The organism is Pseudomonas sp. GW823-FHT02E01, from assembly GCF_058797535.1.
The window spans coordinates 227,177-282,661 of sequence record NZ_JBXAJS010000008.1 but is presented as its reverse complement, the minus strand read 5'-3'; the positions used below and the strand labels follow the sequence as shown (position 1 = coordinate 282,661).

Below are 55,485 nucleotides of genomic sequence, written 5' to 3'. Positions count from 1 at the left end.
CCAGTGACGCGCGATGTCGACGCGACGGCTGAACCACACCTGTTCATGACTTTTAGCGTATTCGATAAAGCGCTTGAGCGAAGCTAGACGCGCCGGACGGCCGATCAAGCGGCAGTGCAGGCCGATCGACAGCATTTTCGGGGCTTCGGCGCCTTCGGCATAAAGCACGTCGAACGCATCTTTCAGGTATTCGAAGAAGTCGTCGCCCTTGTTGAAACCCTGGACCTGGGTGAAGCGCATGTCGTTGGTGTCCAGGGTGTACGGGATCACCAGGTGCGGCTTGCCGGTCGGGTTGTTCGGTTCCCAGTAGGGCAGGTCGTCGTCGTAGGTGTCGCAGTCGTAGAGGAAACCACCTTCTTCCATCACCAGGCGACGGGTGTTTGGACCCGTACGGCCGGTGTACCAGCCCAACGGGCGAGTGCCTGTGATTTCGGTAAGGATGCGGATCGCTTCGAGCATGTGCTCGCGTTCCTGGGCTTCGTCCATGTACTGGTAGTCGATCCAGCGATAGCCATGGCTGCAGATCTCGTGGCCGGCATCGACCATGGCGCGGATCACGTCCGGGTGACGCTGGGCGGCCATGGCCACGGCGAAGATGGTCAGTGGAATGTCGAATTCCTTGAACAGCTTCAGGATCCGCCACACGCCGGCACGGCTGCCAAACTCGTAGAGGGATTCCATGCTCATGTTGCGTGCGCCTTGCAGCGGCTGGGCTGAAACCATTTCCGAGAGGAACGCTTCGGATTCTTTGTCGCCGTGCAGGATGTTGCGCTCGCCGCCTTCTTCGTAATTGAGTACGAACGACAGGGCAATACGGGCATTGCCCGGCCAGTGGGGGTGAGGAGGGTTACTGCCGTAACCGACCAGGTCGCGTGGGTAGTCAGCGCTCACTGCAGGCTTCCTTCTTATTCGATGATGACGGTTGGTGTGACGCAGCTGAAAATGGGATGGCGGGCTTGCGTCACAGCGATGGGCTGATTGTATACAACTTTATATTCACTTTGTAAGCCTGATTTTTCGCATTTTTCACCGACTGTCATCTTTTACTGCTATTGGCGTGAGCCTGCAAGAAATCTGCCTGACTGGTCAATTATTGATTGAAGGGTTCATAGACTGTGCGGTTTAGCGGGAAATCGGCGGTAAACATGCAGATGGCGGACGTCATACGAAAAATGTCGTTTTTATTGTGTACAATTTTTTTTAAAAATGTCTTAATCAGTCGCTCGCCGCAGCTTTTCGTGCTCCGAATCGGTGCGGTCTCCTTTTCAACTGACTTCGGGAGGCGCGAAGTCTGACTGCTCCACGCAGGCAGGCGCGCAGAATCAATGGGACGTTTGACTACACACGTTTTGGACGCAGCACACGGTTGCCCGGGCAGCTCGATCAAGGTCGAGTTGTACCGCGTTGAAGGATCGCACCTGGAATTGGTCGCCAGCGCGATAACCAACAGCGATGGCCGTGTCGATGCACCGCTGCTGCAAGGCGATGACTACCGCACCGGGGTCTATCAGGTTCAGTTTCATGCCGGCGATTACTACCGCGCCCGTGGCGTTCAGCTGCCGGAGCCTGCATTCCTGGATGTCGTGGTGCTGCGTTTTGGCATCTCCGCCGAGCAGGATCACTACCATGTGCCGTTGTTGATTTCGCCTTACAGCTACTCCACCTATCGCGGCAGCTGATCCCCCAGGCAGCTGCTGCACCCTGGAAGCGACTGCGCATATAGCTTCTTTGGTCTTTCGCCCGCTCACACTGCGGGCTTTTTTTCGTCTTGATAAATGCTGCGCCTGGTCTGACGCCACCGCGAGCAGGCTCGCTCCCACATTGGATCTGCGGCGGTCACAAATCCCCTGTGGGAGCGAGCTTGCTCGCGAAGCATTTGATCCTAGCGGCTGAGCAGAGACGCAGCCCCCGCACCACTGAACAGCCCCGCACTGATCCGGTTGAACCAGCTCTGGCCGTTGCCGCTGCGCAGATAGCGTGCCGCACCATGGGCGCCGAGGCCGTAGGCCAATTTGCACAGCAGGTCGAGCACGGTCCAGGTCACGATCATCACCAGCAGTTGTGGCAGGAACGGCTGTTCGGCACTCAAGAACTGCGGCAGGAAAGCGGCGAAAAACAGGATATCTTTCGGGTTGCTTGCGCCCAGCATGAACGCACGCCCGAACAGTGCGCGAAAGCGTGGCACCGGCGCGGCCTGTGGCACTTCAGCGCCATGGGAAGGCAGGCGCGATTGCTGCCAGCTCTGCCAGGCGAGGTAGAACAGGTAGAGGGCGCCAAGAATCTTCAGGGCACTGAACAGCTGTTCCGACGCCAGCAACAACGCCCCCAGGCCCAGCGCCGAAGCACTCAGCAGGCAGATCGATGCCGACACGCCGCCGAGAAAGGCCGGGTAAGAGCGGCGCAGGCCGTAATTCAGACTGTTGCTGATCATCAGCAACGACAGCGGCCCCGGGATCAGGATCACTATCAGCGCAGCGCCGCTGAACAGCAGCCAGGTTTCCAGACTCATCACTTTCCTCCATTTGTACAAAAGCCCCACCCGACGGGGTGAGGCTGTTTTCAAGCGTGTACCGCGTGTGGTTTACAAGAAGATGAACTTGGCGATGAAGATCGCGCAGAGCACCCACAGGCTCACCGAAATTTCCTTGTACTTGCCGGTACCGGCCTTCATCGCCACGTAGGTGATGAAGCCCAGTGCGATGCCGTCGGCGACCGAGAAAGTCAGCGGCATCATGATGGCGGTGACAATCGCCGGAATGCTGTCGGTGGCTTCGTCCCATTCGATGTGGGCCATGCCGCCCATCATCAGCATCGCTACATAAATCAGCGCGCCCGCGGTTGCATAGGCAGGAATCATCCCGGCCAGCGGTGCGAAGAACATGGCTGCAATAAATAGCACACCTACGGTCACTGCGGTAAGACCAGTCCGACCACCCGCTGCAACACCGGCAGCACTTTCCACGTAGCTGGTGACCGGCGGAACGCCGACTACCGCACCGAATACGCTGGAAGCACTATCGGCTTTCATGGCGCGGGAGAGGTTTTCGATCCTGCCATCAGCGCCCACCAGGTTGGCGCGCTGGGCAACGCCCATCAGGGTGCCTGCGGTGTCGAACATGTGCACGAAGAGGAAGGCCAGGACCACGCTGACCATGCTGATGTTGAATACACCTACAACGTTCATGGCCATCCAGGTCGGAGCCAGGCTCGGTGGGGCGGACATGATGCCCTCGTAGTGCACCAGCCCAAGGCCCCAACCGGCGAGGGTCACGGTGATGATGCTGATGAGGATCGCGCCGAACACCTTGTGATAGCTGAGGATGGCGATCATCAGGAAGCACACGGCGGCGAGCAGCGGACCGGGTTCGCGCAGGGAGCCGAGCTTGATCAGGGTCGCCGGGCTATCGACGACGATACCTGCGGTTTTCAGGCCGATCAGCCCCAGGAACAGACCCACGCCGGCGCCCATGGCGAAGCGCAGGCTGACCGGGATGCTGTTGAGCAGCCATTCGCGGATCCGCGAGAAGGTCAGGATCATGAACAACACACCGGACACAAACACCGCGCCGAGGGCGGTTTCCCAGTTGTAGCCCATGGTGCCAACCACGGTGTAGGTGAAGAAGGCGTTCAGCCCCATGCCTGGTGCCAGGCCGACCGGCCAGTTGGCGTACAGGCCCATCAACAGGCAACCGAGTGCCGCGGCGATACAGGTGGCGACGAACGCCGCCCCGTGATCGATCCCGGCGTCGGCCATGATGTTGGGGTTGACGAAAATGATGTAAGCCATGGTGATGAAGGTTGTCAGACCGGCAATCAGCTCGGTCTTCACCGTGGTGCCGTGCAAGCTGAGTTTGAACAGACGTTCCAGCAAGCCATTGCGTAATGGCGGCGAGATTTCCAGCGTCGATGCTTCGGATTTGCGGCTTTCCACAGCGAGTACTCCTCAAGAGTTTTATTGTTATTTCCAGGGCCGGATCCGAGAGGGGTGGCAGCGGCCCTTTGAGGTACTTGCGAATTTGTTGACCTCTTGGTCAGGAACTCGCACGAAGTGGATTATGCTTTTGTATACAAAGAATGCAAATAATGTTTTTGATTTTGTAGACGAAAAGTTTGGCAATAGGGATATATCGCCTGTTCCGATGCCATCGCGGGCAAGCTCGCTCCCACAGTTGATCGCATACCCCTGTAGGAGCGAGCCTGCTCGCGAAGGACTTTCGGGCTCAGGTTTTTTGTTGATTCTCCCCAAGCGCCAGATTCACCGCCAGCCAGCCATTCACCGCCGTCTCCCCAGCCTCGGCAAACACCCGCTCCAGCAATTTCACCTGCTCACGGCGCAACGACTGTTCGAAACGAGCGCCGTCATCGGTCAGTTCCAGCAGACGCTTACGCTTGTCAGTCTCGGACGCGACGCTGTCCACCAGATGCATCTCGACCAACTGACGCAACGGCATGTTCAGCGCCTGCTTGCTCACACCGAGTAAAGCCAACAGTTCCTTGACACTCAGGTTCGGATAGCGGGCGATGAAAAACACGATGCGCTGATGCACCCGACTCAGGCCGCGACGTTCGAGCATTTCATCGGCCTTGGCGGTGAAGGCCTGGTAGCCGAAGAAAAACGCTTCCATGGCTTGCTGCTGGGAAAGCGGGTTTTTAAGGTCAAGCATGTTGACGTATCCGTTCGGGGAGGCGTAATTTCGGTCAACAAGTTTGACTCATTTTTCACATGCCTCGCTACCGGTGATCCCCATGGCTTTTTCCGAACGTGTCTCACGCCTTAAAAGTTCCTTGATCCGTGAAATCCTCGCTGCGGCCCAACGTCCGCAGGTGATGTCGTTTGCCGGCGGCTTGCCGGCCGAAACCATGTTGCCGAAGGTCGAGTGGGCCGAGATGCCGGTTTCCATGGGCCAATACGGCATGAGCGAGGGCGAACCGGCGCTGCGCGAAGCGCTGGCCGCCGAGGCGCGAGCGTTGGGAGTGCCATGTGAGGCAAGTCAGGTATTGGTGGTCAGCGGCTCACAGCAGACCCTCGACCTGGCCGCCAAGCTGTACATCGACAAGGGCACCGAAATCCTGCTCGAAGCGCCGACTTATCTGGCGGCATTGCAGATTTTCCAGCTGTTCGGCGCCGACTGCCTGACCGTGCCGCTGGAGGCTGACGGACCGAACTTGACGGCGCTACGCGCTCGCCTGGAACAACACCGCCCGGCTTTCATCTACCTGATCCCGACCTTCCAGAATCCATCGGCGGTGCGTTACAGCGAAGCCAAACGCAACGCGGTGGCGGCATTGCTCGATGAGTTTGGCGTGACGCTGATTGAGGACGAGCCTTACCGCGAGCTGACCTTCGACGGTGGCAGCGCCACGCCGATTGTCAGTCGCTTGAAGAAGGCCAGCTGGATCTATACCGGGACCGTGTCGAAAACCCTGTTGCCGGGTTTGCGTGTCGGCTACTTGATCGCCAGCCCGGACCTGTTTCCACATCTGTTGAAACTCAAGCAATCGGCGGATTTGCACACCAATCGGGTCGGCCAGTGGCAGGCGCTGCAATGGATCGGCACCGAGAAATATCAGCAACACCGTAGTGAGTTGCGCGATTTTTATCGGGGGCGTCGGGATGCGTTTCAGGCTGCGCTGGAAACGCACTTCTCCGATCTGGCGGACTGGAACGTGCCGCAGGGCGGGCTGTTCTTCTGGTTGAAACTCAAGCAGCCGCAAGACACCCGCACCTTGCTGAATGCCGCGCTGGCCAACGACGTGGCGTTCATGCCGGGGGAGCCATTCTTCCCCGAGCCGGACAACCATCCGGGGTATCTGCGATTGAACTTCAGCCACATTGATCCGGCGCGGCTGGATGAGGGGCTCAAGCGGTTGGCGGCGGTGGTGCGTGCTGCCCAGGCCGCAAAAGCAGCCTAGAAACAAATAAACCGGCCAATGGGCCGGTTTATTTTTGTCTGAAATTTATGGTGCCTGTGCCGGCCTCATCGCGAGCAAGCTCGCTCCCACAGGTTTTGTGTACACCACAAGTCCACTGTGGGAGCGAGCTTGCTCGCGATGGGGGCATCAGCCCCGCCCAAATTTTTCAGGCTGCCGCAAAACGCTTGTCCAGATAATCAATGATCACCTTGGACTCGTACATCCAGGTGGTCTGGCCATTCTCTTCAATGCGCAGGCACGGCACCTTGATCTTGCCGCCTTGCTCCAGCAAGGTCTGGCGATCCTGTTCGTTGTTCTTCGCGTCGCGAAGGGCCACCGGCACATTCAGGCGGCGCAGGGTACGGCGAGTCTTCACGCAGAACGGGCAGGCGTGGAATTGATACAGCGTCAGGCCCTTGGCAGCCGAATTGACCTGCGCCTGAACTTCCGCCGGGCGCTGCTTCTTGCCTGGGCGGGTGATGAAGTCGATGAAGATGATCAGTTGGCCAAGGCCGACACGAAGCGCTTTTACGAACACGTTGAAAGCCTCACGGTGCAAACGAATAAGGGCGCGCAGCTTACCTGATTTTTTGCGGGCGAAAAAAAACCGGCGATGAACGCCGGTTTTCTTCGTACCGCAAATTACTTGATGAGGCTGAGGAATTCGCTGCGGGTGGCGGCGTTTTCACGGAACTCACCGAGCATCACCGAGGTGATCATCGTCGAATTCTGCTTTTCCACACCGCGCATCATCATGCACATGTGCTTGGCCTCGATCACCACTGCAACGCCCAGGGCGCCGGTAACCTGCTGGACCGCATCGGCGATCTGGCGGCTGAGGTTTTCCTGGATCTGCAGGCGGCGGGCGTACATGTCGACGATCCGCGCGACTTTCGACAGGCCCAGGACCTTGCCGCTCGGGATGTAGGCGACGTGAGCCTTGCCGATGAACGGCAGCAGGTGGTGTTCGCACAACGAGTACAACTCGATGTCCTTGACCAGCACCATTTCGCTGTTGTCGGAGCTGAACAGGGCACCGTTGGTGACCTCTTCCAGTGTCTGTTCATAGCCGCGGCAGAGGTACTGCATGGCTTTGGCGGCACGTTTTGGCGTGTCGAGCAGGCCTTCGCGGGAAACGTCCTCGCCGAGCTGGCCGAGGATCGCCGTGTAATTCTGTTCCAGGGACATGAAACTACCTGTGGGATTTTACGCAAAGGGCAAGGGTACGGTGACGGACACGACGCTGCAAGCGTGACGCGTCAGCTTTACTCGTCACGACCTTCCATCATGGTGCGTTTGAGCATCACATAAACCGCGCCGGCACCACCATGTTTCGCCTGGCACGAGGTGAAGCCGAGTACCTGTGGATGCTGGCGCAGCCAGGTGTTGACGTGGCTTTTGATCATCGGCCGCTTGCCGTCCAGGCGAACAGCCTTGCCATGGGTGACGCGCACGCAGCGGATTTCGAATTTGGTGGCTTCAGCCAAAAATGCCCAGAGGGTTTCCCGGGCCTTTTCCACGCTCATGCCGTGCAGGTCGAGGCTGCCTTCGAAAGGAATCTGCCCGACCTTGAGCTTGCGCATCTGGCTTTCCTGCACGCCATCGCGGGCCCACATCAGCTCGTCTTCAGGGCCGACGTCGATGACGAACTGATCGGACAGCCCGTCGACGGTGGTGGATTCGGTGCGCACGGTGGCCGCTTGACGCAGCTTGGCAATCTGCGCGCGGTCAGCCTTGGGTTTGCCGGTTTCGGCGCGATCGTGCTTGATCGGCTTGACGCCTTGGATCGCGCTTTTGAACAGGGAAAAATCGTCGTCTTGCATGTCAGCCTCCGCGAAGGGCGGCCAGTTTACCCAACTCGAAGCGAATCGGGCGCGACAAAAACGCGCGCGATGCCAGGCTCAGTCGTGTTTTTTCATCAGGTGCGGGGACATGGCCAGCTCCCGCGACTGCCGCGAGCGACGACGGCAACGGCGCCATAGCCAAACACCGAGGTACAGCACGAACAGGCCGATGGCCAGGATCACGGCAGCACCGGTGCGGCTTGTGTTCAATTCACCCAGGGCGGGTGCGTGGCCGAGCAGGCTGGCGGCACCGGCCATGGCGAGCAACACGCCGCACATCGCCAGCAACGCCGCGAACGTCGCGCCGATTCGAAAACGCCAGTTGCTTTGGCCTTTGGGCCGCAAGCGGCGAGCGTCAAAACCATCGGATAACTTCATTCCGACCTTCCTCAATGGGTATCGGCCCTTCGACCGGGAGTTGACCGGGATGTTCCTGAGGCTAAGACAATTACGGCAAATGGGAGGCTTTTGCGGATGAGCGGCGTTCCAGGCCGCTCATTGAGCGTCGATCAGATCAGTTCACGGGTCAGCGCGAGGGTGGCGAAGTTGTCGCCCATGATCGCCATTTCCGTCTGATGGACGTGTGCGGCACTGAGTACGCCGCCCTTGTAAGGCAGGTCGCGGGTGGCGCAGGCGTCTTCCACCAGGGTGCAGCGGAAGCCCAGGTTCTTGGCGGCACGCACCGTGGTGCTGACGCTAGAGTGGCTCATGAAGCCGCAGACGATCAGGTCAAGGGCGCCGAGGTCTTCCAGGCGTTGTGCCAGTTCGGTGCCGTGAAAAGCGCTTGGCAACAATTTGCCGATGACGGTTTCATCGCTCTGTGGCTCCAGGCCCGGAATGAACTCACCACCTACGCCCTGTGGGTTGAACAGCCCTCCGAGGGTGCCGAGGTGGCGGACATGCACGATCGGCCGGCCGGCGGCGCGGGCAGCGGCGAGCAATTGCTTGATGTTCGCGACAGCTTCATCCATGCCGCTCAGGGCCAGGGGACCGCTGAGGTATTCTTTCTGGGCATCGATGATGACCAGGGTGGCATGGCTCAGATTGGCCGCTGCATAACCGCGGCCGCTGAGTTGAAACATCGTTTTTGGAACAGACATTCTGGGGCTCCTTGGAGTGGGGCTTTTGCGCCATTGTCCTCTGGCTGAGCGGTTCTGTGAATCGCTACGATCGTAGGTGCCGTCGTTGCTGGCCTGTAGCCTTGTCAATAGTCACGTTTTGTTCAATAGCCTAGCGAAAAAATGGATAACTCCTACATTTGAATCGGTACTTTCCCGCGTCGTCGTGAAGTCGTTTGACTGGTAGAATCCCCCGTCGATTTTTCTGGAGTTTGCCGTCGTGATCACTTCCCGCCTTCGTACCCTGCGTGACCATATCCGTTGGGCCGTCAGCCGCTTCCATGGGGAGGATCTTTTTTTCGGCCATGGCACTGATAACGCCTGGGACGAAGCCCGGCAATTGGTGTTGGGCGCGTTGCACCTGCCGTGGGAAATATCCGACAGCTACCTCGACTGCAATCTGGAAGAAGACGAAGTGGTTCACCTGCAGCTTTTGCTCAAGCGCCGCATCGAAGATCGGGTGCCTACCGCGTATCTGCTGGGCGAGGCCTGGTTCTGTGGCATGTCGTTCATCGTCGATGAGCGTGTGCTGATCCCGCGCTCCCCCATTGGCGAGTTGATCGAAAACCGTTTTACCCCCTGGCTGGCTACCGAGCCGGCGCGGATTCTCGACCTGTGCACCGGTTCCGGTTGCATCGGCATCGCCTGCGCCTACGAGTTCCAGCATGCCGAGGTGGTGTTGGGGGACCTGTCGTTCGAAGCGCTGGAAGTGGCCAATCAGAACATCGAGCGCCATGGTGTCGATGAGCGTGTGTACACGGTGCAGGGCGACGGTTTCGAGGGCTTGCCGGGTCAACGTTTCGACCTGATCGTGTCGAACCCGCCCTACGTCGATGCGGAAGATTTCGCCGACATGCCGGACGAGTACCAGCACGAACCGGAACTGGGCCTGGCCTGCGGTGATGACGGTTTGAACCTGGTGCGGCGCATGCTTGCCGAGGCGGCGGATCACCTGACCGAGAAGGGCTTGCTGATTGTCGAAGTGGGCAACAGCCAGGTGCACGTCGAGGCGTTGTACCCGGAAGTCGACTTCGCCTGGCTGGAGTTCGAGCGTGGCGGCCATGGTGTGTTCATGCTCAGCGCGCAGCAGTGTCGTGAGCATCAGGCGTTGTTCGCTTCTCGCGTCTGACCTTGTAGGAGCGAGCTCGCTCGCGATGGACGTAAGGGCGACGTGTTTATTCAGAATACACGCGTCATCGTTAACGTCCATCGCGAGCAAGCTCGCTCCTACAATGAATGCGCCGCGGTCTCAAGCCTTCAACGATGCGTGGCAATCCAGATCAACAACCCCGCCTGAAACACCGCAAATGCCACCAGGCAGGTGATGGTGAATCGCAACCCGGCGTCTTCGCGTTTGTACTTGCTGACCTTTTCTTCGTGTTTCTTGAGTTTGACTTCCTGCTCGGCCAGGTTCTGTTCGGCTTGCTGGAGCATCTGCGCCGCCTCGAGGATTTCCACGACCTGCAGTTTTTCGCTGTTCCAGTCGCCAGAGAGGTCGCCGACCTTGACCGGCTTGACGCTGCCTTTCAAATGCTGGGCATCGGCATACACCACGTCGAAACCGTGCACGCGCAAAAAATGATCGCGGCGCAGGCGGGTGTCTTCGTTCAGTGCATCCTTGTTGTTCAGGTCAAAGCCGTCGACGGTGTAGGTCGGCCAGCGCTTTTTCGCCCAATTGATGCCCTGGGCCGCCAAGTAGCGACCAATGCCACGGTTCAGCGGTTCAATCTGCAGTCCGCTTTCCGGTCCGAAATGCACGCGTTTTTCGGCGTGTTCGACCCACACGTCCAGATGATTCTGTTCCTTGCGTACGCGCTGGCCGGGCAGGGTGATGCTCATGCGCATCAGGCTGTGCGTCTTGTCATTGCGTTCGGCATAGCCTAACTCGACAAAGCGCAATGGGCGTCCGCCTGTGTTGCGGTCAGTCTGCAGGGGCGCCAGACGGAGCATCTTGTGGTGCTCGACGTGGACGTCCGCCCAGGGCAGCTCGACCGCTGGCGGCACGTCTTTTTCAGCGCTGGTGTCGGGTGAAGTCTGGGTGTCAGTCATAACGGCGAGATCCTGTCCAAGCTCAGCTTGTCGCCAACCAATGTGTTGGCGACAAAGGCTTATCGGCCGTTTTTTTCAAGACTGGAGGTTAACTGGCGCGAAGTCCGTCAATAAAACCGAGGATTCGTGTGCCCAGTTCCGCCGCCAGGGGCAGCTGCGGGTCCTTATAGGAGGCCAGTTGGCGTTTGACGTCGTTGGGCACGATGCGCATGACGTGGTTCATGCCCTCGATCAGCGCCAGTTCGGCGTCCGGTTTGGCAGCCTTGAGCAGCCTTGCGTCATTGACGCCGACCTGGATGTCGTTGCTGCCCTGGATGATCAGTGCTGGCATTTTCAACTTCGCAAATGCTGCGGCCGGGTCCTGGCGGAACAGGGAAATCAGGTAAGGCTGCACGCTCGGACGGAAAATCACCTGCAAGGGTGGCGGCACATTGTCGTCGGTTTTTCCGGCCTTGAGGCTGTCGAGCAATTGATTGCTGCGCAGCATCAGCGGTTGAGGCAGGCGATTGCCCAGTTGCTCGCGAATGACCTGATCCACCGGTCTTGCGCTGCCGGAGACAGAAATCACCGCGTCGGCATCGATATCCGGCGCAGCGAGGCTGGCGATCAGGGCGCCTTCGCTGTGACCCAGCACGATCAACTGGCCAAAACGCGGATCGGTCTTGAGTTTCCGGCCCCAGGCTTGGGCATCGGCCACATAAGCTTCCACCGTCAGATTGCGTTCATCCGGGGTCGCCGCCAGGCTCGCGGCCACGCCACGCTTGTCGTAACGCACGCTGGCGATGTTGTGTTTGGCCAGCACCCAGGCCAGGCGCTTGAGGCTGTCATTGCGCCCGCCGTCGGCGTTGTTTCCGTCACGATCCGTAGGGCCGGAGCCTGAAATGATCAGGACAACCGGCACTCGATTGTCGGATTTTGGCAGCAACAGCGAGCCGAAAAGCTCGCCGGTGCCCGTATCCAATGTGACCGGTCGTTGCAGGACAGTCGCCTGGGCGAAGCCGGAAATCAGGGTAAGGCTCAAGGCTAGAACTCGCAGCATCATCGCGCCATTATCAAGAAGATGCCGGTTGGACTCACGGGCACCCATAAGGTTCGAGGATGAACTACTTGGGTAGCCTGCGTATACTGGCGCGCATTACGTATTCAGGTTCATTTCACGGAGCGTCCTGCATGTCCGGCAATACCTACGGCAAGCTGTTCACTGTCACCACCGCGGGCGAAAGCCATGGCCCGGCGTTGGTCGCCATTGTCGATGGCTGCCCGCCGGGGCTGGAGATTTCCCTGGAGGATCTGCAGCGTGACCTGGACCGCCGCAAGCCCGGCACCAGCCGCCACACCACCCAGCGCCAGGAAGCCGACGAAGTCGAAATCCTCTCCGGCGTGTTCGAAGGCCGCACCACCGGTTGCGCCATCGGCCTGTTGATCCGCAACACCGACCAGAAGTCCAAGGACTACTCGGCGATCAAGGACCTGTTCCGCCCGGCCCACGCCGATTACACCTACCACCACAAGTACGGCGAGCGCGATTATCGCGGCGGCGGTCGCAGCTCGGCCCGTGAAACCGCGATGCGCGTCGCGGCCGGTGCGATTGCAAAAAAATACCTGGCCAGCCAGGGCATCGTCATTCGCGGCTACATGAGCCAGTTGGGGCCGATTGAAATCCCGTTCAAGACCTGGGATTCGGTCGAGCAGAACGCCTTCTTCAGCCCGGACCCGGACAAAGTGCCTGAGCTGGAGGCCTATATGGACCAGTTGCGTCGCGACCAGGATTCGGTCGGTGCGAAAATCACCGTGGTCGCCGAAGGCGTGATGCCGGGCCTGGGCGAGCCGATCTTCGACCGCCTCGACGCGGAGCTGGCCCATGCGCTGATGAGCATCAACGCGGTCAAGGGCGTGGAAATCGGCGCCGGTTTTGCCAGCGTCGCCCAGCGTGGCACCGAGCATCGCGATGAAATGACCCCGGAAGGTTTCCTCAGCAACAACGCGGGCGGCATTCTCGGCGGTATTTCCTCCGGTCAGCCCATCGTTGCGCACCTGGCGCTGAAGCCGACGTCGAGCATCACAACGCCGGGCCGTTCCATCGACATCCATGGCAACCCGGTGGAAGTGATCACCAAGGGCCGTCACGACCCGTGCGTGGGCATCCGCGCCACGCCGATTGCCGAGGCGATGATGGCCATCGTGCTGATGGATCACCTGCTGCGCCATCGTGGGCAAAACGCCGACGTGCGTGTGAGCACGCCGGTGCTGGGTCAGCTGTAAATGGCTGACATCATGGTCGCAGCCGTCTGATGGCGACTGCGGCGCTCCCGTACTGGCGGCTCTCCAGTTTCTATCTGTTCTATTTCGCCTTGCTCGGTTCGACAGCGCCGTTTCTGGCGCTGTACTTCGATCACCTGGGGTTCAGCGCCGCGCGGATCGGCGAGCTGGTGGCGATCCCGATGCTGATGCGCTGTGTGGCGCCGAACATCTGGGGCTGGCTGGGCGACTACACCGGTCGGCGACTGGCCATCGTGCGCTTCGGCGCGGTGTGCACGCTGCTGACCTTTTCGCTGATCTTCGTCAGCAAGACCTACGCCTGGCTGGCGATGGTCATGGCCTTGCATGCGTTCTTCTGGCACGCGGTGTTGCCGCAGTTCGAAGTCATCACCCTGGCGCACTTGCAGAGCCAGACCTCGCGCTACAGCCAGATTCGCCTGTGGGGCTCGATCGGTTTCATCATCACCGTGGTCGCGCTGGGTCGTTTGTTTGAATGGCTGAGCCTGGACATCTATCCGGCGGCGCTGGTGCTGATCATGGTGGGCATCGTGCTCAGCAGTCTGTGGGTGCCCAATGCCCAACCGGCCCCGGGCAACCGGGTGGCGGGGGAGGGATTCCTCAAGCAACTGCGCAACCCCGGCGTTTTGGCGTTTTACGGCTGCGTGGCGCTGATGCAGATGAGCCACGGACCGTATTACACGTTCTTGACCCTGCACCTTGAGCGCCTGGGTTACAGCCGGGGTGTGATCGGCATGCTCTGGGCGGTCGGCGTGGTCGCCGAAGTCCTGATGTTTCTGGCCATGAGCCGGATCTTCGCGCGCTTTTCACTGCGCCGGGTGCTGATGGCCAGCTTTCTGCTGGCGGCATTGCGTTGGCTGTTGCTGGGTTCGCTCGCAGAGTTTCTTTGGGTACTGCTGTTTGCCCAGATCCTGCACGCGGCGACGTTCGGCAGCTTTCACGCCGCTGCCATTTCATTCGTGCAACGTAGCTTCGGTGCACGCCAGCAAGGCCAGGGCCAGGCGCTGTACGCCGCATTGGCCGGCACCGGCGGTGCGTTGGGCGCGTTGTATTCCGGCTACAGCTGGAATGCCCTCGGCGCGGCATGGACATTTAGTATTGCCAGTCTCGCAGCCGTCGCGGCTGCCGTTATCATTGCCACACGTATGCAAGAGGACAGGCCATGAGCCTTACCCGTGAACAACTCGCCCAGGAAATCATCGACGCCGGGCGTTTTCTGTATGGCTGCGGCTGGTCGCCGGCCACCAGCAGTAATTACTCGACGCGCCTGTCGCCGAGCGAAGCCTTGTTGACCGTGTCCGGCAAGCACAAGGGGCAACTGGGCATGGACGACGTGTTGGCCACCGACCTGTCCGGCAACAGCCTGGAACCGGGCAAGAAACCGTCCGCCGAAACCCTGTTGCACACCCAGCTCTACAGCTGGCGCCCGGAGATCGGTGCTGTGTTGCACACCCATTCCGTGAACGCCACCGTGCTGTCGCGCCTGACGCCGCAAGACTTCATCGAGTTCGAAGACTACGAACTGCAAAAGGCCTTCAGCGGTGTGACGACCCACGAATCCCGGGTGCGGGTGCCGATTTTCGACAACGACCAGGACATTGCGCGACTGGCCGCCAAGGTGCAGCCTTGGCTCGACGCCCATCCCGATTGCGTCGGCTACCTGATCCGTGGCCATGGCCTGTACACCTGGGGCGCGCGCATGAGCGATGCCCTGCGGCAGATCGAGGCCTTTGAATTTTTGTTCGAGTGCGAGTTGAAGATGCGCTCGCTCTTTAAAGCATGAACCGTTAAGGAGTTGCCCTGATGAGCAGCCTGTCCGTCTATCACGTCTCCAGCCCTGAAATCCCCAACAAGGTGCTGACCCATTTCGAAGACATCGCCTCGACCCTGGCCGAGCAGGGCGTACGCTTCGACCGCTGGCAAGCCGCGGCGAAGATCCAGCCGGGCGCCACTCAGGACGAAGTGATTGCCGCCTACCAGGAGCAAATCGACAAGCTGATGACCGAGCGCGGTTACGTCACTGTCGACGTGATCAGCCTCAACAGCGATCACCCGCAAAAAGCCGAACTGCGTGCCAAGTTCCTCGACGAACATCGCCACGGCGAAGATGAAGTACGATTTTTCGTTGCCGGCCGTGGCCTGTTTACCCTGCACATCGACGATTACGTCTACGCGGTGCTGTGCGAGAAAAACGACCTGATCTCGGTGCCGGCCGGAACCAAACACTGGTTCGACATGGGCGAACATCCGCACTTCGTCGCGATCCGTCTGTTCAACAACCCGGAAGGTTGGGTGGCCAATTTCACCGGCGAAGACATCGCCAGCCAATTCCCGCGCCTGGAGGACTGAGTCGATGCCGATCAAAGCGATTCTCACCGACATCGAAGGCACCACCAGCGCGGTGAGTTTTGTGTTCGACGTGCTGTTCCCCTATGCCGCCAAACACTTGCCGACGTTTGTCCGTCAGCAAGCCGAACGCGCCGATGTGGCGGAGCAACTGGCTGCCGTGCGCCGCGACAGCAATGAACCGGACGCCGACGTCGAGCGGGTCATCGAGATCCTGTTGGGCTGGATCGCTGAAGACCGCAAGGCCACGCCGCTGAAAGCGTTGCAGGGCATGGTCTGGGAGCAGGGCTATCAGGCCGGGCGGTTGAAGGGGCACGTGTACCCGGACGCCGTTGAAGCGCTCAAGCGCTGGCATCGGGACGGCTTTCAACTGTTTGTTTACTCGTCCGGTTCGATCCAGGCCCAGCGGTTGATCTTCGGCTGCTCAGAGGCGGGGGATCTGACGCCACTGTTCAGCGGCTATTTCGATACCACTTCGGGCCCCAAGCGCGAGGCGCAGTCCTACGCCAACATCACCCAGGCGATCAACCTTGAGGCGGGGCAGATTCTGTTTCTGTCGGACATCGTCGAAGAACTCGACGCGGCGCGCACGGCGGGGATGGCCACTTGCGGGCTGGCCCGCGAGGGTGGGGAACTGGCGGGGCATGTCACCGTGGACAGCTTTGCGCGGATAAATCCCGCCAATTTCTAAACGCCGCAAAACCTGTGGGAGCGAGCTTGCTCGCGATAGCGATATGTCATCCAACATTGATGTTGACTGACACTCCGCTATCGCGAGCAGGCTCGCTCCCACAGTGTTTTTCCGGCAATTTTATTTACAGCGAGTGATAGGTCGGCAGGGCAAACCGTTGCTGGCTCTGCAGCATGGAAATCTGCGGCAGTTCACTGGCTTGTTCGGCGAGGTCGCGGCGAATCGCACTGATGACCCACGTCAGTTGGTCGCCATTGTGCAATTGCTGATAGGAAATCGAGCGCTTGAACACCTTGCCTTCGCCGCCGCTCAGGGTCAGCAGGATCCCACCGTCAGGCCGGGCATGGGTGGTGACTTCGAAGTTGGAGAACAGGGACGAAAATTTTTCCTGAATCAGGTTCATTTCTTTCAGCTCCGTTGGCTCTTGAATGGCAAGCATACGGAGAGGGTTGCAGTGATTGTGCCAGCCTGGGTTGTTTGTAAATTATCGTATAAAACAACAAGTTAGTATCTACGGTGATTTTTGCTTTCGTGCATTCTGCATGAACGGCCATCGTGCATCCTGCATTTTGCGAGGTCGCTCGGCGATTCGATTGAACCATTGCGTGTGCGGGGGGTTCACGATTGGCCCTGTATCAATCGCAGATCAAGATCGCAGATACAAAACATTTCAAAAACCGCGTGTACAGCTCAAGAACCGTTGACGTATTTTCGGGTTCAGTCATCGCAGCCCGACAATAAAAAGATCGAACGGGAGCATCATGAGTCGCACGTCGAACGACACGATTACCTGGAGCATGATGCTCCGCAAGCTGCCTTCCATCGCCAAGGCCATCCCCCGGGTGGTGAGGGGCATGAAGGCCGCCAACGTCAAGGACCCGACCCAGGCGTGTGGTTTGGGCTGGAGTTTCGAGCAAGCCACGTTGCGCAACCCGGATGGCCCGGCGCTGTTGCAAGGTGACGTAACGCTCAGTTACTCCGAGGTCAACCAATGGGCCAATCGCATCGCCCATCACCTGATCGGCCAAGGCATCGGCAAGGGTGATGTGGTGGCGGTCTTCATCGAGAACCGCCCGGAATTGCTGGTGACGATTCTGGCGGTGGCCAAGGTCGGCGCGATCAGTGCGCTGCTCAATACCTCGCAGACCCGCGACACCCTGGTGCACAGTGTGAACCTGGTGGCGCCGGTGGCGATCATTGTCGGTGAGGAGTTGGTCCCGGCGTACCTGGCGGTGCGTGAGCGGGTGTCGATCAAGGCTGCGCGAACCTGGTTCGTTGCCGATCAGGACACCTCTCGCCAACCCGGTATCGCACCTGAAGGTTTCATCAACCTGATGACCGTCAGCCTCGACGACGCCAGCGACAACCCGGCCAGCAGCCAGCAGATTTTCTTCGACGATCCCTGCTTTTATATCTACACCTCGGGCACCACGGGGCTGCCCAAGGCCGGCGTGTTCAAGCACGGTCGCTGGATGCGCAGCTCTGCGAGCTTCGGCATGATCGCCCTGGACATGCGCCCCGAGGATGTCGTCTATTGCACTTTGCCGCTGTACCACGCCACGGGCCTTTGCGTGTGCTGGGGTTCGGCCGTCAGTGGGGCCAGCGGGTTCGCCATCCGCCGCAAATTCAGCGCCAGTCAGTTCTGGAACGATGCGCGCAAGTACCGGGCGACCACCATCGGTTATGTCGGTGAACTGTGCCGCTACCTGGTCGATCAACCGCCCAGCTCCGAGGACAGCCGGCACGATGTGAAGAAAATGATCGGCAACGGTCTGCGCCCCGGCGCCTGGAGCGAGTTCAAGACCCGCTTTGCGGTGAATCACATCTGCGAGCTGTACGCTGCCAGCGACGGCAATATCGGTTTCACCAACATTCTCAATTTCGACAACACCATCGGCTTTTCCCTGATGTCCTGGGAGTTGGTCGCGTACGACCATGACAGCGGCGCGCCGATTCGACAGGCCAATGGCCTGATGCGCAAGGTCGCCAAGGGTGAGCAGGGGTTGTTGCTGGCAAAAATCGACGACAAGGCCCCCCTGGACGGCTACACCGATCCGCAGAAAACCGCCAAGGTCGTGCTTCAGGATGTGTTCGAAAAGGGAGACCGCTACTTCAACACCGGCGACCTGTTGCGCAACATCGGCTTTGGGCATGCACAGTTTGTCGACCGCCTGGGCGACACCTACCGCTGGAAGGGCGAAAACGTTTCGACCACGGAGGTCGAAAACATCCTCCTGCAACACCCGCTTATTTCCGAAGCCGTGGCCTATGGCGTGGAAATCCGCAACACCAATGGCCGGGCCGGGATGGCGGCGATCACTCCTGCCGAATCCCTGGCAACCCTGGACTTCAGTGAGCTGCTGGCCTTCGCCCGCGAGCAGATGCCGGCCTATGCGGTGCCGTTGTTCCTGCGGGTGAAAGTGAAAATGGAAACCACCGGGACGTTCAAATATCAGAAGACCCGACTCAAGGACGAGGCCTTCGACCCGGGTAAAACCGGCGATGACCCGATCTATGCCTGGCTGCCGGGGACACAGACTTATGTACAGGTCACGGAGCAGTTGTTGTCCGACATTCACGGCGGCAAGTACCGCTATTGAATCTGGCTATGGCGGTCCATGAGAAAAAACAAGTGACAGTGCCGGGGGCGCTCGGGAAACTGTCGGCTTTTACGAATGACAGAAAAGGGAGTGCCCAATGTCAGACAAAAGCCGCCAGATGACCCCCGAAGAAGCCGCCGAATTTACCGAACAGGTATTCAACAAGGCACGGGAGGGCGATGCGGCGATGATGGCCGCGCTGCTGACCAAGGGTTTGCCGCCGAACCTGCGTAACCACAAGGGCGATACCTTGCTGATGCTGGCCGCGTATCACGGTCATGTGGACACGGTAAAAGTCCTGCTGGAGCACAAGGCCGACCCGGAGATCCGCAACGACAACGGCCAGAGCCCGATTGCCGGTGCCGCCTTCAAGGGCGACCTGGCGGTGATCAAGGCCTTGGTCGATGGCGGCGCCCAGGTTGAAGGCTCGTCCTTCGATGGCCGCACGGCGCTGATGATGGCGGCGATGTTCAACCGCGTCGAAGTGGTCGATTACCTGATCAGCAAGGGCGCCGACCCGAAAGCCAAGGACGCCAATGGCATCACCGCGCTGGAGGCTGCCAGGACCATGGGGGCTTCCGATACCGTTGCGCAACTGCAAAAGCTCTTGAGCTGACGCCGTACCCTGTGGCGAGGGGGCTTTTGTGGCGAGGGGGCTTGCCCCCGTTCGGCTGCGAAGCAGTCGTAGAATCAGCATATGCGGTCTTTCTGATGTACCCCAATTGAATGTTTTGGGGCCGCTTCGCGACCCAACGGGGGCAAGCCCCCTCGCCACAGGTCCGCATTTCCCTCATTAATGCGCTATCCTTCGCGCCCTCAAAATTCACCTCGCTACAGGATCCTCCCCATGAAAGCCGCACTCGTCGAACTCATCAGCAAAATCAGCTCCGGGTGCATGGGCGAAGACGAAATCCTCAAGGTCGCGGACGAAGCGGCCCAGGCCTACGCCGATCCCGTGGCTTTTCTGACAGCCAATCCGGACATCAACTACGACGAAACCTTCCCGATCCCGCTGGGTGAGTGGGTGGTGGTCGGCAGCCTGCCGGAAACGGTGCTGTTCCAGGCTGACACATACATGGACCTGTTCGCGCAGATCGTCGCCTCGTTCGGCCCGGGTGTGGAGTTCAATCTCAAGCCCAAGCAACTGGCCAGGACCGAAGCCCTGACCGCGCTCAACCGCATCCAGGTGCAGATGAGCAGCATGAACAAGGAAAACGGTGGCTACACGCTGATGAACTTCAGCCAGTTGCTCGATGACGAGTTGCAGGTGGTCCTGGTCTACGGCAGCGACGTGCCACGGGTGCTGGAATTGTGCACCGAAGTGGGCATTACAGCCGCGCCATCCCTGGAAGCCCTGAAAGTGGCGATCCACGTCTGATCCAGACACTGTCAATAAAAAGGAATCCTCGCCACGACCGTCTATCCTGAGGGGGCATATCACTTTTCGGGAGCGTCACCATGGGTTCTACGTTCAACAGCCTGGTTGCCTTGATCATTTTTGTCCTGGACATCTGGGCCATCATCAACGTCTTCAAAAGTAGTGCCGGGACCGGGATGAAAATCCTCTGGGTACTGCTGATCGCGCTGTTGCCGGTGCTGGGACTGATCATCTGGGCCATTGCCGGGCCGCGGGGCAACGTCAAACTCTGAACAGGCTCCCACAGGATTGTGGAATGCTGATCAACAGAGGTTCGACCTGTCATGTTCCGCGACGTAGAATGCGCGCCTTTCCCGGCCGATCGAGACGCTCGATTGGCCATCATGGGCGGGTAACCGTCCGTTGCCACCCGCATTCATCGGAGCACTTCCCATGAGCAACATCCCTGCCAGCGACTACCTGGAAACCCTCTACGAAGGCTACGGCCAGCGTTTTCGCATGGAAAAACTGCTGCACGAAGTGCGCACCGAGCACCAGCACCTGGTGATCTTCGAGAACCCGCGCATGGGCCGGGTGATGGCGCTGGACGGCGTGATCCAGACCACCGAAGCCGACGAATTCATCTACCACGAAATGCTCACCCACGTGCCGATCCTGGCGCACGGTGCCGCCAAGCGCGTGCTGATCATCGGCGGCGGTGACGGCGGCATGTTGCGTGAAGTGGCCAAGCACCGCAGCGTCGAGCACATCACCATGGTCGAGATCGACGGCACCGTGGTCGACATGTGCAAGGAATTCCTGCCGAATCACTCCAAGGGTGCATTCGATGATCCACGCCTGAACCTGGTGATCGACGACGGCATGCGTTTCGTCGCTACCACCACTGAAAAGTTCGACGTGATCATTTCTGACTCCACCGATCCGATCGGACCGGGTGAAGTGCTGTTCTCGGAAAACTTCTACCAGGCTTGCCACCGCTGCCTGAACGAAGGCGGCATCCTGGTGACCCAGAACGGCACGCCGTTCATGCAGATCGAAGAAGTGAAGACCACCGCCGGTCGCCTGCGCAGCCTGTTCCCGGACTGGCACTTCTATCAGGCCGCCGTACCGACCTACATCGGTGGTTCAATGACCTTCGCCTGGGGCGCCACCAATACCGCTTATCGCAAGTTGTCCCGCGAAACCCTGCAACAACGCTTCGCGGGCAGCGGCATCATCACCCGCTACTACAATCCTGAAATCCACATCGGCGCCTTCGCCTTGCCGCAATACGTGTTGCAGGCAGTGAACAAGCCAAGTAACGACTGATGGATTGAAACGCAGACCTGTAGGAGCGAGCCTGCTCGCGATGGACGTGAACGATGACGCGGGATGTCTGATTTAACGCGGCGTTCTCAAGTTTTTCGCGAGCAGGCTCGCTCCTACAGAAATTTGCGATGGGTGCAGATCCACCGGAACAATTAGCCAGCTAACAAGGTCGAGATAGAGGTAGGCCCATCCATGGGTTTTATCGAGGAGGCACCAATGCAAAAGTGGAAGGTCACTTTCGTGGATGATCATGGCGAAACCATCAACGAAGTCTTTGAGTGCACCGAGCGCCCGGACTACGAGCGTGCTGCCAAGCTCATCAAGGCCCGGCTTCTTCCTGTCGCCGCCGAACTGGATCTGAACGATCTGGAAGGGCGGACCAGTGACGCGAGCGTCAAAGAGCTCAAGTCCCAGAACAGCATTCAAATCCTCGGCATTACTCCAATCTGAACGACACCTGTCGCATTCGCATCCAGGCCTTGGCACGGGCTCTGTCTTGAGGCTACTCTGCAAGCGAGATCAGCGAATGAATCGCTAAGGTCTGGTCTTGTCAGCTCCATGCTTGTTTCCCGCCGGCACATCGGTTGCCGTCGCTCGCGCTGTTCGGTTGCGGGTGAGGGAGTACGGAAAGTCTATCCATCGTTTTGAGGAGGACGTTTCATGAGCACAGCCTATCAAGAAGACATCAGCAGCAGCGTGCTGCGCCGCATGAAAGAAGGCGGTTTTGACTTTTCACGGTTTCATCCCATCGAGTTCTACGCCATTTTCCCGGATGAGGAGCGGGCACGCAGGGCGGCAGGTCATTTCCACCGTGGTGAATCCCTGGATGCGCAAGTCAGTGTGCGCGACGACGGCGCCTGGGCGCTGGAGCTGTGCAAGGTCATGTATGCCACCTACGACGATATTGGCGACTTCGAACAGGGTTTCGAAGCAGTGGTCGAGCCTCTGGGCGGCATCATCGAAGGCTGGGGTGTGAAACAGGAGGTACGAGGGCGACTCGCATAACCTTATGAACAGTGACAATCAGCAATCACGGCTGACCTTCGGGTTGGCCGTTTTCATTTGTGGGCGTTGGACACCAAAAAAAAGCCGCCAGGGCAGGCGGCTAAAAGGGAAGTTCGATGAGCTTTTCAGCGAATGCCTGGATTATCCGTACCCATTGGCGGGCAGTGAAATCAACTCTGACTATGCTGGTGATAGGCGACTACCACGCCTTGCAATGAAGCGGGGGCGATCAGGTTGGGGCATTTACCGCACAGGATTGGTGCGGTACGTGCGCGTTGATTATCCAACCGATTGAAATTTAAGCGTTTATGCCGATGGCACGGGCCTTGCGAAGGTCTGGACGTCCGAGTGACAAGGAGTACGGCATGATCCGCACCTATTTTGATGAGATGTACGATGCCGGCGGCCTGGTCCGCCCGCATTATCGGGAGTTTGCCCGTTGGCTGGCCGAGACGCCTGACGAGCTTCTGGCACAACGGCGACGCGAGGCCGATCTGTTGTTTCATCGCGCCGGGATTACCTTCACGCTCTACGGGGACGAGCAGGGCACAGAGCGCCTGATCCCCTTCGACACCATTCCACGCAGCATCCCCGCCAGCGAATGGCGGATTGTCGAACGCGGCTGCATCCAGCGGGTCAAGGCGTTGAACATGTTCCTCGCCGACCTTTACCACGAGCAGCGCATCATCAAGGCCGGCATCATTCCGGCCGAGCAGGTGCTGGCCAACGAGCAGTACCAGTTGGCGATGCAGGGCCTGGACCTGCACCGCGATATCTATTCGCACATCTCCGGCGTCGACCTGGTGCGCGACGGCGATGGCACCTACTACGTGCTTGAAGACAATCTGCGTACGCCGAGCGGCGTCAGCTACATGCTCGAAGACCGCAAGATGATGATGCGCCTGTTTCCCGAGCTGTTCGCGGCGCAACGCATTGCCCCCATCGACCACTACCCGAACTTGCTGCTCGACACCCTGAAAAGTTCAAGCCCCATCGATAACCCGAGCGTGGTGGTGCTGACGCCGGGGCGCTTCAACAGTGCGTTCTTCGAACATGCGTTCCTGGCGCGGGAAATGGGCGTGGAACTGGTGGAGGGCGCGGACCTGTTCGTGCGTGACGACAAGGTCTACATGCGCACCACCGACGGGCCGAAAGCGGTCGACGTGATTTATCGTCGCCTCGACGACGCCTTCCTCGATCCCCTGGCCTTCAACCCGGAATCGATGCTCGGTGTGCCGGGGCTGCTGTCGTCCTACCGTTCCGGCAACGTGGTGCTGGCCAATGCCATTGGCACGGGGGTAGCGGACGACAAATCGGTGTATCCGTTCGTTACCGACATGATCCGTTTCTACCTCGATGAAGAACCGATCCTGAAGAACGTGCCGACCTGGCAATGCCGTAATCCGTCTGAGCTTTCCCACGTGCTGGCCAATCTTCCAGAACTGGTGGTCAAGGAAACCCAAGGCTCCGGCGGGTACGGAATGCTGGTGGGGCCGGCGGCGACGGCGGCGGAAATCGAAGCCTTCCGCGCGCGGATCATCGCCAAGCCCCATGCGTATATCGCGCAACCGACGCTGTCACTGTCGACCTGTCCGACCTTTGTCGAAAACGGCATTGCGCCACGCCATATCGACTTGCGGCCGTTTGTCCTGTCGGGTCGTGAAACCCGGGTCGTGCCCGGCGGCTTGACCCGCGTCGCCCTGCGCGAAGGCTCACTGGTGGTCAATTCCTCCCAGGGCGGTGGAACCAAGGACACCTGGGTGGTCGAGGATTAAAGGAAGCCTGTCATGTTAAGTAGAACTGCCTCGGATTTGTATTGGATGTCGCGTTACCTGGAGCGGGCGGAAAACCTCGCACGGATGCTCGACATCAGTTATTCGCTGTCGCTGATGCCGCAGGACGGTCGTGGCGACGGTTTGCACGAACTGGCCATGCCGCTGTTGATCACTGGCACCCTGGACGATTACCTGGAGCGCCATGGCGAACTGCATGCCGAACGGCTGCTGCATTTCTTCGCCCTGGATGCGGCCAACCCGGCGAGCATCTACAGCTGCCTCGGTGCCGCACGGGCCAGCGCCCATGCGGTGCGTGGGCGCATCACCGCCGACATGTGGGAAAACATCAACGCCACCTGGCTGGAAATTCGCGGCATCGCCGAACAGGGCCTCAGTCGCTACGGCATGAGCCGTTTCTGCGAGTGGATCAAGGAACGTTCCCACCTGTTCCGGGGTGCGTCCTACGGCACCATCATGCGTAACGATGCGTTTCGCTTCATTCGTCTGGGGACCTTTATCGAACGGGCGGACAACACCTTGCGTCTGCTCGATGCCCGCTATGAAATGGCCGGCGATCAGGCCGAAGCGGTCAGCGATGGCACCGCTCACGCGTATTACCAGTGGAGCGCGTTGTTGCGGGCGTTGTCGTCGTTCGAGGCCTACACGGAAATTTACCGCGACGCCCCCGGCGCCAGGCATGTGGCGGAGTTGCTGTTGCTGCGGGCCGATGTGCCGCGATCCCTGCGCGCCTGCACCGAAGAAATCGACCAGATTCTCTCGCAATTGCCGGGGGCCAACGGTCGCCCGGCACAACGCCTGGCGGCAGAAATGGACGCACGCCTGCGCTACACCGGCATCCATGAAATTCTCGAAGAAGGCCTGCACGCCTGGCTGACCGAGTTCATCCCGCTGGTGCGCCAGTTGGGTAACGCGATTCACAGTTCTTATCTGGAGGCCGCATGAGACTTTCCATTAGCCACGAAACCACCTATCACTACGAAGACAAGGTGCGGGCGAGCATCCAGTATCTGCGCCTGACCCCCCACGACAGCGAGCGCCAGCACGTGCTCAGCTGGCAGCTCGACCTGCCGCGTCCGGTGCGGGCGCAACTCGATCCGTTCGGCAACATCCTGCATGTGCTGACCATGGACGAGCCCCATGAGGCGATCATCATCGGTGCCCGTGGCCAGGTCGATATCGACGAAATGCGTGAGGCCGAACACGAGAGCCAGTCGGCACTGCCGTTTCTGCGCTTCACCCGTTTGACCGAAGCCGACGCCGCCCTGCGTGCGTTCGCCGAGAAGGAATGCAGGCAACGTCGCGATCGCACGGCGCTGATCGATCTGATGCATGGCCTCAACCAGCATATGACCTACACGCCGGGCTCCACGGAAGTGGACACCAGCGCGGCCCAGGCCTTTGCCGGACGGTCCGGCGTGTGCCAAGACCACACCCACGCGTTTCTCGCCTGCACCCGCAGCCTGGGCATTCCGGCGCGTTATGTGTCGGGCTACCTGTACAGCGAAAACAGCGAACACCTGGCCAGCCACGCCTGGGCCGAAGCCTGGCTGGATGACGCCTGGTACAGCTTCGACGTGACCAATGAGCTGGCCCGGCCGGAACGCCATCTGAAACTGGCGGTGGGCCTGGATTACCTGGATGCCTGCCCGGTGCGCGGGATGCGCCGGGGCGGCGGGTGTGAGCAGATGCACGCCAAGGTGCTGGTGTCACCGACGCCAGCGCCGGTGATTTCAGTGCAGCAGCAGTAGGCGCGATACCAAGGAACCTTGTGGGAGCGAGCTTGCTCGCGATGGCGTCATTTCAGTCAATACTTTTGTGACTGATAACCGCTATCGCGAGCAAGCTCGCTCCCACAGGTACGATGTTGTTACGGCTTAACCTTGCGCCCGACCATATGCTGCAAATACCCCACCAGGCTCTGCAGATCCCCATCCGGCAACACCTCGGCCGAGAACCCGGGCATCTTCGCTTGCGGCCACTGGCGCAAACTCTGTGGATCGCGGATGTAGCGCTTGAGGAAGTCCGCACCGAAGTACTCGGTCGGGTTGTACGGAATATTCAGGTCCGGCCCGAATTGCGCATCCCCGGCGCCATTGAGTCGATGGCAGGCCAGGCAGTTCTTCTGGAACAACGCAAATCCCTTGTTCACCGGATCATCCGCCTTCAGTGCCGGATCGGGCAGCAGTGCGGGAAAGCGCTCGGCCACGGGTGCCAGGCGTTTGATGCTCGCCACCTGGAACGGCCATTGTTCTGGGCTGATGTTGCCGGCCTGCGGATTGCTCCAGACAAGATAGAACGGCCCGGCGCCCGGCTTGCCTTCGGATAGCGGTGGCCAGGGTTTGCTCGGGTCTTCAATCGCCAGCCATGCCTGTGCACCCAGGGTATTGAGCAACGGCGCGGCTGTCATTTCGGCGGCAAAGCCATCCAGCGCCACGGCTTGCAGGTGGTCTTCAGGCTTGATGCCGGTCAGCAGTGCGGACAGCGGCACGGCGCGGTAGCTCATGTCCCGCTTGTAGGAAACGTCGTTGCTGATGTCGATGGTTTGAACCTGAGGATGCTTGAGCAATTGCTCGGTCTGCCAGGTGCGACTGTTCGCGCCCAGCTCCAGGTTCAGCTGTGCGGCATACAGGGGCGAGCCGAACAGCGTGGCCCCGAGCAGAATGAGCATTTTCAAGTGATCGCCGTCCATGTCGTGCAAGTGCCGCAAAGATTGGCACAGCCACGCTGGCCCGGGTAGCGGGCCAGTCACATTTTGAGAGTGGCAATTCAAAAACTGTGACGCCGTAGCTTTATAGACGCGACTAGCCGATGACCTTGGTCAGGTTCGGCAATATCAACAACAGCGTGGTGGCGAAAAGGATGAGCCCGGCTTGACGTACTTTCGATTGTTTGAACATGGCTTGACCGCCTTTTTTGTTATTTCCTGATGCCTGCCCGCATAGCATCCATGATGGCAGCGCGTTGCACTTCCTGTAGTGACGAGTGCCTCGGCAAAACCCGACGACAACTTCGTACATGTTCACCTTAGAGCCCGCGATACGCTTGGCTTAGATCCATTTCGTATGGTGTTCTTCAAATTCGCGTTAAAAATAGCATGAGGCCTAGTGCCAGCTTCTTTGGCAGCCGTTGGCTAGACAGCTTGGTGTCCTGAACGGTAGCTGACTACCGTTCGTCTGAGCGTGAGCGTCAATGTCTGTGAGCGCTGCGGTCATTGAATCAAACGCAGCTCGGGCCAAGAGTGGACACTCGGTATTTACCCACCTGCACTGCGGTTCGAGGACGTCATGACCCAAGCATTGATTTTCGACGCGTTACGCACGCCCCGTGGCAAAGGCAAGGCCGATGGCGCCTTGCACAGCGTCAAACCGGTGAACCTGGTGGCTGGTTTGCTCACCGCACTGCAACAGCGCACAGCGCTGGACACCAGCCAGGTCGATGATGTGGTGCTTGGCTGCGTAACCCCGATTGGTGATCAAGGTTCCGACATCGCCAAGACTGCCGCTCAGGTGGCCGATTGGGATGTCAGCGTGGCGGGAGTACAGATCAACCGGTTCTGTGCTTCGGGGCTGGAGGCCGTGAACCTCGGCGCGATGAAAGTGCGTTCCGGTTTCGAAGACCTGGTGGTGGTCGGTGGTGTCGAGTCGATGTCCCGGGTGCCGATGGGCAGCGATGGCGGGGCCTGGGCGCTGGACCCGGCGACCAACCTGCACAGTCACTTCACGCCACAGGGCGTGGGTGCCGACCTGATCGCCACACTTGAAGGCTTCAGCCGTCAGGACGTCGATGCCTACGCCCTGCATTCCCAGCAAAAGGCTGCACGGGCGCGGGCCGATGGCTCGTTCAACAAATCGCTGGTGCCGGTGCAGGACCAGAACGGCATCATCCTGCTCGATCACGATGAGTTCATTCGCGCCGACTCGACCCTGGAAGGCCTGGGCAAGCTCAAGCCGAGTTTCGAGATGATGGGGCAGATGGGTTTCGATGCCACCGCGCTGCGGGTCTACAGCCATGTCGAGCGGATCAACCATGTGCACACCCCCGGCAACAGCTCCGGGATTGTCGACGGCGCGGCGCTGATGCTCATCGGCTCCGAAGCCAAGGGCCGGGCGCTGGGCTTGCAGCCACGGGCGCGGATTGTCGCCACGGCGGTCACCAGCACCGATCCGACCATCATGCTCACCGGCCCCGCGCCGGCGACCCGCAAGGCGCTGGCCAAGGCCGGGCTGCGGGTCGAAGACATCGACCTGTTCGAGGTCAACGAGGCGTTCGCGTCGGTGGTGTTGAAATTCATCAAGGACATGGCCGTCGATCCGGACAAGGTCAATGTCAACGGCGGCTCAATCGCCATGGGCCACCCGCTGGGCGCCACTGGCTGCGCCATTCTCGGCACGCTGCTCGATGAGCTGGAAGCCCGGCGCCTGCGTTATGGCCTCGCGACCCTGTGTGTCGGCGGCGGCATGGGCATTGCCACCATCATCGAACGCCTCTGAGCCCGGACATCAAGGAACCCAGTTATGAGCGAAGCCATTCGTTACGAAAAAGACCAGGACCAGATCGTCGTCCTGACCATCGACATGCCGGGCCAGAGCGCCAACACCATGAACGCGGTGTACCGCGAAGCCATGGCGGACTGCGTTGCGCGCCTGGTGGCCGACAAGGACAGCATCGCCGGTGTGATCATCACCTCGGCCAAGAAGACATTTTTCGCTGGCGGGGATCTCAACGAGCTGATCAAGGTTGGCAAACCCCAGGCCAAGGCCTTCTACGACATGGTGCTGAGCCTCAAGGGCCAGTTGCGCGCCCTGGAAACCCTCGGCAAGCCTGTGGTCGCGGCGATCAATGGCGCCGCACTGGGCGGCGGCTGGGAAATCTGCCTGGCCTGCCATCACCGCGTGGCGCTGGACCACCCGTCGGTGCAACTCGGCCTGCCGGAAGTCACCCTTGGCCTGCTGCCAGGCGGCGGAGGCGTAGTGCGCATGGTGCGCATGCTCGGCCTGGAAAAAGCCCTGCCTTATTTGCTTGAAGGCAAGAAAGTGCGGCCACCACAGGCATTGCAGGCAGGATTGATCGACGCGCTGGCGACCGATCACGAAGACATGTTGGCCAAGGCGCGGACGTGGATTCTGGCCAATCCAGCGGCGGTGCAGCGCTGGGACGTGAAGGGCTACCAGATTCCGGGCGGCACACCGTCAAACCCGAAAGTTGCGCAGATGCTGGCGATTGCGCCGTCGATCCTGCGCAGTAAAACCCAGGGCACGATGCCCGCGCCGGAGAAAATCCTCTGCGCAGCGGTCGAGGGCGCCCAAGTGGACTTCGACACGGCGCACTTGATCGAAACCCGCTACTTCACCGAACTGACCACCGGCCAGGTCTCGAAAAACCTGATTGGCACGTTCTGGTTCCAGCTCAACGAAATCAATGCCGGCGGCTCGCGGCCTCAAGGCTTTGCGCCTTATGTCACCCGCAAGGTCGGCGTGCTCGGCGCCGGGATGATGGGCGCCGGTATTGCGTTTGTCAGTGCGTCGGCGGGGATCGATGTGGTGCTCAAGGACATCAACCTCGCGGCGGCGCAGAAGGGCAAGGCGCATTCGGCGGCGCTGCTGGACAAGAAGGTTGCTCGCGGACAAATGAGCATCGAGCAACGCGACACCGTTCTGTCACGCATTCAAACCAGCGAAAGCGATGCTGACCTGGCCGGTTGCGACCTGATCATCGAGGCAGTGTTCGAGGATCGGGATTTGAAGGCCAAAGTCTCGTTGGCGGCGCAGAAGGTCGTCGGCGCGGACGCGGTGATCGCCTCCAACACCTCGACCTTGCCGATCAGCGGCCTGGCGTGTGCCGTGCCCGATCAGAGCAAGTTCATCGGCCTGCATTTTTTCAGCCCCGTGGAAAAAATGCCGCTGGTGGAAATCATCAAGGGCGCCAACACCAGCGATGAAACCCTGGCCCGCGGCTTCGATTACGTCCTGCAAATCAAGAAAACCCCGATTGTGGTCAATGACAGCCGCGGTTTCTTCACGTCGCGGGTGTTCGGCACCTTCACCAATGAAGGCATTGCCATGCTGGGTGAGGGCGTGAGCGCGGCGATGATCGAGACTGAAGCGCGCAAGGCCGGCATGCCGGTAGGACCGCTGGCGATCTCTGACGAAGTTTCCCTCAGCCTGATGAACCATATCCGCCTGCAAACGGCCAAGGACCTGCAAGCAGAAGGCAAACCGCTGACAGAACACCCGGCATTTGCCGTGATTGACTTGTTGCTCAATGAGTTCAAGCGTCCGGGCAAGGCTGGCGGTGGAGGTTTCTACGAGTATCCGGCGGTCGGCCAGAAACACCTGTGGCCTGAGTTGAAAACCCGCTTCGAGAAAGCCGACGGGCAGATTTCGCCCATGGACGTGCGTGATCGCCTGCTGTTCGTGCAAGCCATCGAAACCGTGCGCTGTGTGGAGGAGGGGGTGTTGACCTCGACGGCGGATGCCAACGTTGGTTCGATCTTCGGCATCGGTTTCGCCGCCTGGACCGGCGGTGCGCTGCAGTTCATCAACCAGTACGGCGTGCAGGACTTTGTGGCCCGAGCCCAGTATCTGGCCACACAGTATGGCGAGCGGTTCGCGCCACCCGCCTTGCTGCTGGAAAAGGCCGCCAAAGGGGAGGCGTTCTAAGGGGGAGATGATGCATTTCGGGGCTTGCCTTGTCACAGCGTTTCAAGGCAGGCTCTGGGGTGTGCATTATTCCCATCACGTGTCAGGTATTTTTTATGTCGTTACGCATCTGCATTCTGGAAACCGACCACCTGCGTCCGGAATTGGTTGACCAATATCAGGGCTACGGGCAGATGTTCAAACACCTGTTTTCGCAGCAGCCGATTGCCGCCGAGTTCACCGTCTACAACGTGGTGCAGGGTGAGTACCCAAGCGACGACCTGACGTTCGACGCCTACCTGGTGACGGGCAGCAAGGCCGACTCTTTCGGCACCGACCCGTGGATCGAAACCCTCAAGAAATATCTGCTGACCCGCTACGAGCGCGGCGACAAGTTGCTGGGCGTCTGCTTCGGTCATCAGTTGCTGGCGTTGCTGCTCGGTGGCAAGAGCGAGCGTGCGACCCAGGGTTGGGGCGTCGGCACCCACAATTACAAATTGGCCGCCAAGGCGCCGTGGATGAACCCGGTGCGCGAGGAGCTGACGTTGCTGATCAGCCACCAGGATCAGGTCACGTCGCTGCCGGAGAACGCCACGGTCATCGCTTCCAGCGACTTCTGCCCGTTTGCCGCCTACCACATCAACGACCAGGTGCTGTGCTTCCAGGGGCATCCGGAATTCATCCACGACTACTCCCGTGCACTGCTGGATATTCGCCAACAGGCACTGGGCGAGCAGGTCTACTCCAAAGGTATCGCGAGCCTGGAACAGGAACACCACGGCACCACGGTTGCCGAGTGGATGATGCGGTTTGTCGCGCACAAGCCAACAGCTGTTTAAAACCTGTAGGAGCTAGCCCTGCTCGCGATGGTCGTGAACGATAACGCGCCAAACCTGACAGCCCGCGGTGCTCTCAGGTTTTTCGCGAGCAGGCTCGCTCCTACAGCCACCCCGATTTCTTGAAGCTCGCCCACAACCCCAGACAACCCACCGTAATAAACCCCAGCACCCCGAAATACCCGTAGTGCCAGCCCAACTCCGGCATGTTCTGGAAATTCATCCCGTAGATCCCCGCCACCGCCGTCGGGAAGGCCAGGATCGCCGCCCAGGCCGCAAACTTGCGTTGCACCACGCTCTGGCGTGAGGCCTCCAGCAGCACCCCGACCTCAATCGTCTGGCTGGCAATATCCGCCAGCGTCGTCAGGTCTTCCATCTGCCGCGTTACATGAATCTGCACATCGCGAAAGTACGGGCGCATGTTCTTGTCGATGAACGGGAAGCTCAGCCTCTGCAATTCCTCACCGATCTCAATCATCGGTGCCACATAACGACGCAAGCGCAAAACATCACGACGCAGGCCATGTAGCTTCTGGATGTCGTAGTCATTCAGCGAGCCGCACAACACGTTGCGCTCCAGCTCATCGATTTCCCCGTGAATGGCTTCGCCCATCGGCTGGTAGTTTTCGATCACGAAATCGAGGATGGCATAGAGTACGAAATCTTCCCCGTGCTCAAGCAATAGCGGACGCGCCTCACAGCGCTGTCGGACATGGGCGTAGGACGCGGAGTGACCGTTGCGCGCAGTAATGATGTAGCCATTGCCGGCAAAGATATGCGTCTCGATGAACTCGAGTTTGCCCTCATGGCGGATGGGCGAATACGTCACGATGAACAGCGCATCGCCGAAGGTTTCCAGCTTCGGTCGGCTGTGCTTTTCCAGGGCGTCTTCGATGGCCAGTTCGTGCAGGTTGAACTGGCGTTGCAGATTGTAGAGCTCTTCGGCGTTCGGCTCTTCGAGGCCGATCCAGACAAAGTGCCCGGGCTTTGCAGCCCAGGCTGCGCCTTCGTCAAGGCTGATATCAGTGACTCTCTTACCGGCGCTATAAACCGCAGCAGCAACAACTCTACCCATGATGGTGGTTCACTTCTTTTGGCAGCTTTCAATTGGCAACGAATGCATTGGCAGTGTGGCTCAGCTTAGCCTTGCAGTGTTTGAGAGTCAGTTAAATCTGCCGAGTTCTGGGCAAAGACGCACAGGCAAAAGAAAACCCGCACCAGGCGGGTTTCTTTTTCAGGCGGCTTGCAGTTGCCGGTCCATCGATTCGATGCATTCACGCATCTGCTCTCGGCACTGGGCGATCAGCAGGGGCATGTCGTCCAGGCTCAATCCGGCGGTGGGAATCGCCGGCAACGAGCGAATCAGGATTTTTCCGCTGCGCCAGCGGTTCAACCGCATATGTTTGACGTAACTGCTGACGCACACCGGGACAATCGGCACCCCTGCGGCAATGGCCATCTGAAAGGCGCCTTTCTTGAAGGGCAGCAAGTCCTCACCCAGGTTGCGCGTGCCTTCCGGGAAAACCCAGATCGAGGTGTCTTTGTTTTGCAGGGTGTGGGTGGTGGTCAACATCGACTTGCGTGCCTTTTGCGCATTGCCACGGTCGATCAGCACATTGCCGGCCAGCCAGAACAACTGCCCGAACAGCGGCACCCACTTCAGGCTCTTTTTGCCGATGCACACGGTACGACGGGGCACCACGTTGCCAAACACAAACAGGTCATAGTTGGACTGGTGATTGGCGATGATCACGCAGCTGTCGGGTTTATCCATCAACGGCCCGACTTCGGCCTTCACTCGCAAACGCAAAATGCACATGGCCGGCCATGCGTACAGGCGTGCGCACAGGCGGCTGTTGTCCGGATTGAACGGCCGGCACAGGCCGAGCATCACCCCCAGCACACCCGCCACGATAAAGTGTAGGCCCATCAATGACATACGGCACAAAAACAGCATCTACAGGCCCCACCGGGACAAAAGGTGGCGCAGTGTACGGATGTGCACTGTTTTCGGCAATTGCTCCCAGGGAAGTGGGAGATGGTCGATGTTTGAGCTGATGTTTCCGACTGTTTGGTCAGATGCAGCCTAGAGCGGTCACAGACGTTTAACGCAGACATGTATGAAAAAGCCCGACACGACGGTCGGGCTTTTCGTGGCAGCAGATCCGGGCTTAGCCCAAATGCTCCTGATCCTGGATGATCGCGTTGTCCAGGGCCTCCAGCAGCGCTTTGCGCACTTTCAATTTGGTGTTCTTGTGCGCGGTCATGTTGATCTTCTTCAACTGACGAGCCGCCGCCAGTGCCGCGCCTTCCAGTTCTTCAGGCGAGACCACGACATCGAGGAAGCCGGCCGCCACGGCGCCTTGTGGATTGAACATCTCGCCGTTGACCACCGAACGCTGCAACGCCACTTTGTTCAGGCGGTCACGGGCAATCTCGATGCCCGCGTGGTGCATGGTCATGCCGATCTGCACTTCGTTCAGGCCAATGCTGAACGCACCTTCAACGCCGATGCGATAGTCAGCCGACAACAGAAGGAACGCGCCCTTGGCCACCGCGTGCCCCGGGCACGCCACGATCACCGGGAAGGGGTGCGACAGCAGGCGGCGGGCCAGGGTCGAGCCGGCGGTCACCAGCGCCACGGCTTCTCTAGGACCGGCCGTCATCACCTTCAGGTCATAACCGCCAGAGAGAATGCCCGGCTGGCCGGTAATGATCACCACCGCACGATCAGCCACTGCCCGATCCAGCGCAGCGTTGAACTCGGCAATCACATCCGGGGAGATGGCATTGACCTTGCCATTGCTCAGGGTCAGGGTCGCGATACCGTCTTCGAGATGGTAGGAAATCAACTCACTCATGACGCTATTCCTTTCAATAAAGTTGGGCAGACGTTACCCACCGCCGCAAGCCAGGTAAAGCGCCGTGACTGACCCGCCAGTCACCCTTTGCCCGCCCGTCAGGCGCAGCCCGCCGTGCCTGCTGCGCATTCCCCTCTATATAGAAGAGGGCACGAAGCCGGAGATTGGCCGGTTTGCCATGGCCGGGAACGACCGGAAACGCTGAATCGCGTTAACCGCATGAAAATTCTGAAAAAAATGTTTGCCATCGGAAAAGCTTTCGACTACATTAGCGCGCCTCGACAGACAGAACATGTTTGAAGAGATACGGTGAAGTGTCCGAGTGGCTTAAGGAGCACGCCTGGAAAGTGTGTATACAGGAAACTGTATCGAGAGTTCGAATCTCTCCTTCACCGCCACATTCTGCAAACACAAACCCCTGATTTTCCTAGAGAAAGTCGGGGGTTTGTGGTTTTTGGCGTCTGAAAAAGGGCCGTATGTGAACAAAGTGGGAACGCAGATGATTTATGGGGTGTTCTAGCTCGCACGATATGAGTGAGAGCATCAGACAAGTACCTATCTCGCTAATGCCTGCTTTCGGTCAACCGTCTCCTTTCGTGCGAAGTGATTATAAAAATGCAGTCTTCTTAGGGAGTATCTATACAGATCCACTTAAGGGTGTCCCGCCCAGGTTAAGACCAGCAAGGTAGTGGCCAGCTAAAAACGCAGCAAGCGTAAGGCTTTACGCAACTCTCGGAAATTGCCTACAACCCCGGCGAGAGTCACCCCGATATCCTGCCTGCCTTGCAAAACAAACGCTTCCACGCGAAAAACGCCGCTTTCCTGTTCTGGATAAGCGGCGTTTTTTTAAGCACGCGTTAGAGGCTTCTCCCACGCATCAGCGATGTCATTCGCGGTTGCTAAACCCTGTGCGGTATCATGATATAATACCATGAATAATAAACAGCTCAGCACCCTCAAAACCGTATTTTCAAGACCAGCCCCGGCCACCATGGAGTGGTCACGCATCGAATCTTTGTTCGGCGCTGCAGGGGCAAGAACCATCGAAGGCAATGGATCGCGAGTACGTTTTGAACTGAATGGCGTGGTGGCCACTTTTCATCGGCCCCACCCCGACAAAGAAGCCAAGCCCTACCAGGTGCGTGACGCCCGGGCTTTCCTTGAGCAAGCAGGAGTTACCCCGTGAACGTAATGAACTACAACGGCTACTCAGCCCGAATCGAGTACAGCGACGAAGACGGCCTGTTCGTCGGCCACATTGCGGGCATCAAGGATGTTGTCGGGTTTCACGGCGAGTCAGTCAAAGAACTTCGCACCGCATTCGAAGAGGCCGTCACCGATTATCTGGAGACTTGCGCCAAACTCGGCCGCACCCCACAGAAGCCCTATTCAGGCCATCTCAGTCTGCGCCTGGCCCCAGCCCTTCACGCGACGGTAGCTGTGAAAGCTCAGTTAGCCCACAAAAGTATCAATCAGTGGGTTGCTGATGTTCTTGATCGCGAGGCGCATGCTTAAGCAGTGAATAAGCCGATCCGGCTGTAGACTGCTCAAACTCTTCGAACGGAATCGACATCATGCTCTATCCTCGCGCCAGTTTTCGCGGCGCAGCCAGGCTCATCGCGGCTGTGTCGATAGTTGCCGCGTCATCACTGGCCCTCGCATCCGCCCCTGCGACTTTTCCCGACGCCCAAGCCAGTGACCCGGCCAAACTTGGCTGGATGGTCGGTTCGCCACCCTCCGCTGATCGCACCGTGCGTTTTGAAGACGGCAGCTATTTCCAGTTCCCGGCAATGCGCTGGAGTGTTTCGAATTTCCGGCAACTGATGCCGACGATCAACGTTTCACGCGGCCTGGGTGCTCCGGTTCCTCTGGAGACAGTGCTACGCAAAGATATCGACGGGATCAGTTTTGTCCCGCTTGGCGCCAAGGCGCCGATGACGTGGGAGCAATCCCTCGCGGCCACGTACACCGATGGCATTGTGGTGATGCACCGCGGGAAAGTTGTCTACGAACGTTACTTCGGCGTGTTGAAGCCGGACGGCCAGCACGCCGCAATGTCAGTGACCAAGTCCGTGGTCGGCACGCTGGGTGCCATGTTGGTGGCGCAGGGGCGCATCGATGCTGACAAGCGGGTTGCCGAATATGTACCGGAACTGGCGGATTCTGCGTTTGGCAGCGCCACGGTACGGCAGTTGCTCGACATGACCACGGGCCTCAAATACAGCGAGGACTACGCGGACCCGGATGCCGAAGTCTGGGCCCATGCCCGGGCAGGCAACCCGTTGCCCAAACCCAAGGGTTATGAGGGACCGCGCAGTTACTACGAGTTTTTGCAGACGGTGCAACTGCAAGGCGAGCACGGCAAAGCGTTTGCCTACAAAACCGTCAACACCGACGTGTTGGGCTGGGTCATTGCCCGCGCCACCGGCCGCAATGTTGCGCAACTGCTGTCGGAGAACATCTGGAGCCGGTTGGGTGCCGAGCAGGACGGCTATTTCACAGTGGACTCCATCGGCACGCCGTTCGCCGGTGGTGGCCTGAATACGGGGTTGCGGGATCTGGCGCGTTTTGGCGAGATGCTGCGTAACGGCGGTCGGTTCAACGGCCACCAGATAGTGCCAGAGGCAGTGATCGACGATATCCGTGGCGGCGGCGATAAGCAGGCTTTCGCCAAGGCGGGTTACACATTGCTCAAAGACTGGAGTTACCGGTCTATGTGGTGGGTGACGAGCAAGGAAGGCGGGGCATTCATGGCGCGTGGGGTCCATGGGCAGCGCATTTATGTCGACCCGAAGGCCGAGATGGTCATCGTTCGCTACGCATCCCATCCGGTGGCCAGCAACTCGGCCAATGATCCCGTTACTTTGCCAGCGTTTGACGCGTTGGCTGACTATCTGAACAGGAAGGAACACCCATGATCATCACCACGACCCAGTCCATCGAAGGCCGGCAAATTACCGCCTACCTGGACATCGTCAGCGCCGAGTCGGTGCAAGGGATCAACGTTGTCCGCGACGTGTTTGCCGGGATGCGCGACTTTTTCGGCGGGCGTTCCCAGACACTGGAGCGAGCGTTGAAGGAAGCACGCATTCAGGCCACCGATGAGATCAAGGAGCGGGCGCTGGCGCTTCAGGCGGACGCGGTGGTCGGGCTTGATTATGAGATCAGCATGCCGGCCGGAAAGGGAGGGATGGTCGTGGTGTTTGTGACCGGGACTGCGGTCAAGTTGAGGTAAAAGGTGAGAAGCCATTCGTCGGTCACGGGGAAATCCGAACGGCAGGTCCGTTGGTGACCGGCTAGTCTCAAAAACCTTGGCGATCGATATTCTTTCAGGCAAAGGGCTTGCCGATGTCGATCGCGCTTTTTGAAAGGGGTGGAGAGATGGCTGATCCGTATATCGAGGACGATGGCGCAGAATTTCCGATCAACAACTCCGTGCGGTGTGGTCAGACCCAATATGTGGCCAGTTTCGGCGAGGACCAGACTGAGGTCGACAAGATCAAGACCAGGGCGTGCCGGGTACTGAAGGGCAAATTTTTACCCAAGGTGACAGCGCCGGTCAGGAAGTAATCGAACGTCAGGCAGACCCCGTCATAGAGCGGGGTTTTTCATGCCTGAAAAATTTTATGACAATTTTTTTGAAGGGGCAGATCTTTCACAAACTTTTCACAACACCCTCCGTAATCTCGACTCATCCGTTAGAAAGCAACACCTGGCCCGTTTCCCCAGCGGGCTTTTTTTTGTCCGCGATAAAACCTTTTCGGTAAACGCTGTCCAACCCTCGCCAATCGCGAAGTTGGACCGGTGTGCTGGACTTTATCCGCGCAAAAGCATTCAATCTCGCCCCCCCCCTTTTGTGTACCCCTATTTTTGAGGTTTTTGTCATGCGTTTAACACTGCCCGCTCTGGTTCTGGGGCTTCTGGTTGCTCAAGGTGCAATGGCTGGTGACGGCACTGCCGCGCTGGGCGGTGGCTTGGGCGGCGCATTGGGTAACGTCGTCGGCCAGAAGATGGGCGGCAGCACTGGCGCCGCGATTGGCGCGGGCGTCGCTGGCGCGGCAGGCAGCGCAGTTGCCGCCAAAAAAGGTCATCGCACCAGCGCTGCTATCGGTGGCGGTGTCGGCGCGGCCGGTGGTTCGGTAATCGGCAATAGTCTCGGCGGCAAGTCCGGTGCCACCATCGGTGCTGGCCTGGGCGGTGCATTGGGCGGCGGCGTGGGCAGCAACCTGGCCAATGGTCACAAGCGTCACTGATCCTGATCCAGATTTGAAAAGAGCCCGGCTTGATGCCGGGCTTTTTCATTTATGAACGTTTTACGCCGCAGCAGCTCAAATCTTCCATACCCTGGGAAGAATGCGAGGCGTGCCATGAACCCGAAAACCAACGACAAAAAAAACGGAAGCCTGAATGCTCGACTATTGATGGTGCCTGCAATTGTTTTTGGATTGCTGGTCTCTCAGGTGGCGCTGGCGGGAGGTAATGGAGATGCCGCAGTGGGCGGTGGTCTTGGTGGGGTGCTGGGCAATGTTGTCGGTGGCCAGCTGGGTGGCAGCACGGGTGCGGCCGTCGGTGCCGGAGTCGGCGGCGCGGCCGGTAGTGCCATTGCCGCGCCAAAGCGCAGTCGCACCGAAGCAGCGGTAGGCGGTGGTTTGGGCGCGGCGGGTGGATCAGTGATCGGCAACAGTCTTGGCGGTTCGACCGGATCGGCCATCGGTGCCGGTCTTGGCGGTGCAGCCGGTGGTGCAGTCGGCAATGATCTGGGGAGTGATAGCGGCCACTCCCATTCCGGTGGCGGACATAAACATTCGAACAAGCACCACAATAAGCACCACAATAAGCATCACTAGTTGAGCGAGGCATCCCATGACTGCGAAAAGCGAAGACAAGGAAGAAAAGGGGCCGAGCGCACAGCCATCTATAAACGATCCCGGCAATGAAGATCCGGGATCGCTGATGGATGATGCGACGGTACCGCTTAACGATGCTGATGATGCGGGCGATGTGGGGAATATCGAGTTTGAAGATGAGGAAGAGGACGAGGACTGATCGAACCGTGCTGTCGGATTGACCGGTTGTCCAGCTGATCGAACGCGTCCATCGCCCGATCCTCGCCAGGTCGTGGCCTGCACTTCAGGTCACACAAGAGGTGCGATATGAACACTGATCGGAAAGTCCCCGACGTTGATGAAACACCGGAGTATCCGCTGCCGTCGCCTACCGATTCCTTGAGCCGTGACCAACGACCACCGGACGATGATGATGCAGGTGTGGAGCAGGTTGCGAGCGACGACGATGATATAGAGGCCGATCCAGAAGATCGGGACGATGGCGCGGGTGAGCCAGCTATTACAAAGCGACAGTGAAGAGCCCCGGGTCCCGATTGCTTCTTTGAAGCGTTGGTTCGAGGGGGGAATCCGGTTAGAAAATTCCCCGGGGCTCTAGTGAGTCTCCGCAATACCCGTATTTATTCGAAGGTTTTGGAGAGGGCGCATCAGGCTCTCCCTCATCAACCTTTGCCCTTCCTTGCCCATACGGCACCGAGCATCCCGGCTTGTTCTCCTGCGGGCAATTCCCGCCCAATCCCAATGGCGCCACCCACCCCGTCGGGTTCCGGGTGTACCGATACGGGTTCAACCCACCGGCCAGCATGACCGGATCCAGCGTCAGATAACGACCAATGTCGGGATGGTAGTAGCGATGACGGTTGTAGTGCAGGCCGCTCTCGGCGTCGAAGTATTGCCCCTGAAACCGTAGAGGCTGTTTGAGTCGTTCGCCGTCGCCCTGGCTCACTTCACGAAGTTTGCCGTGGGCGGTGTATTTGGCCGACCAGACGATAGCGCCGCCGTAGTTGGTCAGTTCCTGCGGAGTACCGAGGTGGTCGAGTTGGTAGTAGAGCGGGCGGGCGTCTGCCCGGCCTTTTCCGTCAAGCAGCGCCAGCGGGCGGAAGCTGCCGGGTTCGTAAACGTAGCTGCGGTAGTGCTCGGGAGCGCTTTCGGCGATGAGCTGGTCGCCTTGCCAGAAGAATTGCGTGGTCTGGCTGTCGACGGTTTTGCGGATGCGCCGGCCGAAGGCGTCGTAGCGGTAGCTGACACTTTTACCGTCCGGGGTGCTGACGCTGATCAGGCGGTGCTGGCTGTCATAGGTGTATTGGGTGACTTGGGGCGGCATACCGCGGCGTTCGCGGATCAGGTTGCCGAAGGCGTCGTAGTCGTAGTGGCTGTTGCAATGGCGGTGCAGACGGTTGCCCTGGAGCACGAACGGGCCTGGACGGCCACGGATCAGCAGATTGCCGGCCGGGTCATGGGTGAAGTTCTCCGCGAACGGATCGCGGTCGTGGCGTACGCCGGTCAGGCGGTCGAACGCATCGTATTGATAGTGGCGTTGGCCGTGACGGCTGTCGGCAATCTGCAGGAGATTGCCCTTGGCGCTGTAGGCATACTCGCGGCGATACAGCGCTCGTTGCTTTTGGCTGACGCAATGGAGCTGCAAGCGGCCTTGCTCGTCGTAGGCGTAGTCGCTGAGCAGCAGGCCCTGTTGGCGTTGCTGTTCGCGCCCGCCGACAAAACGGTGGCAGGTCAGGCGCGTGCCATTGAGATCGATGGCAGTGAGGGCGCCCCCCTTGGCATAGTGGTAGACAAGGACACTGTCGTCCGGAAGGTGCAGCCGCTTGAGCCGACCGCAGGCATCGTAGCCGTAACGCAGGGTGCCCCAGCCCTGATGTTCGGTGATCAGCCGGCCCTGGCGGTCGTATTCGAACGCCAGCGGATGGTCCTGAGCGTCATCGACACGAACCAGTCGCCCTGAGTTGTCGTAGTGGTACTCGACCTTGATCCCGTCGGGCAGGGTCTTGAGCAACAAGCGCCCGGCGCTGTCGCGTTGATATTGTGTGACGAGTTGCGAACCGTCGTCGCCGTACTCGGTTTTTTTCAGCAACTGGCCATTACCGTCATACGCATAGGTGGTACGACGGCCATCAAAGCCGGTTTCCTGTCGGATCAATCCGCCAGGCGTGTAGTCCAGCCGATAGGTGTCGCCGACCTCGTTTTCGATCTCGGTAAGCAACAGTTGCGCATGATCGTAGCCGTACTTCAGCGTGCTGCCGTCGGGGTTGATCCGACGGCTGACCAAGTGCAGGTCGTCGGCGTACTCGTAACGGGTTACCCGTCCCAGTTCGTCGGTTTCGGCGGTGACCTGGCCGTAGGCGTTGTAGCGATAGGCACGGCAGGCACCGGTGGGCAGCGTGATCCTGGTCAGTCGACCCACGGCGTCCCACTCATAGCCGGTGACGGCACCGTGTTCGTCCTGCCGGGTAATCCGCCGGCCCAGCACATCGTAGGAAAAAGCGCGCTGGGCACCGTCCGGCAAGGTCTCCTCCAACAGTTGCCCCAAGGCGTTCCAGACAAACCGGTGACCGCTCTGATCGGGGAATCGGATTGTCAGCAAGCGCCCTTTGGGGTCGTAGAAATAGCGGGTGATCTGTCCATCGGGATCGGAAACAGCAGTGATGTCGCCCTGGGCATTGCGCTGACAGGTCCAGGTCGCCTGACCACGGGTGAGGGTGCGCAGGAAACCGTGCCGATAGTTGCAGGTCATGGGCGCCTCATCGGGCGCACGCCGCGCGATCAACCGACCGGCTTCGTCATAATGGTATTCGGTGACGGCGCCGAGGGCGTCCTGCTCGGCGATCAGGCGACCCTGATCGTCGTAGGCCTTGTGCAACTCACCGCCGTCGGGCCCGACCTGGCGTACCAGGCGTGCGCGGTTGTCATGAACGTAAACCTCTTCGCTACCGTCGGCGTTGTTCACTGTCACACAGCCTTTATCGTCCCAGGCGTAACGTGCCTCCATTTGCGAAAACGAGGCCCAATGATGGATGCAGCGGGCTGCCTTGCCAGAGCGTTCCCACGCCCAGAAGAAGCTCGCGCCGCCGGCCAGTTGCCGTTGCAGGATCACGTGCTGCTCGTCGTAGTCATAGCGCTCGCTTTCACCTGCGGCGTTGGTTGCCTCGATCAAGCGCTGGCGGGCGTCGTAGCGGTAACTGACCAGTGTCTGTTCGGTGCGCCAGGTGTTTGCCTCGCAGTCGCCGCGCTGAAACACCTGATAGTCTACGGCCACCAGGTGCTTGACGTCGTAACGCAGCAATAAGGCGCGGTCGGCGCCGTTGTCCAGGCGTTGGATCCGGTCACAGCGGTCCCGTTGCACCGTCAGGCGATTGCCGTAGGCATCGCTGATCGTGCTGAGCCGGCCGTCATGAAAGTGGTAGAACCGCGCGCGGTGGCCGGCCAGGGCGAGGATCAGTTCGTCCGGCTCTTTGCCGAGGTAAATCGCCGCCCGCGACAGGCTGTTGTGGATCACCGGGCGCGCCGCCGTCGGCCGTGGAAAGGGCGTGCGGCGGTTTTCGGGGTCGATCCACAGCACCCGCTCGCTGTGGAGTTCCAGGTGCTGGGACAGCGAATGGCTCCAGCCAAAACCGAGGCCACTGTCGATTTCGACGGCACTGGTGCGATAGAGGCGGGTGAAGTCGAAAGGCAGGATTCCGTCGAGGGTGCCATCGGTCAGGGTCAGCAGTTCTTCACCGGTAACCATCGACACCGGGCCGTTGTGGGTGGCGGTTCGCTCGGCGGTGTCGATACTGACACCATTGGGGTTTTTCGCCTGTCTGGAGGCGTCCTCGTGGCGTTCATGCCTGCCGGGGCAAAGTATCAGGGGACCGCTGGCGGGGCATGCCAATACCTCTTGGGGATCGAACATCTGCTGTCTTTCGCTTGGCGGAATGTGGAGCGCGAAACTCTGCGGGGGATCGGCGAGGAAAGAAGTCGGGAAAGGGTGGCGCTTGCTGTAGGGCGATTCGCTAAATCGCGGAGGGCCATTCGGCGCCGATCGGGATTTCATCATTGCTCTAGACCGGCGGCGCTCGCTATGCTGCTGAATCCTTTAATCCATGGGGCATCGGCCGTACCTGAGCTGCCCGGGATACCTTAGAAAACGGATCAGATGCGATGAATGCACCACTGAAAGCATTCGGCCCGATCAAGGCCGTGATTTTCGATATGGACGGCTTGTTGCTGGACACAGAAGGCATCTACACCGAAGTCACCTCCATCATTGCCGCGCGTTACGGCCGGACGTTCGACTGGAGCATCAAACAGAACATCATTGGCCGGGGCGCGGGCGATCTGGCGCGCTATGTGGTTGAAGCGCTGGACTTGCCGATTACGGCACAAGAGTTTCTGGTGATCCGCGAGCCGCTGATGCGCGAGCGTTTTCCTACAGCGCAGGCAATGCCCGGAGCACAGGAACTGGTACGGCATCTGAAGGCCAACAATATTCCCATTGCCGTAGGCACCAGTTCTTCGAGCCAGTCGTTCGGCCAGAAAACCACCTTGCACCGCGACTGGTTCGCCTTGTTCGACTTTATCGTCACCGCCGATGACGCCGAGGTGGGCGCGGCCAAACCAGCACCGGATATTTTCCTGACGGCGGCGCGGCGCCTGGGTGTTGCACCGCAAGACTGCCTGGTGTTCGAGGATTCGCCCTTCGGCGTCACTGCGGCGAAAGCGGCAGGGATGACGGCAATTGCGATTCCGGATGCGGCAATGGCAGATGCCAGGTACGCACACGCCGATGGCATTCTTCGTACGCTGAAGGCGTTTGTGCCGAGTGCTTTTGGTTTGCCGGCGCTTGAGTGGGCCTAGCTAAAAAGACGGGTCGACTCTGGCAAATGTGGGAGCGGGCTTGCTCGCGAAGGCGGTGTACCAGGCAACATTGATGTCGTCTGATTCACCGCTTTCGCGAGCAAGCCCGCTCCCACATAGGGTTTGCGTTTAACGCATCAGGCGCCGAAACCACCGTCGATGGTCAGGCTGGCCCCCGTGATATAGCCCGCTTCAGGGCTGACAAGGTAGGCGACGAAGCTGGCGATCTCTTCGGCCTTGCCGTAACGGCCCACGGCCATCAACGGGATCAGGCTTTCCGCAAAGTCACCCTCGGCCGGATTCATGTCGGTGTCGACCGGGCCCGGTTGCACGTTATTGATGGTGATGCCTTGCGGGCCGAGATCACGGGCCAGGCCTTTGGTCAGGCCGACCAGCGCCGACTTGCTCATGGCGTACGGGCCACCACCGGCGAAGGGCATGCGGTCTGCGTTGGTGCTGCCGATATTGATGATGCGACCGCCTTCGGTCATGTGTCTGGCGGCGGCCTGGGTGGCGATGAACACGCTGCGCACGTTGATGGCCAGGGTCTGGTCGAAGTCTTCGAGTTTGAACTCGGCCAGCGGTGCGACCGCCAGTACCCCAGCATTGTTGACCAGGATATCCAGGCGACCGAAGGCTTCTACCGTGGCGGACACGGCACCGCGGATGGCCTCGGCGTCGGCGCTGTCGGCCTTGATGGCCAGGGCCTTGCCGCCCTTGGCGGTGATGCTGTCTTGCAGTTCTTCGGCTTTGGCCGTGGAGCTGACGTAGGTGAAGGCAACGGTGGCGCCTTCAGCAGCCAGGCGCTTGACGATGGCTGCGCCGATGCCGCGGGAACCACCTTGAATCAAGGCCACTTTGCCGCTGAGGTTCTGAGTAGTCATATCGATCTCCAAGTCCCGAGGCGAGATGTCCCGGTTGATGGAGGCTAGTATCGATTCAGGATTACGTGCTGTGTAGACCATAGTTACGATAGTCTGTGTAAACCAAAAGTTTATAGTGGCGCTTATGGAAACCTTCAGCAGTATCGAATGCTTTGTGCGCAGTGCCGAGGTCGGCAGCTTTGCTGAGGCGGCGCGGCGCTTGAGCCTGACACCGGCGGCGGTGGGCAAGAGCGTTGCCAAGCTCGAGGCGCGCCTGGGTGTCAGATTGTTCCAGCGCAGCACTCGCAGCCTGACCCTGACGGAAGCCGGTCAGTTGTTTCTCGGCGAAGTCAGCGGCAGCCTGCACACGATCCAGAATGCCGTGGCCAATCTCGCCAGCGCCGGAGGGCAGCCGGCGGGCACCTTGAAAGTCAGCATGGGGACAGTATTTGGCTGCCTGTACATTGTGCCGATGCTCGGTGAGTTTCTGCGGCGATTCCCGGCGATCAACCCGGACTGGCACTTCGACAACCGCCAGGTCGATCTGATCGGGCAGGGTTTCGACGCGGCCATCGGCGGCGGCTTCGAATTGCCCCAGGGCGTGGTGGCACGCCGGCTGAGTCCGGCGCATCGGGTGTTGGTGGCTACGAAGGACTACCTGGAGACACATGCAGCGATCAGCGAGCCGGATGACCTCAAGCACCATGACGGAATTCTGATCCGCTCACCGCAGACCGGTCGGGTACGCTCTTGGCAGTTGACCCATCGCAATCAGCAACACAGCCCGTTGACGCTCCCGGCGCGGATGACCATGAGCGATTCCGAGGCCGCCTGCGCCACGGCCGCGCAGGGTCTGGGCATTGCGCTGGTGAGCATGCCGTTTGCCGCGGGCTATCTGGAGTCGGGCAGGCTGCAGCGGGTGTTGCCGGATTGGTACATCGACGACGGCTACACCTCCATCTATTACGCCGAACACAAACTGCTGCCGGGCAAAACCCGGGCGTTTGTCGAGTTTGTCATTGAGCAGTTTGCCGAGCGGGGGTTGGGGCAGAGGTTCAGTGCGGTTTGAGCCTGGCTTAAGACCGAGGTGTTGCCATCGCGGGCAAGCCACGCTCCCACAGGTTTGCGTCGAATACATTACTGAGGTGCGATGCATAACCTGTGGGAGCGAGCTTGCTCGCGATTGGGGCACCGCGGTCTACCGGGCAAACCGCCCCGGCCAACCGATGATGTTTTTCGGCCGTGGCGTCGCATAAGTCCGCACCTTCGATGTCGACAGCCCCAGTCGCACCAATGATTCGGCAATGGTCACCGCCGCCGTCACCCCATCCACCACCGGTACCCCGGTACGTCGGCGAATCTGCTCGTCCAGCCCGGCCATGCCGCCGCAGCCCAGGCAAATCACTTCGGCCTTGTCCTGGGTCACCGCCAGTTCGGCCTGATGGACGATGGCCTCCAGTGCGCGCTGCGGCTCGTGCTCCAGTTCCAGTACTGCCAAACCACTGGCCCGTACCGAGGCGCAACGGTCCCAGAGGCCGGAGAGCTTGAGGCGATCTTCGATCAGCGGCACGGTGCGGTCGAGGGTGGTGACCACGGAATAGGCGTGACCGAGAAACATTGCTGTGCTGGCGGCGGCATCGGTGATGTCCACCACCGGCACATTGAGCAGTTCCTGCAAGCCTTCACGGCCGTGTTCGCCATAACCGGCCTGGATCACCGCATCGAAGGGCTGGTCGTAGGACATCACCCGGTCCATGACCGCGATGGCCGCCAGGTAACTCTCGAAATTGCCTTCGATGGAGTCGGCACCGAAGTGCGGGGTGAGGCCGACGATTTCCGTGCCGGGTGATGCGACGGCCTGCGCCGAACGGGCGATGGCCTGGGTGATGGATTCGGTGGTGTTGACGTTGACCACGAGAATGCGCATGGGGAGTCCTTATTGCAGTTGGTTCTGCGGCCCGACAACGCCGGGCCGCGACAGGATCAGTGGCTGACGTTGTCGACCGCGATGGCTTCGCCGCTAACATCGACGTAATGCGGTTGGCGCTTGGCGATGATCAGGTAGAGCATCCCGGCGATACCGGCACCAATCAGCCAGGAGAATGGCGATACGCTGTGGAAGCCCGGTACCAATGCCAGGACGATGGCGATCAACGCTGCAGGAATGAACGCCGCCACCGCGCGTAAATTGACACCGCGGCTGTAGTAATACGCGCCGTCAGGGTCTTCGCTGTACAACTGCGGCACGTTGATCCGGCCTTTGCGTACCAGCCAGTAGTCGACCATGATCACCCCGTACAACGGGCCGAGCAGGGCACCGAGGCCGGACAGGAAGTACACGATCACCAGCGGGCTGTTGTAGAGGTTCCACGGCAGGATCAGCACGGCGATGGTCGCGCTGATCAAGCCGGCGCGGCGGAAGGTCAGGTACTTGGGCGCCAGGTTGCTGAGTACGAACGCCGGGGCGACGAAGTTGGCCATGATGTTCACCGCCACGGTGACGATCAGGAACGCCAGGCAGCCGAGCACCAGGAAGAAGGTGTTGGGGATCGAGGCGATGATTTCGGTCGGGCTTTCGATGATCCGGCCATTGATCTGAAATTGCGCGCCGCACAGCAGGACGGTAATGCCGGCGAATACCAGGATGTTCACCGGCAAGCCCCAGAAATTTCCGACCTTGATGGTTTTTCGGCACGGCGAAGAACGGGCAAAGTCGCAGAAGTTGAGGATCAAGGTGCCGTAGATCGCCAGCCACAGTGCGCCGCCGGCAAAGATGTTGCGCCACATCTCACCGCCAGTCAGGGGCTCACGGATAGACCAGGCGATGGTCGCATCGGCCTGGGTGTACATCCACGCGGCAAGGGCGGCGACGGTCAGCAGAATCACCGGGCCGGCAAATGCCTCGTAGCGCCGCACCATCTCCATGCCATAGGCCAGGATCGCCAGTTGCACGAACCAGATCGCGACGAAACACACCCAGCCCAGGGTCGACAGACCGAGTATCGAGTTGTGGTCGTAGTCGGCGAACCCGGGATGGACCGCCGTTAACAGCACGCGAAAGACCACGGACGCAAGATACGTCTGGATACCGAACCAGGCGATGGCGATAACGGCGCGGATCAATGCAGGAATCTGCGCACCGTGAATGCCGAAACTGATCCGGCTGATGACCGGAAACGGCACCCCGGTTTTCTGGCCCATGTAGCCAGACAGGTTCATGAAGAAGTAAACCAGCGCGGCGCCGATCCCCAGGGACAGGAGAATCTGCCAGCCACCCAGACCCAAGGCGTACAGGCCTATGGCAAACGAGTAGTTGGCAATGTTGTGCACGTCGTTGGTCCACAGGGCAAAGATGCTGTAGCGGCCCCAGCGCCGACCTTCGGACTTGGTCGGTGCCAGGTCCTTGTTGTGCAATCGGGGGCTGAGCACCACGGGAGCGTGATGCGCCTGATTGTCGACGGTGTGGATGGAATGGGAGGAGGGTAGATCCAGCGCGATGTTGTTATTGGAGAGACTAGTACGCATTCCGGCAGGCTCCTGATGCTCGACATCGCGATGACTGTGCATGAGCGTTGGCTCGACAAATCTTCGTCGCGGATGGCGAATATCATTGGTTACGGGGCATCTGCAGCCTGTACGGGATAGGGCGCTTCAGGCTTGCGGATCTAAAGTGTGTGTATGTTTTGAATTGATTGTATACAAAACATGTATGCACTTAAGCCAGAACTGTGCCAGCTGGCAGTTCTATGAAACGCGCTGCTCATTTCGTTTTGTTATGGCGTTTCGCCAAATTACTGAAAAATAGGCAATTTAAATTGACCGATTGAACAGGTTTTTATTTTACGAAGGGGAGTCAGGAGGACATGGCGGTGTACGTCAGGCAGGGGGATGTAACTTTTGGGGGCGCAGAAACGAAAAGTGCACACATAAATGGCACCGATGGTGACATTTCTGTGTACACATTTTTGTGGGAGCGAGCTTGCTCGCGATGGTCGTCAATGAAAACGCTGTATTCCTGACACCCCATGGCGCTCTTGGGTTTATCGCGAGCAAGCTCGCTCCTACAGAGGGGTATCACAACGCTCGGGATCAGCCTTTGGACTTGCTGATGATATTCCCCGCATGCAGCCCGCATTCCTTCTGCGTCGCTTCTTCCCACCACCAACGGCCTTCACGCTCATGCTGGTTCGGCAGTACCGGGCGGGTGCAGGGTTCGCAGCCGATGCTGATGAAACCGCGTTCGTGCAGGCTGTTGTACGGCAACTCCAGCATGCGGATGTAGCCCCAGATCTCTTCGCTGGTCATTTGCGCCAGCGGGTTGAACTTGTACAGGGTACGTTCCGGGGTGGAGAACGCGGTGTCGATTTCCATCACCGCGACGGCGCTGCGGGTGCCGGGGCTCTGGTCCCGACGCTGGCCGGTCGCCCAGGCCCTCACGCCTGACAGCTTGCGGCGCAGCGGTTCGATCTTGCGGATGCCGCAGCATTCGCCATGGCCGTCCTTGTAGAAGCTGAACAGGCCTTTTTCCTTCACGAACGGCTCAAGTTTCGTGTAGTCCGGCGACACCAGTTCGATGTCGATCTTGTAGTGCTCGCGCACCTGATCGATGAAGCGGTAGGTCTCGGGGTGCAAGCGACCGGTGTCGAGGCTGAACACTTTGACGTTCTTGTTCAGCTTCCAGGCCATGTCCACCAGCACCACGTCTTCGGCGCCGCTGAAAGATATCCACAGGTCATCGCCGAACTCGGCAAACGCGAGTTTCAGAATGTCCTGGGCGGATTTGTTGGCATAGGTCGTGGCGAGTTCCACGACGTCGAACGTTGGGCTCATCAGGGCGGCTTCCTACAGGTCGGTGGCGCTGGGCGCTCTATATGGGGTCGATGGTAACAAAAAGCTGCACGGGCCGGGGCATCCTCTGCGTTGCGCAGGCAGGCCCGAATCGCTAGAGTTCGGCAGTCTTTTTGCTCGCTCGACTCAATAATCAATACAAAATGGGAGTGTCTTGTGGAAATTGCCTGTCTGGATCTTGAAGGTGTGCTGGTTCCGGAAATCTGGATCGCCTTCGCCGAAAAAACCGGGATCGAATCCCTCAGGGCCACTACCCGGGACATTCCCGACTACGACGTGCTGATGAAGCAGCGCCTGCGAATTCTCGACGAGCACGGCCTGAAGCTCTCCGACATTCAGGAAGTGATCGCCACGCTCAAGCCGCTTGATGGCGCCATCGAGTTCGTCGACTGGCTGCGCGAGCGCTTCCAGGTGGTGATCCTGTCGGACACCTTCTATGAGTTCTCCCAGCCGCTGATGCGTCAGCTGGGCTTCCCGACCTTGCTCTGCCATCGCCTGATTACTGACGACACTGGGCGTGTCACTGACTATCAACTGCGTCAGAAAGATCCCAAGCGTCAGTCGGTCCTGGCCTTCAAGAGCCTCTACTACCGGGTGATCGCGGCGGGGGATTCCTACAACGACACCACGATGCTGGGCGAGGCCGATGCCGGGATTCTGTTCCATGCGCCGGATAACGTGATTGCGCAGTTCCCGCAGTTCCCGGCGGTGCACACGTTTGAAGCGTTGAAGCAGGAGTTCATCAAGGCATCAAACCGGACCCTGAGCTTGTAATCACATTCCCTGTATGTAGGAGCGAGCCTGCTCGCGATGGTCGTCAACGATAACGCGGCAAGACTGACACCCCGCGGCGTTTTCAGGTTCATCGCGAGCAAGCTCGCTCCTACAGTGATGGGGGTGGTCAGAGGTTCTGCAGCGTATCGAGCAGTACCTTCACTTTGGTAATCGACTCCTGATACTCAGCCTGCCACTGCGAGTCCGCGACAATCCCGCCACCGCCCCAGCAACACACCTGCCCGTCCTTGACCAGCAAACTACGGATGGCGATGGAGCTGTCCATTTCGCCGCGTACGTCCAGGTACAGCAACGAACCGCAATACAGGCCGCGCCGGGTCGGCTCCAGTTCGTCGATGATCTGCATGGCACGAATCTTTGGCGCGCCGGTAATCGACCCGCCGGGGAAGCTGCCGGCGATCAGGTCCAGGGCATCGCGCTCATCCGCCAGTTCACCGGTGACGCTGCTCACCAGGTGGTGCACGTTCGGATAGCTTTCCAGGCTGAACAATTCCGGCACCCGTACTGAACCTGTGCGGCAGGTGCGACCGAGGTCATTGCGCAGCAGGTCGACAATCATCAGGTTTTCCGCGCGGTCTTTGGGGCTGGCCAGCAATTCGGCGGCGTTCGCGGCGTCCTGCTCGGGCGTCAGGCCCCGGGGGCGAGTGCCCTTGATCGGGCGGGTTTCCACATGGCCCTGGCTGACTTTGACGAAGCGTTCCGGCGACAGGCTGAGTACGGCATCGCCATCAGGCAAGTTCTGGAAGCCGGAAAAAGGCGTCGGGCAAGCAGCGCGTAGCGCACAGTAAGCGGCCCACGGATCACCCAGGCAGGGTGCGCGAAACCGTTGGGCGAAATTGACCTGATAGCAGTCGCCGGCCTGAATGTACTGTTGGATGCGCTCGATGGCCTGTTGATACTCATCGGCGCTCAAGTCGGCAGTCATCGGGGTGAGCAGCTTGAAGGGCGCGCTCGCTTGCGGCGCAGGCTGGCTGAACAGTTCGATCAGGCGCTGACGCTCGCTCTCGGGCAGGGTCGGGTGGAACACCAATTGACTGGTCTGCGAAAGGTGATCGCTGATCAAGGCCCAGCCGTACAAGCCGAAGCGCGCGTCGGGCAGATGCAGGTCATCACTGGCCTGACTCGGCAGGCGCTCCAGATGTCGGCCGAAGTCGTAACTCAGGTAACCGATCAACCCACCGGCAAACGGCAACTCATGATCTGCCGGCAGAATGGCTTCGCCCAGGCGTGTCAGGTTGTCGCGCAGGCGTTGCAGGAAAGCATCGCCACTTTCGTCGGGCGACACCGTCAGTTGCTCCAATGGCCAGGCGCTGAGCAGGTCATAGCGACCGCGGTCGGCGCTGGGGCGGCCACTGTCGAGCAGGACGGCACCGGGCGCATGGCGAATCGCCGCGAAATACTCTGCGGGGTTGGCGCGATAGGGCAGCGGGTGTACGGAACAGGTCAACATGGGCGGGGGAAGTCAGCCATCGAGGCGGGGTGGCGATTGTAGTCCCCTCGGAGAATTGCTCCTAGAGGGGATTGATTGCTGTAGGAGCGAGCTCGCTCGCGATGGTCGTCAACGATAACGCTGTATGCCTGACCCCCCACAGTGTTTTCAGGTTCATCGCGAGCAAGCTCGCTCCTACAAGAGAAGGGCCTCAGCCCTCGACCGCAGGAATATGCCCAAACATCTCCTGCACAAACGCCACGCGCTCTTCGACCGATTCACTCACGCCACGCGCCTTCAGGTCTTCCAGCCGAGCCTCGACCGCATGAGTGCGCAACGTCAGGCCGCAGTCATTGGCAATCTGGATATTCAGCCCCGGCCGGGCGTTGAGCTCCAGAATCAGCGGGCCTTTTTCCTGGTCCAGGACCATGTCGACACCGATGTAGCCCAGGCCGCACAACTCATAGCAACCAGCGGCGAGTTTCATGAAACCGTCCCAGTAGGGCAGTTGCACGCCATCCACTGCATTGGTGGTGTCCGGGTGTTTGTTGATGATGTTGTTCAGCCAGGTGCCGCGCAGGGTCAGGCCGGTGGCCAGGTCCACACCGACGCCGATGGCGCCCTGGTGCAGGTTGGCCTTGCCGTTGGACTGGCGCGTCGGCAGGCGCAACATGGCCATCACCGGGTAGCCCATCAAAACAATGATGCGAATGTCCGGCACGCCTTCGTAACTGATGCTCTTGAAGATCTGGTCCGGAATCACGCGGTATTCGATCAGCGCCCGGTCGCGGTGACCGCCCAGGGAGTACAGGCCGGTCAGGATGCTGGAAACCTGGTGTTCGATTTCTTCATGGCTGATGATCCGGCCGGACACCGTGCGATAACGCCCTTCAAAGCGGTCGGCGATGACCAGGATGCCATCTCCGCCAGCGCCCTGGGCCGGTTTGATCACGAAGTCATTGCGTGCGCCGATGATCTCTTCGAGATTGTCGATTTCCTTCTCGGTGGAGATCACGCCATACAGTTCGGGCACATGGATGCCGGCGGCGATGGCGCGTTCCTTGGTGATGATCTTGTCATCGACGATCGGGTACAGGCTGCGCTTGTTGTATTTGAGCACGTAGTCTGCGTTGCGCCGATTGATCCCCATGATGCCCCGGGCTTCCAGGGCCTTCCAGGTCTTCCAGAGGCCGAACATCAGGCGTCAGCCTTTTTCAGGAAGGCCTTGAAGCGCACCAGTTCGGTCAGGCGGTAACCGCGATAACGACCCATGGCCAGCATGAAGCCCACCAGGATCAGCAGGATCGCCGGGAAAGTGAACACGAAGTACACCAGTTCCGGCACGCTCATGATCAGGTGCGCCAGGGACGCGGCGAACAGCGTGCCGACGGCCACTTTCATGGCATGGCCACCGCCGCGCTCTTCCCAGGTGATCGACAGGCGTTCGATGGTCATGGTCAGGATCACCATCGGGAACAGCGCCACCGACAAACCGCGTTCCAGGCCGAGTTTATGGCTGAGCAGGCTGATGGCCGCAATCAGCACCACCACGAACGTCAGCACCACCGACAGCCGCGGCAGCATTTGCAGTTTCAGGTGTTCGAGATAGGAGCGCAGCGACAAGCCCAGCGCCGTGATGATGGTAAACAGCACGATACCGAAGCCGAGCTGGGTTTCGCGGAAGGCCAGGGCGATCAGCACCGGGGTGAAGGTGCCCAGGGTCTGGATGCCGATCAGGTTGCGCAGGACCAGGATCACCAGCACGCCGATCGGGATCATCACCATGATCATGAAGGTCTGCTGGGTTTGCAGCGGCAGGCCGTACAGCGAGTACTCGAGGAAATTGGCGTCGGTGTTTTCGTCGGTCAGCTTGGCCAGGCGAATGGCGTTCATTTCGCTGTTGTTCAGGCTGAAGGTCACGTTGGCTTTCTTGCCACCATCGACGGTGATCAGGTTTTCGTCGCCGGTCCACCACAGCAGGCGGTCGGTCGGCAGGCCCTGTTCACCGGTTTCCGGGTTGAAGTACAGCCAGTCGGTGCCATTGAAGCTGCGCAGCCACAGTTCCGGCATTTGCGGCTGATCGGCCACCAGGCGGATGGTGTGGACCTTCTCGATCGGCACATGGGCGATGGACAGCAGCAGCTCGACGATTTTCGCCTTGTGCGCCGCGGATGGGTCACCAGCCAGCAGCAGCTTCACGTTGTCGTCGTTAAGGTTGTTGACCCGCTTGATGGCTTCGCCGACGAAAGTTTCGACATCGGCCGAGTGTTGGCGAATCGGTGCGAGCAGGGCTTCGGCGGCGATTTTTTCCGGGCCTTCGATGGTCATGCTGTCGCGAAAGGTCGGGCCTTTGATCTTGGCTTTCTCACCGGAATAACGCTTGGTCAGCACCAGGCGGTAATACAGCGTCTGATTGCCTTTGGCCCGGCGTGCCGACCAGGTGACCTTGCGGTTGCCGTCGACCCGGTTCACGGCCACGCCGTAGTTGTTGGAGATGAAGCTCTCGTTGAGGCTCACGAAGTCGCGGCTCAGCGGAGGCACGAACATCTGGATCTTGACCGGATCCTTGGCACTGGCGACGAACTCGACCTTGGCGTCGATGTTCCACAGGTCGTCGGTGGCGTCTTCGGTCACCGGGATGCCCAGCACGAAGATCTGATAGGCCGTAACTGAAATGCCCAGCACCACCAGGATGGCGATCAGCAGTTTCAGGTGAAGGGTAAGAGAGCGCATTTGAATTACTCGGCGGTATGAGCGTCGGTGGTGCAGGCAGGTTTGCCGGCAGCATATTTAAGGCTGGGGTCAACCAGAGCATCGAAACGTTTGAGGGCTTCGGAGCCAATCAGTAGCGGGTATTGGAAAGCGCTGCGGTCGGTCAGGTTCACTTCGATGCTGCGCAGGGCCGAGCCCATGCAGATGTCCAGTTCGATCACCGGGCGAGCGGTGTACTTCTTGCCTTCCTCCGGATCGTAGTCGCCGGCCCGGCGCTTGATCTTGCTGACACGGGCCAGCGGGCGTTCGATCGGGTGCGAATGGGCGGCGTCGATGGCCAGGTAAAAGCGCACCCACGACTCGCCGTTGCGTTTGAAACGTTTGATATCCCGTGCACTCAGGGAGGCGGTTTTCGCCCCGGTGTCGAGTTTGGCCGCCACTTCCAGATCGATGCCATTGAGCGATGCGTACTCGTTAAGGCCA

At 59.8% G+C, this 55,485-nt stretch carries 58 protein-coding genes and 1 tRNA gene (2 of these 59 only partly in view); 34 read left to right on the top strand and 25 right to left on the bottom strand.

Translation table 11 applies throughout. From position 1 onward, the window contains the following. On the bottom strand, positions 1-891 hold the 5' portion of the coding sequence (gene puuE, locus AC1RDQ_RS20820) for an allantoinase PuuE (protein WP_492588000.1). It extends 36 nt beyond the left edge of the window; the window shows 891 of its 927 coding nt (coding positions 1-891); the start codon lies at positions 889-891; its stop codon lies beyond the left edge, outside the window. Positions 892-1,325: 434 nt separating this feature from the next. Here puuE and uraH point away from each other — a divergent pair, with 434 nt between their 5' ends. After that, on the top strand, positions 1,326-1,679 hold the full coding sequence (gene uraH, locus AC1RDQ_RS20815) for a hydroxyisourate hydrolase (protein ID WP_003223171.1): 354 nt from the start codon (positions 1,326-1,328) through the stop codon (positions 1,677-1,679). A 203-nt stretch (positions 1,680-1,882) separates the two neighbouring features. On the opposite strand, the gene AC1RDQ_RS20810 is transcribed toward uraH, so the two are convergent. The 3 genes from AC1RDQ_RS20810 to AC1RDQ_RS20800 all read right to left on the bottom strand — a co-directional run bounded on the left by AC1RDQ_RS20810 (position 1,883) and on the right by AC1RDQ_RS20800 (position 4,664). Beyond that, positions 1,883-2,509 (bottom strand): LysE family translocator, encoded by a 627-nt coding sequence (locus AC1RDQ_RS20810; protein ID WP_340314459.1) that lies wholly within the window; start codon positions 2,507-2,509, stop codon positions 1,883-1,885. Between the two features lie 72 nt (positions 2,510-2,581). Next, on the bottom strand, positions 2,582-3,931 hold the full coding sequence (locus AC1RDQ_RS20805; protein WP_090453980.1) for an NCS2 family permease: 1,350 nt from the start codon (positions 3,929-3,931) through the stop codon (positions 2,582-2,584). A 289-nt stretch (positions 3,932-4,220) separates the two neighbouring features. Beyond that, positions 4,221-4,664, bottom strand: coding sequence for a MarR family winged helix-turn-helix transcriptional regulator (locus AC1RDQ_RS20800; RefSeq protein ID WP_492587999.1), 444 nt, complete (start codon positions 4,662-4,664; stop codon positions 4,221-4,223). 82 nt (positions 4,665-4,746) lie between these two features. Here AC1RDQ_RS20800 and AC1RDQ_RS20795 point away from each other — a divergent pair, with 82 nt between their 5' ends. Next, complete coding sequence (locus AC1RDQ_RS20795; protein WP_407515249.1) at positions 4,747-5,913, top strand: aminotransferase-like domain-containing protein; 1,167 nt, start codon at positions 4,747-4,749, stop codon at positions 5,911-5,913. Between the two features lie 166 nt (positions 5,914-6,079). Here the strand turns inward: AC1RDQ_RS20795 and AC1RDQ_RS20790 are convergent, their stop codons facing one another. The 5 genes from AC1RDQ_RS20790 to AC1RDQ_RS20770 all read right to left on the bottom strand — a co-directional run bounded on the left by AC1RDQ_RS20790 (position 6,080) and on the right by AC1RDQ_RS20770 (position 8,857). Then, the gene (locus AC1RDQ_RS20790; protein WP_046042961.1) at positions 6,080-6,451 is read right to left on the bottom strand and encodes a glutathione S-transferase N-terminal domain-containing protein; all 372 of its coding nucleotides are present in this window, start codon (positions 6,449-6,451) and stop codon (positions 6,080-6,082) included. 104 nt (positions 6,452-6,555) lie between these two features. Next, positions 6,556-7,101, bottom strand: coding sequence for a GTP cyclohydrolase I FolE (gene folE, locus AC1RDQ_RS20785; RefSeq protein WP_007988130.1), 546 nt, complete (start codon positions 7,099-7,101; stop codon positions 6,556-6,558). A gap of 77 nt (positions 7,102-7,178) precedes the next feature. Beyond that, on the bottom strand, positions 7,179-7,736 hold the full coding sequence (locus AC1RDQ_RS20780; RefSeq protein ID WP_057715753.1) for a Smr/MutS family protein: 558 nt from the start codon (positions 7,734-7,736) through the stop codon (positions 7,179-7,181). A gap of 78 nt (positions 7,737-7,814) precedes the next feature. Continuing rightward, the gene (locus AC1RDQ_RS20775) at positions 7,815-8,135 is read right to left on the bottom strand and encodes a hypothetical protein (protein ID WP_008048404.1); all 321 of its coding nucleotides are present in this window, start codon (positions 8,133-8,135) and stop codon (positions 7,815-7,817) included. A gap of 131 nt (positions 8,136-8,266) precedes the next feature. After that, positions 8,267-8,857: a cysteine hydrolase family protein gene (locus tag AC1RDQ_RS20770; protein WP_056721821.1), complete on the bottom strand. Its 591-nt coding sequence runs from the start codon at positions 8,855-8,857 to the stop codon at positions 8,267-8,269. Between the two features lie 238 nt (positions 8,858-9,095). Between AC1RDQ_RS20770 and prmB the strand changes: the two genes are divergently transcribed. Then, entirely contained in the window at positions 9,096-10,004 is a 909-nt protein-coding gene (gene prmB, locus AC1RDQ_RS20765) for a 50S ribosomal protein L3 N(5)-glutamine methyltransferase (protein WP_218496843.1), read from the top strand. 128 nt (positions 10,005-10,132) lie between these two features. Here the strand turns inward: prmB and AC1RDQ_RS20760 are convergent, their stop codons facing one another. Then, positions 10,133-10,924 (bottom strand): hypothetical protein, encoded by a 792-nt coding sequence (locus tag AC1RDQ_RS20760; RefSeq protein WP_154860706.1) that lies wholly within the window; start codon positions 10,922-10,924, stop codon positions 10,133-10,135. Positions 10,925-11,012: 88 nt separating this feature from the next. Beyond that, on the bottom strand, positions 11,013-12,011 hold the full coding sequence (locus AC1RDQ_RS20755; RefSeq protein WP_492587997.1) for an alpha/beta hydrolase: 999 nt from the start codon (positions 12,009-12,011) through the stop codon (positions 11,013-11,015). An 83-nt stretch (positions 12,012-12,094) separates the two neighbouring features. Here AC1RDQ_RS20755 and aroC point away from each other — a divergent pair, with 83 nt between their 5' ends. The 5 genes from aroC to mtnC are packed head-to-tail and all read left to right on the top strand — an operon-like array spanning position 12,095 to position 16,238. Beyond that, entirely contained in the window at positions 12,095-13,186 is a 1,092-nt protein-coding gene (gene aroC, locus AC1RDQ_RS20750; protein ID WP_057715749.1) for a chorismate synthase, read from the top strand. 29 nt (positions 13,187-13,215) lie between these two features. Then, positions 13,216-14,367: an MFS transporter gene (locus AC1RDQ_RS20745; protein WP_090453989.1), complete on the top strand. Its 1,152-nt coding sequence runs from the start codon at positions 13,216-13,218 to the stop codon at positions 14,365-14,367. Further along, positions 14,364-14,984 (top strand): methylthioribulose 1-phosphate dehydratase, encoded by a 621-nt coding sequence (locus AC1RDQ_RS20740; RefSeq protein ID WP_492587996.1) that lies wholly within the window; start codon positions 14,364-14,366, stop codon positions 14,982-14,984. The genes AC1RDQ_RS20745 and AC1RDQ_RS20740 overlap by 4 nt, the downstream gene beginning before the upstream one ends. A 20-nt stretch (positions 14,985-15,004) precedes the next feature. Further along, positions 15,005-15,550 carry a 1,2-dihydroxy-3-keto-5-methylthiopentene dioxygenase gene (locus tag AC1RDQ_RS20735; protein WP_057715746.1) on the top strand — a complete coding sequence of 182 codons (546 nt, stop codon included), beginning with the start codon at positions 15,005-15,007 and terminating at the stop codon, positions 15,548-15,550. A gap of 4 nt (positions 15,551-15,554) precedes the next feature. Then, the gene (gene mtnC / locus AC1RDQ_RS20730; RefSeq protein WP_492587995.1) at positions 15,555-16,238 is read left to right on the top strand and encodes an acireductone synthase; all 684 of its coding nucleotides are present in this window, start codon (positions 15,555-15,557) and stop codon (positions 16,236-16,238) included. Positions 16,239-16,362: 124 nt separating this feature from the next. On the opposite strand, the gene AC1RDQ_RS20725 is transcribed toward mtnC, so the two are convergent. Beyond that, positions 16,363-16,641 carry a DUF3509 domain-containing protein gene (locus tag AC1RDQ_RS20725; protein ID WP_057715744.1) on the bottom strand — a complete coding sequence of 93 codons (279 nt, stop codon included), beginning with the start codon at positions 16,639-16,641 and terminating at the stop codon, positions 16,363-16,365. A gap of 358 nt (positions 16,642-16,999) precedes the next feature. On the opposite strand from AC1RDQ_RS20725, the gene AC1RDQ_RS20720 reads away from it, so the two are divergent. The 10 genes from AC1RDQ_RS20720 to AC1RDQ_RS20675 all read left to right on the top strand — a co-directional run bounded on the left by AC1RDQ_RS20720 (position 17,000) and on the right by AC1RDQ_RS20675 (position 26,073). Next, the gene (locus tag AC1RDQ_RS20720) at positions 17,000-18,838 is read left to right on the top strand and encodes a long-chain-acyl-CoA synthetase (protein WP_057715743.1); all 1,839 of its coding nucleotides are present in this window, start codon (positions 17,000-17,002) and stop codon (positions 18,836-18,838) included. Between the two features lie 97 nt (positions 18,839-18,935). Further along, a complete protein-coding gene (locus tag AC1RDQ_RS20715; protein WP_218496822.1) occupies positions 18,936-19,454 on the top strand; it encodes an ankyrin repeat domain-containing protein in 519 nt (172 codons plus the stop codon). Between the two features lie 231 nt (positions 19,455-19,685). Beyond that, positions 19,686-20,216: a hypothetical protein gene (locus AC1RDQ_RS20710; protein ID WP_492587994.1), complete on the top strand. Its 531-nt coding sequence runs from the start codon at positions 19,686-19,688 to the stop codon at positions 20,214-20,216. An 80-nt stretch (positions 20,217-20,296) separates the two neighbouring features. After that, positions 20,297-20,488, top strand: a complete 192-nt coding sequence (locus tag AC1RDQ_RS20705) for a PLD nuclease N-terminal domain-containing protein (protein ID WP_057715740.1) — start codon at positions 20,297-20,299, stop codon at positions 20,486-20,488. A gap of 160 nt (positions 20,489-20,648) precedes the next feature. After that, a complete protein-coding gene (gene speE, locus AC1RDQ_RS20700; protein WP_057715739.1) occupies positions 20,649-21,524 on the top strand; it encodes a polyamine aminopropyltransferase in 876 nt (291 codons plus the stop codon). A 216-nt stretch (positions 21,525-21,740) separates the two neighbouring features. Beyond that, positions 21,741-21,974: a hypothetical protein gene (locus tag AC1RDQ_RS20695; RefSeq protein WP_046042937.1), complete on the top strand. Its 234-nt coding sequence runs from the start codon at positions 21,741-21,743 to the stop codon at positions 21,972-21,974. A 210-nt stretch (positions 21,975-22,184) separates the two neighbouring features. Continuing rightward, positions 22,185-22,529 (top strand): ribonuclease E inhibitor RraB, encoded by a 345-nt coding sequence (locus tag AC1RDQ_RS20690; protein ID WP_007971898.1) that lies wholly within the window; start codon positions 22,185-22,187, stop codon positions 22,527-22,529. Positions 22,530-22,894: 365 nt separating this feature from the next. Further along, positions 22,895-24,304 (top strand): circularly permuted type 2 ATP-grasp protein, encoded by a 1,410-nt coding sequence (locus AC1RDQ_RS20685; protein WP_046042936.1) that lies wholly within the window; start codon positions 22,895-22,897, stop codon positions 24,302-24,304. Positions 24,305-24,316: 12 nt separating this feature from the next. Beyond that, positions 24,317-25,267, top strand: coding sequence for an alpha-E domain-containing protein (locus tag AC1RDQ_RS20680; RefSeq protein WP_057715736.1), 951 nt, complete (start codon positions 24,317-24,319; stop codon positions 25,265-25,267). Then, positions 25,264-26,073 (top strand): transglutaminase family protein, encoded by an 810-nt coding sequence (locus tag AC1RDQ_RS20675; protein WP_154946569.1) that lies wholly within the window; start codon positions 25,264-25,266, stop codon positions 26,071-26,073. Before AC1RDQ_RS20680 ends, AC1RDQ_RS20675 begins: the two co-directional genes overlap by 4 nt. A 119-nt stretch (positions 26,074-26,192) precedes the next feature. Here AC1RDQ_RS20675 and AC1RDQ_RS20670 read toward each other — a convergent pair whose 3' ends face one another. Further along, a complete protein-coding gene (locus AC1RDQ_RS20670; protein WP_492587993.1) occupies positions 26,193-27,014 on the bottom strand; it encodes a c-type cytochrome in 822 nt (273 codons plus the stop codon). Between the two features lie 595 nt (positions 27,015-27,609). Between AC1RDQ_RS20670 and AC1RDQ_RS20665 the strand changes: the two genes are divergently transcribed. The 3 genes from AC1RDQ_RS20665 (at position 27,610) to AC1RDQ_RS20655 (ending at position 31,802) form a co-directional block, all read left to right on the top strand. Further along, positions 27,610-28,815 (top strand): acetyl-CoA C-acetyltransferase, encoded by a 1,206-nt coding sequence (locus AC1RDQ_RS20665; RefSeq protein WP_007993058.1) that lies wholly within the window; start codon positions 27,610-27,612, stop codon positions 28,813-28,815. Between the two features lie 24 nt (positions 28,816-28,839). Beyond that, entirely contained in the window at positions 28,840-30,984 is a 2,145-nt protein-coding gene (locus AC1RDQ_RS20660; protein WP_492587992.1) for a 3-hydroxyacyl-CoA dehydrogenase NAD-binding domain-containing protein, read from the top strand. A gap of 95 nt (positions 30,985-31,079) precedes the next feature. After that, a complete protein-coding gene (locus AC1RDQ_RS20655) occupies positions 31,080-31,802 on the top strand; it encodes an amidotransferase (RefSeq protein WP_102672401.1) in 723 nt (240 codons plus the stop codon). 100 nt (positions 31,803-31,902) lie between these two features. On the opposite strand, the gene AC1RDQ_RS20650 is transcribed toward AC1RDQ_RS20655, so the two are convergent. From AC1RDQ_RS20650 to AC1RDQ_RS20640, 3 genes are all read right to left on the bottom strand, one after another. Further along, a complete protein-coding gene (locus AC1RDQ_RS20650; protein WP_057715730.1) occupies positions 31,903-32,874 on the bottom strand; it encodes a magnesium and cobalt transport protein CorA in 972 nt (323 codons plus the stop codon). 159 nt (positions 32,875-33,033) lie between these two features. Further along, positions 33,034-33,756, bottom strand: coding sequence for a lysophospholipid acyltransferase family protein (locus tag AC1RDQ_RS20645; RefSeq protein ID WP_057715729.1), 723 nt, complete (start codon positions 33,754-33,756; stop codon positions 33,034-33,036). Between the two features lie 214 nt (positions 33,757-33,970). Beyond that, a complete protein-coding gene (locus AC1RDQ_RS20640) occupies positions 33,971-34,660 on the bottom strand; it encodes a crotonase/enoyl-CoA hydratase family protein (protein WP_429521362.1) in 690 nt (229 codons plus the stop codon). A 308-nt stretch (positions 34,661-34,968) separates the two neighbouring features. Between AC1RDQ_RS20640 and AC1RDQ_RS20635 the strand changes: the two genes are divergently transcribed. The 10 genes from AC1RDQ_RS20635 (at position 34,969) to AC1RDQ_RS20590 (ending at position 40,023) form a co-directional block, all read left to right on the top strand. Further along, a tRNA-Ser gene (locus AC1RDQ_RS20635) sits at positions 34,969-35,058 on the top strand. Positions 35,059-35,591: 533 nt separating this feature from the next. Continuing rightward, on the top strand, positions 35,592-35,846 hold the full coding sequence (locus AC1RDQ_RS20630) for a type II toxin-antitoxin system HicA family toxin (protein WP_218542839.1): 255 nt from the start codon (positions 35,592-35,594) through the stop codon (positions 35,844-35,846). Then, positions 35,843-36,175, top strand: coding sequence for a type II toxin-antitoxin system HicB family antitoxin (locus AC1RDQ_RS20625; RefSeq protein WP_150812359.1), 333 nt, complete (start codon positions 35,843-35,845; stop codon positions 36,173-36,175). The genes AC1RDQ_RS20630 and AC1RDQ_RS20625 overlap by 4 nt, the downstream gene beginning before the upstream one ends. A gap of 59 nt (positions 36,176-36,234) precedes the next feature. Continuing rightward, positions 36,235-37,578: a serine hydrolase domain-containing protein gene (locus AC1RDQ_RS20620; protein WP_492587991.1), complete on the top strand. Its 1,344-nt coding sequence runs from the start codon at positions 36,235-36,237 to the stop codon at positions 37,576-37,578. Next, positions 37,575-37,895: a YbjQ family protein gene (locus AC1RDQ_RS20615; protein ID WP_090454008.1), complete on the top strand. Its 321-nt coding sequence runs from the start codon at positions 37,575-37,577 to the stop codon at positions 37,893-37,895. Before AC1RDQ_RS20620 ends, AC1RDQ_RS20615 begins: the two co-directional genes overlap by 4 nt. 146 nt (positions 37,896-38,041) lie before the next feature. Next, positions 38,042-38,230: a hypothetical protein gene (locus AC1RDQ_RS20610; protein ID WP_032829518.1), complete on the top strand. Its 189-nt coding sequence runs from the start codon at positions 38,042-38,044 to the stop codon at positions 38,228-38,230. 314 nt (positions 38,231-38,544) lie between these two features. Continuing rightward, positions 38,545-38,913 (top strand): hypothetical protein, encoded by a 369-nt coding sequence (locus tag AC1RDQ_RS20605; protein ID WP_007988063.1) that lies wholly within the window; start codon positions 38,545-38,547, stop codon positions 38,911-38,913. A 168-nt stretch (positions 38,914-39,081) separates the two neighbouring features. Next, positions 39,082-39,507 carry a glycine zipper domain-containing protein gene (locus AC1RDQ_RS20600; RefSeq protein WP_349736047.1) on the top strand — a complete coding sequence of 142 codons (426 nt, stop codon included), beginning with the start codon at positions 39,082-39,084 and terminating at the stop codon, positions 39,505-39,507. Between the two features lie 16 nt (positions 39,508-39,523). After that, the gene (locus AC1RDQ_RS20595) at positions 39,524-39,706 is read left to right on the top strand and encodes a hypothetical protein (RefSeq protein WP_057715722.1); all 183 of its coding nucleotides are present in this window, start codon (positions 39,524-39,526) and stop codon (positions 39,704-39,706) included. Between the two features lie 107 nt (positions 39,707-39,813). Beyond that, positions 39,814-40,023, top strand: coding sequence for a hypothetical protein (locus AC1RDQ_RS20590; RefSeq protein ID WP_340314418.1), 210 nt, complete (start codon positions 39,814-39,816; stop codon positions 40,021-40,023). Between the two features lie 55 nt (positions 40,024-40,078). Here the strand turns inward: AC1RDQ_RS20590 and AC1RDQ_RS20585 are convergent, their stop codons facing one another. After that, on the bottom strand, positions 40,079-43,411 hold the full coding sequence (locus AC1RDQ_RS20585) for an RHS repeat-associated core domain-containing protein (RefSeq protein ID WP_492587990.1): 3,333 nt from the start codon (positions 43,409-43,411) through the stop codon (positions 40,079-40,081). 248 nt (positions 43,412-43,659) lie between these two features. Between AC1RDQ_RS20585 and AC1RDQ_RS20580 the strand changes: the two genes are divergently transcribed. After that, on the top strand, positions 43,660-44,355 hold the full coding sequence (locus tag AC1RDQ_RS20580; RefSeq protein WP_057715719.1) for an HAD-IA family hydrolase: 696 nt from the start codon (positions 43,660-43,662) through the stop codon (positions 44,353-44,355). A 137-nt stretch (positions 44,356-44,492) separates the two neighbouring features. Here AC1RDQ_RS20580 and AC1RDQ_RS20575 read toward each other — a convergent pair whose 3' ends face one another. Next, a complete protein-coding gene (locus AC1RDQ_RS20575; RefSeq protein ID WP_492587989.1) occupies positions 44,493-45,239 on the bottom strand; it encodes a 3-oxoacyl-ACP reductase family protein in 747 nt (248 codons plus the stop codon). A gap of 124 nt (positions 45,240-45,363) precedes the next feature. Between AC1RDQ_RS20575 and AC1RDQ_RS20570 the strand changes: the two genes are divergently transcribed. Beyond that, on the top strand, positions 45,364-46,287 hold the full coding sequence (locus AC1RDQ_RS20570; RefSeq protein ID WP_407515265.1) for a LysR family transcriptional regulator: 924 nt from the start codon (positions 45,364-45,366) through the stop codon (positions 46,285-46,287). A gap of 129 nt (positions 46,288-46,416) precedes the next feature. On the opposite strand, the gene AC1RDQ_RS20565 is transcribed toward AC1RDQ_RS20570, so the two are convergent. The 3 genes from AC1RDQ_RS20565 to AC1RDQ_RS20555 all read right to left on the bottom strand — a co-directional run bounded on the left by AC1RDQ_RS20565 (position 46,417) and on the right by AC1RDQ_RS20555 (position 50,048). Then, positions 46,417-47,145 (bottom strand): aspartate/glutamate racemase family protein, encoded by a 729-nt coding sequence (locus tag AC1RDQ_RS20565; protein WP_007988885.1) that lies wholly within the window; start codon positions 47,143-47,145, stop codon positions 46,417-46,419. A gap of 56 nt (positions 47,146-47,201) precedes the next feature. Beyond that, on the bottom strand, positions 47,202-48,743 hold the full coding sequence (locus AC1RDQ_RS20560) for an NCS1 family nucleobase:cation symporter-1 (protein ID WP_492587988.1): 1,542 nt from the start codon (positions 48,741-48,743) through the stop codon (positions 47,202-47,204). A gap of 564 nt (positions 48,744-49,307) precedes the next feature. After that, positions 49,308-50,048, bottom strand: coding sequence for a phosphoadenylyl-sulfate reductase (locus AC1RDQ_RS20555; RefSeq protein WP_218496797.1), 741 nt, complete (start codon positions 50,046-50,048; stop codon positions 49,308-49,310). 174 nt (positions 50,049-50,222) lie between these two features. Between AC1RDQ_RS20555 and thrH the strand changes: the two genes are divergently transcribed. Then, a complete protein-coding gene (gene thrH, locus AC1RDQ_RS20550) occupies positions 50,223-50,840 on the top strand; it encodes a bifunctional phosphoserine phosphatase/homoserine phosphotransferase ThrH (RefSeq protein WP_057715714.1) in 618 nt (205 codons plus the stop codon). A 127-nt stretch (positions 50,841-50,967) separates the two neighbouring features. Here the strand turns inward: thrH and pabB are convergent, their stop codons facing one another. The 4 genes from pabB to rloA form a co-directional block, all read right to left on the bottom strand. After that, positions 50,968-52,311 (bottom strand): aminodeoxychorismate synthase component I, encoded by a 1,344-nt coding sequence (pabB, locus tag AC1RDQ_RS20545; protein ID WP_492587986.1) that lies wholly within the window; start codon positions 52,309-52,311, stop codon positions 50,968-50,970. Between the two features lie 190 nt (positions 52,312-52,501). Then, complete coding sequence (locus tag AC1RDQ_RS20540) at positions 52,502-53,488, bottom strand: alpha-L-glutamate ligase-like protein (protein WP_057715712.1); 987 nt, start codon at positions 53,486-53,488, stop codon at positions 52,502-52,504. Next, positions 53,488-55,023 (bottom strand): osmotic stress tolerance membrane protein RloB, encoded by a 1,536-nt coding sequence (gene rloB, locus AC1RDQ_RS20535; protein ID WP_407515266.1) that lies wholly within the window; start codon positions 55,021-55,023, stop codon positions 53,488-53,490. The genes AC1RDQ_RS20540 and rloB overlap by 1 nt, the downstream gene beginning before the upstream one ends. Positions 55,024-55,028: 5 nt before the next feature. Then, positions 55,029-55,485, bottom strand: partial view of a retropepsin-like aspartic peptidase RloA gene (gene rloA / locus AC1RDQ_RS20530; protein ID WP_218496792.1) — the 3' portion only. The gene runs 80 nt beyond the window's last position; only the last 457 of its 537 coding nucleotides appear in the window; its start codon lies beyond the right edge, outside the window; the stop codon is at positions 55,029-55,031.

Coding starts and splice junctions, on each gene's coding strand:
- uraH (WP_003223171.1), top strand. CDS start 1,326: ATGGGACGTTTGACTACACACGTTTTGGACGCAGCACACGGTTGCCCG.
- AC1RDQ_RS20810 (WP_340314459.1), bottom strand. CDS start 2,509: ATGAGTCTGGAAACCTGGCTGCTGTTCAGCGGCGCTGCGCTGATAGTG.
- AC1RDQ_RS20800 (WP_492587999.1), bottom strand. CDS start 4,664: ATGCTTGACCTTAAAAACCCGCTTTCCCAGCAGCAAGCCATGGAAGCG.
- AC1RDQ_RS20795 (WP_407515249.1), top strand. CDS start 4,747: ATGGCTTTTTCCGAACGTGTCTCACGCCTTAAAAGTTCCTTGATCCGT.
- folE (WP_007988130.1), bottom strand. CDS start 7,101: ATGTCCCTGGAACAGAATTACACGGCGATCCTCGGCCAGCTCGGCGAG.
- AC1RDQ_RS20780 (WP_057715753.1), bottom strand. CDS start 7,736: ATGCAAGACGACGATTTTTCCCTGTTCAAAAGCGCGATCCAAGGCGTC.
- AC1RDQ_RS20775 (WP_008048404.1), bottom strand. CDS start 8,135: ATGAAGTTATCCGATGGTTTTGACGCTCGCCGCTTGCGGCCCAAAGGC.
- AC1RDQ_RS20770 (WP_056721821.1), bottom strand. CDS start 8,857: ATGTCTGTTCCAAAAACGATGTTTCAACTCAGCGGCCGCGGTTATGCA.
- AC1RDQ_RS20760 (WP_154860706.1), bottom strand. CDS start 10,924: ATGACTGACACCCAGACTTCACCCGACACCAGCGCTGAAAAAGACGTG.
- AC1RDQ_RS20755 (WP_492587997.1), bottom strand. CDS start 12,011: ATGGGTGCCCGTGAGTCCAACCGGCATCTTCTTGATAATGGCGCGATG.
- aroC (WP_057715749.1), top strand. CDS start 12,095: ATGTCCGGCAATACCTACGGCAAGCTGTTCACTGTCACCACCGCGGGC.
- AC1RDQ_RS20745 (WP_090453989.1), top strand. CDS start 13,216: ATGGCGACTGCGGCGCTCCCGTACTGGCGGCTCTCCAGTTTCTATCTG.
- AC1RDQ_RS20740 (WP_492587996.1), top strand. CDS start 14,364: ATGAGCCTTACCCGTGAACAACTCGCCCAGGAAATCATCGACGCCGGG.
- AC1RDQ_RS20735 (WP_057715746.1), top strand. CDS start 15,005: ATGAGCAGCCTGTCCGTCTATCACGTCTCCAGCCCTGAAATCCCCAAC.
- mtnC (WP_492587995.1), top strand. CDS start 15,555: ATGCCGATCAAAGCGATTCTCACCGACATCGAAGGCACCACCAGCGCG.
- AC1RDQ_RS20725 (WP_057715744.1), bottom strand. CDS start 16,641: ATGAACCTGATTCAGGAAAAATTTTCGTCCCTGTTCTCCAACTTCGAA.
- AC1RDQ_RS20720 (WP_057715743.1), top strand. CDS start 17,000: ATGAGTCGCACGTCGAACGACACGATTACCTGGAGCATGATGCTCCGC.
- AC1RDQ_RS20715 (WP_218496822.1), top strand. CDS start 18,936: ATGTCAGACAAAAGCCGCCAGATGACCCCCGAAGAAGCCGCCGAATTT.
- AC1RDQ_RS20710 (WP_492587994.1), top strand. CDS start 19,686: ATGAAAGCCGCACTCGTCGAACTCATCAGCAAAATCAGCTCCGGGTGC.
- AC1RDQ_RS20705 (WP_057715740.1), top strand. CDS start 20,297: ATGGGTTCTACGTTCAACAGCCTGGTTGCCTTGATCATTTTTGTCCTG.
- speE (WP_057715739.1), top strand. CDS start 20,649: ATGAGCAACATCCCTGCCAGCGACTACCTGGAAACCCTCTACGAAGGC.
- AC1RDQ_RS20695 (WP_046042937.1), top strand. CDS start 21,741: ATGCAAAAGTGGAAGGTCACTTTCGTGGATGATCATGGCGAAACCATC.
- AC1RDQ_RS20690 (WP_007971898.1), top strand. CDS start 22,185: ATGAGCACAGCCTATCAAGAAGACATCAGCAGCAGCGTGCTGCGCCGC.
- AC1RDQ_RS20685 (WP_046042936.1), top strand. CDS start 22,895: ATGATCCGCACCTATTTTGATGAGATGTACGATGCCGGCGGCCTGGTC.
- AC1RDQ_RS20680 (WP_057715736.1), top strand. CDS start 24,317: ATGTTAAGTAGAACTGCCTCGGATTTGTATTGGATGTCGCGTTACCTG.
- AC1RDQ_RS20675 (WP_154946569.1), top strand. CDS start 25,264: ATGAGACTTTCCATTAGCCACGAAACCACCTATCACTACGAAGACAAG.
- AC1RDQ_RS20670 (WP_492587993.1), bottom strand. CDS start 27,014: ATGGACGGCGATCACTTGAAAATGCTCATTCTGCTCGGGGCCACGCTG.
- AC1RDQ_RS20665 (WP_007993058.1), top strand. CDS start 27,610: ATGACCCAAGCATTGATTTTCGACGCGTTACGCACGCCCCGTGGCAAA.
- AC1RDQ_RS20660 (WP_492587992.1), top strand. CDS start 28,840: ATGAGCGAAGCCATTCGTTACGAAAAAGACCAGGACCAGATCGTCGTC.
- AC1RDQ_RS20655 (WP_102672401.1), top strand. CDS start 31,080: ATGTCGTTACGCATCTGCATTCTGGAAACCGACCACCTGCGTCCGGAA.
- AC1RDQ_RS20650 (WP_057715730.1), bottom strand. CDS start 32,874: ATGGGTAGAGTTGTTGCTGCTGCGGTTTATAGCGCCGGTAAGAGAGTC.
- AC1RDQ_RS20645 (WP_057715729.1), bottom strand. CDS start 33,756: ATGCTGTTTTTGTGCCGTATGTCATTGATGGGCCTACACTTTATCGTG.
- AC1RDQ_RS20640 (WP_429521362.1), bottom strand. CDS start 34,660: ATGAGTGAGTTGATTTCCTACCATCTCGAAGACGGTATCGCGACCCTG.
- AC1RDQ_RS20630 (WP_218542839.1), top strand. CDS start 35,592: ATGAATAATAAACAGCTCAGCACCCTCAAAACCGTATTTTCAAGACCA.
- AC1RDQ_RS20620 (WP_492587991.1), top strand. CDS start 36,235: ATGCTCTATCCTCGCGCCAGTTTTCGCGGCGCAGCCAGGCTCATCGCG.
- AC1RDQ_RS20615 (WP_090454008.1), top strand. CDS start 37,575: ATGATCATCACCACGACCCAGTCCATCGAAGGCCGGCAAATTACCGCC.
- AC1RDQ_RS20610 (WP_032829518.1), top strand. CDS start 38,042: ATGGCTGATCCGTATATCGAGGACGATGGCGCAGAATTTCCGATCAAC.
- AC1RDQ_RS20605 (WP_007988063.1), top strand. CDS start 38,545: ATGCGTTTAACACTGCCCGCTCTGGTTCTGGGGCTTCTGGTTGCTCAA.
- AC1RDQ_RS20600 (WP_349736047.1), top strand. CDS start 39,082: ATGGTGCCTGCAATTGTTTTTGGATTGCTGGTCTCTCAGGTGGCGCTG.
- AC1RDQ_RS20595 (WP_057715722.1), top strand. CDS start 39,524: ATGACTGCGAAAAGCGAAGACAAGGAAGAAAAGGGGCCGAGCGCACAG.
- AC1RDQ_RS20590 (WP_340314418.1), top strand. CDS start 39,814: ATGAACACTGATCGGAAAGTCCCCGACGTTGATGAAACACCGGAGTAT.
- AC1RDQ_RS20585 (WP_492587990.1), bottom strand. CDS start 43,411: ATGTTCGATCCCCAAGAGGTATTGGCATGCCCCGCCAGCGGTCCCCTG.
- AC1RDQ_RS20580 (WP_057715719.1), top strand. CDS start 43,660: ATGAATGCACCACTGAAAGCATTCGGCCCGATCAAGGCCGTGATTTTC.
- AC1RDQ_RS20575 (WP_492587989.1), bottom strand. CDS start 45,239: ATGACTACTCAGAACCTCAGCGGCAAAGTGGCCTTGATTCAAGGTGGT.
- AC1RDQ_RS20570 (WP_407515265.1), top strand. CDS start 45,364: ATGGAAACCTTCAGCAGTATCGAATGCTTTGTGCGCAGTGCCGAGGTC.
- AC1RDQ_RS20565 (WP_007988885.1), bottom strand. CDS start 47,145: ATGCGCATTCTCGTGGTCAACGTCAACACCACCGAATCCATCACCCAG.
- AC1RDQ_RS20560 (WP_492587988.1), bottom strand. CDS start 48,743: ATGCGTACTAGTCTCTCCAATAACAACATCGCGCTGGATCTACCCTCC.
- AC1RDQ_RS20555 (WP_218496797.1), bottom strand. CDS start 50,048: ATGAGCCCAACGTTCGACGTCGTGGAACTCGCCACGACCTATGCCAAC.
- pabB (WP_492587986.1), bottom strand. CDS start 52,311: ATGTTGACCTGTTCCGTACACCCGCTGCCCTATCGCGCCAACCCCGCA.
- AC1RDQ_RS20540 (WP_057715712.1), bottom strand. CDS start 53,488: ATGTTCGGCCTCTGGAAGACCTGGAAGGCCCTGGAAGCCCGGGGCATC.
- rloB (WP_407515266.1), bottom strand. CDS start 55,023: ATGCGCTCTCTTACCCTTCACCTGAAACTGCTGATCGCCATCCTGGTG.